Origin of the sequence: Kitasatospora sp. NPDC049285 (assembly GCF_040678815.1) — a bacterium.
Classification (GTDB): domain Bacteria; phylum Actinomycetota; class Actinomycetes; order Streptomycetales; family Streptomycetaceae; genus Kitasatospora.
In genome coordinates this window covers 169,980-226,811 of sequence record NZ_JBFAQR010000001.1, presented here as the reverse complement: position 1 = coordinate 226,811, position 56,832 = coordinate 169,980, and the positions used below count along the sequence as shown (strand labels likewise).

Here is a 56,832-nt window from a genome sequence, read left to right as displayed (position 1 = left end):
CCATGTCCTTGGCGAAGATGGTGACCGCCTCCTCGCGGCGGTCCTCCTCGATGTACACCTTGAGCTGGGCGATCTGCTCGGGGGTGGCCTTCGGCGAGTTGTACGGCGGCTCGTACAGGCCGAGCTTGGCCATCGGCACGCCCTGGGCGGCGGCCTCGATGGCGATCATGCCGCCGGTGCAGTTGGCGAAGACCGAGGTCGGCTCGCCGGTCTCGGCGATGACCGCGGCGAGGTCCTCGATCTCCTTCTGCATGCTGAACTGCTCGGGGTCGCCGTACTCGCTGTCGCCCCGGCCGCGGCGGTCGTAGTTGTAGACCGTGAAGTGGTCCGACAGCAGCGTCGCGAACGGGGTGAACATGGCGCGGTCGTTGAGGCCGCCGCCGATCACCACGACGGCGGGGCCGCTGCCGGACTTCTCGTAGGCGATGGTGGTGCCGTCGGCCGACCGCACGGTCCTGACCTCGAGGTCGCGCGGGCCCATGTAGTCGTCGTCGAGGGGCAGGCCCTCGGGTGCCACGCCGTGGTCTTCCGCCGTCTCGTCAACTGCCATTGCCGGTCTCCTTCGTGGGTGCCTGACCTTCGTGGACCTATGCGGGCCCGGGCGCCCCGCGGGTGCGGGGCGCCCGGGCCCGCCGGGGGTGTTACGCGGCGCTCGGAACCTTGGCCCGCAGGCGGACCGGGATGTTCGCGTGGCCGTTGACGACGAAGCTGCCCTGGCCGACCAGCTCGTCGCGGGAGACCGCGAGCTGCATCTCCGGGAAGCGGCGGAACAGCTCCGGGATGCCGATCATCCACGCGTGCTTGGCGAGCCGGGCGCCGAGGCAGTAGTGGACGCCGTGGCCGAAGGACAGGTTGGTCTTGTCCTCGCGCATCGGGTCGAACTCGTCCGCGGTGTCGCCGTGGATCGACGGGTCGCGGCCGATGCCCGCGAAGTCGACCAGGATCGGGTCGCCCTTGGCGATCTTCATGCCGCCGAGCTCGAAGTCCTCGGTGGCGTAGCGGAAGGGCAGGTGGGCGACCGGGGACTCGACCCGCAGGGTCTCCTCCCAGACGTTCTCCCACGGGATCTCGCCGGAGACGACCTTCTCGCGCAGGTCGGCGTCGGCCAGCAGGGCCACGGAGGCGTGGGCGAGCGCGTTGACCAGGGTCTCGGAGCCGGCGCCGAGCAGCAGGTGCAGGGTGCCCAGCAGCTCGGAGTGGCTGAGGCGGGAGTCGTTGTCGCGGGCGGCGATCAGGCCCGACGTCAGGTCGTCGGCGGGGTTGGCCCGCTTGAAGTCGACCAGGTTGGAGATGGCCTCCTGCCACTGGTACAGGTTGGCCTCGGCCTCCTCGGGGCTGATCCGGGTGTCGATGTTCTTGTGGCCGCCGACCAGCACCTCGGCGCGGGTCTCCTCGGGCACGCCGAAGAGGTCGCACATCAGGCGGGTGGGCAGCTCCGCGTGGAACCAGCCCTTGAGGTCGAGGATCTCGTCCTGGTTGGCCTCCATCGCGTCGAGAAGGTCCTTGACGGTCTTCTCGATGTGCGGCTTCATGGCCTCCACGCGGCGCTCGGTGAACGCCTTGAGGAGCAGCCGGCGCAGCCGGCCGTGGTCCTCGCCGTCCTGGGTGGCCATGGTGTCCATGGCGATCCAGGTGATCAGCGGCCAGCCGTTGGAGATCTCGCCGTTGATGTACTTCGGCCAGTTCTTGCGCGGGTTCTTGGAGAACCGCTCGTCGCCCATGATCTGCTTGCCGAGCGCGTAGTCGTGGACGGACCACGCCTTCACGCCGTCGGCGAGCTCGACCAGCGCGATCGGGCCCTGCTCTCGCAGCGCCTTGGTCTCCCCGTGGGTGTCGGCGCCATCGGGGTCGAGGCGATAGGGGCACACATCGTTGGACATGGAACGCGACCTCCACCAGCAGTCTTCGGAATGATGGGCTGTCAGTGGACCGGCTGGGCACGGGAGTTGCACCGCGCGGTGCCGAACAGCCTGGTCCAGCACTCGAGTTGTTCGATCCGCTGCTCACGCTAGCCGTCCCCCGGGGGCGGAACATCTTCGCGATTGCGCACCGGACGGGCGCCGGGGCGGCCGGAGCGGGCAGGTCGGATCGGCAAGAAGGGAGAAGCCGCACCTGATCACCGCGTGCCACCGTATGGGCAGCTTCGATCACGAAGGAGAACGGATGTCTACCGTCAAACCGGCCCCGGTGCCCACCACGTCCCCCGCGCCCGGCGAACCGGCCGACCTCGGCACGGGCGCCGCTCACCGCTGGGCACTGGGCGGGATTCTTCTGCTGGCGCTGCTGTTGTACGTGTGGGCGATCGATGCCGGCGGGTTCGGCAACGCATACTACTCGGCGGCAGTGAAGTCGATGACCCGTTCTCCGGGCAATTTCCTCTTCGGGGCCTTCGATCCGGTCGGGGTGGTCTCCACCGACAAGCCGCCGATGTCGCTGTGGCCGCAGGCGCTGACGGTGCTGGTGTTCGGCTTCCACTCCTGGACGGTGCTGCTGCCGCAGGCGGTCGAGGGGGTGGCCGCCGTGTTCCTGCTGCACCGCACGGTGCGCCTGTGGGCGGGTGAGCGGGTGGCGCTGCTGGCCGCGCTGATCCTGACCCTGACACCGGTGACGGTGGCGATCGACCGGGACAACAACACCGACGCCCTGCTGGTGCTGCTGCTGCTGGCCGCGGCCTACGCGTTCACCCGGTCGGTGCTGGCCGCAGCGATCCGCTCACGGCGCAACTGGCTACTGGCGTGCGGGTTCTGGATCGGCTGCGGGTTCTCCACCAAGTGGTTGGAGGCGTGGATCCTGCTGCCCGGGCTGACGCTCGCCTTCCTGGTGTGCACGGCCGGCCCGGTACGACGCAGGGTGCTCGACCTGCTGGCGGCGGGCGGGGTCCTGCTGGTGTCCTCGTTCTGGTGGCCGGTGCTGCACGACCTGTGGCCGGGCCACACGCCGTTCGTGGACGCCTCGACCGACGGCAGCGCGCTCCAGGTGATCTTCGGGTACAACGGCTTCGGCAAGATCTTCGACTTCGGCCAGGTCTACAACGGCGGCGGCATCAACGTCGCGCTCGGCATGGTCGGCATGGGCGGCGGCGAGCCGGTGGTCACCCGGATGTTCTCCCCGGAGGTCGGCGGGCAGATCTCCTGGCTGCTGCCGCTGAGCCTGCTGGCGCTGGGGGCGGTCGGCGCGTCCGGGTACCGGCGGCTGTGGTTCCGGCAGCCGGGTGACGCGGCGGAGCGGGCGGGCTGGCTGTTGTGGGGCAGCTGGCTGGTCGTCACCGCCGCGGTGTTCAGCTTCGTCCAGGGCATCTGGCACCCGTACTACACCGCGATGCTGGCCCCGGCGGTGGCCGCCGTCTCGGCCGCCGGCCTGGCCCGGCTGTGGCGGGACTACCGGGAGGCCTCGGGCCGCGGCTGGACGCTGCTCCCGCTGGGCGTCGCGCTGACCACGGCCTGGGCGTTCGTGCTGGTCTCCCGGGACACCTCCTGGTACGGTTGGACCCGCTGGGCGGTCGCGGCGCTCGCGGCGCTCGCCCTCGCCGGCCTGCTCCTCGGTCGCCTCGCGCCGGGCCGAGCCCGCTCCCTCGGGCGTCCCGCCATGGTGCTCGCCGTGGTGTCGGTGCTGTTCACCACCGCGGTCTGGTCGGCGGGTACCGCCCTCGAACACGGCACCAACGGCGGCTTCCCGTCCGCCGGTCCGCCGAACCGGAAGCTGGACGCGATGCTGCACGGACGGCTCGCGTTCGTGGTCGAGCTGCCCTCCGTGATGTTCGAGTCCGGCGGGACGGGCGCGGCGGCCGCGGCCGGCATCCAGCCCACCGGCGGCGGCAACCTGCCCGCCGGCGCTCCCCCGAAGCTGGACTTCCGCCTCGCCCCCGAGCAGTACCGCCGCCAGCCCGCCCGCGGTGCGGGCCTCGGCGGCGCGGAACTCTCCGGCGAGAACCGCAGGGCCCTGGACTACGCGGTCGCGCACGCCGACGGCGCGCAGATCGCGCTCGCCGTGGAGGGCGGCGGGATCGCCGCCGCGCAGTTCATCGTCGACTCCGACGCCACGGTGGTCGGCATGGGGGGCTACCTCGGCGCCGACAACGTCCCCTCGGTCGACCAGCTGACCGGCTGGATCGCTGACGGCAGGCTGCGGTTCGTCCTGTCCGCGGCCCCCGGCGCGCCCCGGCGGGGAGGGATCGCCGGCATGGGCGGCGAGGCCCAGCGCCGGCGGGTCGCCTTCGTCCAGCAGCACTGCCAGGCCGTCGACCCGGCCGCGTACGGCGGCACGGCTCCCGACACCGACGGCAAGCTGCCCTTCCCCAGCTTCGCCGACTCCGTGCTGTACCGCTGCGGCTGAACGGCCCCGATCGCCCACCCCGGACCCCCGCTGAGGAGGCGCCAGCCATGGATTTCCCGCCCACGCTGTCCGTCGTCGTCCCGATGTACGACGAGGAGGACGCCATCCCGGCCCTCGTCGCCCGCCTGCGCCCGGTCCTCGACGGCTGCGGCGTCGACTACGAGGTGGTGGCGGTGGACGACGGCAGCAAGGACCGCACTGCCTCTGCCCTGCTGAAGGAGCGCCACCGCTGGCCGCAGCTGCGTCTGGTCCGGCTGCGCCGCAACAGCGGCCACCAGGCGGCACTGACCGCGGGCCTGCACCTGGCCCGCGGCGCCTGGGTGGTCAGCATCGACGCCGATCTGCAGGACCCGCCCGAGGCGATCCCCGAGATGCTGGCGCTGGCCCGCGGCCGGGGCGTCGACGTCGTCTACGGGGTGCGCTCCGACCGCAGCACCGACACCGCGTTCAAGCGGCACACCGCAGGCGTCTACTACCGCCTGATGGGCCGTCTGCTGGACATCGAGGTGCCCGCGCACGCCGGCGACTTCCGACTGCTCAGCCGCGCCGTGGTCGAGGTGCTGCGCGAACTGCCCGAACGCACGCCGGTGTACCGGCTGCTGGTGCCCTCCCTCGGGTTCCCCAGCGCAGAACTGCGGTACGCCCGGGAGGAGCGGGTCGCCGGGCGCACCAAGTACCCGCTGCGCCGGATGATCGCCCTCGCCTGGGACAGCACGGCGGGCTTCTCCTCGGCGCCGCTGCGGATCGCCACCTGGCTGGGCGGGTTCAGCTTCACCGCCTGCCTGCTGCTGGCCGCCTTCGCCCTGGCCGGGTTCGCCGCGGGCGCGGCCATCCCCGGCTGGACCTCGCTGTTCCTCGCGGTGCTGCTGCTGTCAGCCTTGCAGCTGATCTGCCTCGGCCTGCTCGGCGCGTACGTCGCCCGGATCTTCGCCGCCGTACAGAATCGCCCCGTGTACCACGTCGGTTTCGACTCCGCCGAGAAGTCGCCGCGCCCCGCCGGGCTGCCGGCCCGGCGGGCCTCGTCGTGAACGGGTGACCCGGGTGTGCACGCCAACCGATCCGATGGAACGTCATGTCCCCCCACCTGAGAGGACGCACTGATGCGAGCCGCTGAGATCCGCCGGATGACCGAGGTCGAGGAGCGGCACTGGTGGTTCCGGGAGAAGAGACGGCTGCTGGCCCGCGAGCTGCGCGGGCTCGGTCCGGCCGGACGGGCGCTGGACATCGGCGCCGCGGGCGGTGGCAACAGCCGGGTGCTGCTGGAGCACGGCTGGCGGACCGTGGTCGCCGACCTGTCCGAGACGGCGGTGCAGATCGCCCGCGAGCGGGGCCTGGACGCGCACCGCGCGGACGCCCGCGAACTCCCTTGGGAGGACGGCTCGTTCGACCTGGTGACGGCGTTCGAGATCCTGGAGCACATCGAGGAGGACCACCTCGCCGCCGCCGAGATCCTGCGGGTCCTGCGCCCCGGCGGCACCGCGCTGCTGACCGTCCCGGCGGACATGCGGCTGTGGTCGGCGCACGACGAGGCGGTCGACCACGTCCGCCGCTACGACCGCGCGGGGCTCTCCGCGGTGCTGACCGGCGCGGGCCTGGTGATCGACGAGCTGTACAGCTGGAACGTGCTGCTGCGGCCGCTGGTCGCACTGCACCGCCGGCGCTCCACCTCCAGCGACATCGACGCGCCGCCGCCCGCGCCGATCAACGCGCTGTTCGGCGGCCTGGTGGCGGCCGAGCGGTACCTGCCGGTGCGCTCGCTCAGCGGCGTCTCGCTGATCGTCCGCGCGCACCGCCCGACCGCGCCGCACCCGCGGGTCGCCACCGCCTGAACAACCGTCAGGACCCGCCTCCCCGAAGGGAGGCGGGTCCTGACGCGTGGTCGGAGCTCAGAGCGCCTCGGTGGCCTCGGCGTCCAGCAGGCGGGCGATCTGCGAGCGCAGCGCCTTCTTGTCGACCTTGCCGATCGGGGTGGCGGGCATGGTGTCGGCGAGCACCAGCCGCTCCGGAAGCTTGAAGCGGGCCACCCCGGCGTCCAGCAGCACCGACCGGACCTCGTCCAGGGTGACCCTCCGTCCGGCCTTCGGCACCACGAACAGGCAGACCGTCTCGCCGAGTTCGGCGTCCGGCATGGCGACCGCGGCGGCCTGGTCGACGGCGTCCAGTTGGTGCGCGAAGTTCTCGATCTCCTCGGCGTTGATCTTCTCGCCGCCGCGGTTGATCACGTCCTTCTCCCGGCCGGCCACGATCAGGTTGCCCTCGGGGGTGCGGCGCACCACGTCGCCGGTGACGTACCAGCCGTCCTCGGTGAAGGCGCGGGCGTTGAGGTCCGGCGAGGCGTAGTAGCCGCGCAGCGTGTAGGGGCCGCGGGTGAGCAGCAGGCCGGGCTCGCCGGGCGGCACCTCGACGCCCGTCTCGTCGACGATCAGCACCTCGTCGTCGGGGCTGACCGGGCGGCCCTGGGTGTGGTGCAGCACCTGCTCGGGGTCGTCGAGGCGGGTCAGGCAGAGCAGGCCCTCGCCCATGCCGAACACCTGCATCAGGGTGCAGCCCAGCTTGGGGCCGATCTGCCGGGCCACCGCGGGGGCCAGCCGCGCGGCGCCGACCTGGAGCAGCGTCAGCGCGGACAGGTCGAGGTCGGGGTGCTCGTCGCGGAACTGCAGCCAGCGCTGCACGATGGCCGGGACGGCGGCGGTGGTGGTGACCCGTTCGCGGGCGGCGATGGCGAGCGCGGTCTCGGGGGCGGGCGAGGCGGTGATCACCACCCGGCCGCCGTTGATCAGGGCGCCGAGCACGCCGGGGCCGGTGTTGGGGAAGCCGTGGCCGAGCGGCAGGGTGGCCAGGTAGACGGTGTCCGGGCCGTAGGCGCAGATCTCGGCGGCCTGCCCGATCATGTAGCACAGGTCGTTGTTGGTCCGGGGTATCACCTTCGGCAGGCCGGTGGTGCCGCCGGACAGCAGGAACATCGCGACGGCGTCCCCGGCGGGCGTCGCGGCGTCGAGTGCGGCGGCCGCCGCCTCCGGGTCCTCGGCGGGCGCCAGCAGTGCGTGCAGGTCGAGGCTCCCGTCCCGCAGTTCACCGCCCGCGACCAGCACGTGGCGCACGCTCGGCACCGCCGCGGCGACCTCGTGCGCCATCGCCTGGTGGTCGAAGTCCTTGACCGCGCCGGGCACCACCAGCACCCGGGCCTCGGTGTGCGCGGCGACGCCGGCCATCTCGTGCCGGCGGTGCTGCGGCAGCGTCCACACCGGCAGCGCGCCGAGCCGCAGGCAGGCCACCGAGAGCACCACGTGCTCCCAGCAGTTGGCCAGTTGGACCACGACCCGGTCGTCGGGGCGCACCCCGAGTCCGGCCAGCCGCTGCGCCGCGCCGTCGGCCCGGGCCAGCAGTTCGCCGAAGGTGATCCGCAGCTCGCCGTCGACCAGGCAGACGGCGTCCGGGGTCCGGCGCGCCGCGGCGGCCAGCAGCGCGCTCAGCGAACCCCCGGCCCACAGGCCCTTCGCGGTGTACCGGGCGGCGAACTCGGCGGGCCAGGGCACCGACCCGGCGCGGCTCGACCGTACAGCTGTCTCGGACATGACTGCTCCTCAACTCGTCGGAAACTCGCCGGACGGCTTCGACACCGGTGCGGCTCCGCGCTCGCAGCGACCCGGCCGACGGTGCCCTCGGGGCAGCCTAGGGAGCCCGGCCGGTGTCGGGCGTCTCGGCGCTTGCTGATCCCGGAGCGGCCGGCCCGCGCGGGCGGCCGGCCATGCCGCACGACGGGAGTTGTCCGCCCCGCGCACCGGACCGGAGGCTGGGCAGCACGCACCCGAACGCGCCGCCGAAGACCGTCCGCTGACGGTCCGTCACGACGCGGCCCCCAGTCAGAAAGGAAGCCTCCGTGGCCGACTCCCAGGACGTCTTCTCCGACCTGATCGCCGAGGGCAAGGACCTCGACCGGCTGGTGGCCGGCCTGGACGAGGCGGGCTGGGCGACGCCCACCCCGGCGGAGGGCTGGACGGTCGCCCACCAGATCGCCCACCTGACCACGATCTTCAAGATGGCCGCGCTGTCCGCGACCGACGCCCAGGCCTTCGTCGACTACGTCACGCCGCTGGCCGGCGACTTCAACGGCTCCGTGAACAAGATCCTGGTGCCCTACCTGGAGCTGGGCAACGAGAAGCTGCTGACCGCCTGGCGCGAGGAGCGGGAGGCCGCCGAGCAGGCGCTGGTCAAGGTGCCGGCCGGCCAGGTGGTGCCGTGGCTGGTCCGCCCGCTGCCCGCGCCGGTGCTGGCCGCGGCCGGCCTGATGGAGCTGTTCGGGCACGGCCAGGACGTCGCCGACGCGCTCGGCGTCAAGCGCGAGTACACCGACCGGGTCGGGCACCTCGCCTGGTTCGCCGTCCGCACCTGGGACTTCGGCTACCAGGCCCGCGGCGAGGCCACCCCCGAGGTGGAGTTCCGGTTCGAGCTGACCGGCCCGTCCGGCGTCGAGTGGAACTTCGGCCCGGAGGACGCGGCCCAGCGGATCACCGGCTCCGCCGCCGACTTCTGCCTGCTGGTCACCCGCCGCCGCCACCGCGCCGACCTCGACGTCACCGCCGTCGGCCCGGACGCCGACCACTGGCTGGACATCGCCCAGGCCTACCGCGGGCCGGCCGGCCCGGGCCGCCGGCCGGGGCAGTTCGCCCACCTGCACTGACACCCCGTCATCCGGCGGGAGCCCAACGGCGGCTCGGAGGTCTCCTCCTGACCCGCCGTCGGGCTGCCCGGCGAGCGGGGGCGGTCTGGACACCGGAGGTGCACAACCTATGCTGGTGGCCGCCGAACCCTGATCGCGTCGCCCACCGCCCGACCGCGTCCGCCCAGGGGGAGGTTCTTCACGGGGGAAGGGCCACTCTTGACCAGCAACGACCAGCTCAGCGACGACCGCTACGCCGCGCCCGCGGACGGCCGGCCGCCGCGGTACGCCGACACCACCGACCGCCCGGTCGACTACCTGCCCGCGGTCAACGACGGCGGGGACCTGACCGGCTACCTCTGGTACTCCGAGGCCGACCACGCGGCGGGTTTCCAGCCCCGCACGGCCAGCACCGCCGACCACGCCCCGCTGCACTGGGCGGCCCGGCTCGCCGACGCCCGCGAACGGGGACTGACCCCGGCGCAGGCCGTCGAGCGCTTCCTGACCGAGCCGGGCGACCCGCTGGACGGCACCCTGCGCGCCGACGCCAGGGCGACCGCCGACTCGCTGCGCCGGCTGCTGCTGCTCGCCGCCGAGGGCTCGGACGAGTCGCCGCCGCCGGTCGAACCGCGCGGCTACCGGCCGTTCCCGGAGATGACCCAGCAGCAGTGGGAGCAGGCCAGGACCGCGCCCGGCTGGCTGTTCCACGCCGACCCGGGCCACCACCTCGACGGCCCCGTCCCGCCGCACGCCGTCCAGGGCGCCTGGCAGCTCGACCGGGACGGCACACCGCTGCGCTTCTGGCCGAACCCGCGCCACGGCGTCCCCGCCACGCCCGAACCGGACGGCGAGGCCGCGCCCGTGCCGCCGCTGCGGGCCGGCCGCCGACCGGCCGGGCTGGCCCTGTTCGGCTGGCTGGAGGACGCGCGCTCGCCGCGCCTGTGCCGGGTGGCCGGTTCCTCCGGCAGCGGCCGGACCCACCTGCTGAACTGGCTGGCCGCCGCCTGCCCTCCGGACAACCCGCGCCCCGCCCGCCGGGTCCACGCGGCGCTCTCCGCCCGGGAGTTGACGGTCGACAGCGCCGTCTGGCTGCTCGCGGACCGGCTCGGCGTGACCGCCGGCACCCCCGAGGCGCTGGTCCGGGCGCTGATCGACGGCGTGCCCCGGGTGCTGGTGGTCACCGACCTCGACCGGGCGGGCCACGGCCTGCTGCCCGGCATGCCGGAGCAGATCGCCGCCCGGCTGCTGCTCCCGCTGCTGCGGATCCCGTGGCTGCGCCTGGTGGTGGAGTGCGCCAACGGCACCCCGGCCGCCGAGCTGCTGGACTCCGCGCTGCCGGCCGCCGCCGTCCTCGACCTGGACGAGCCCCGCTGGACCGACCCGCACTCCTTCGCGCTGTGGTGCTCGGCCCTGACCGGCCATCAGGTCGACCAGGCGGCCGTCCACCCGAGCCCCGCCCTGGCCCTGCTCGCCGCCCGCACCCCGTCCGCGCCCGTCCTCGACCCGGCCACCCCGCTCGCGGACCGGGCCGCCGTCCTCGCCGACGCGTGGTGGGACGCCCTCCCGATGGACGTCCGCCCCGCCCTGGCCGCACTCGCCTCGGTCGGCGGACACGTCGACGACAGCCTGTGGGCCGAGCTCCCGGGCGTCGGCATGCTCGACGCCGTCGACCGCGCCGCCACGCACCTGCTGCCGCCCGACCGCGACGGCGCCTGGCGCCTGTGGCCGGACCTCCTCACCGAGCGGCACGGCGGCTACGGCGTCGACGCGCTGACCCTGCGCCAGGTCCTGGTTCCCCCCGACCCCGCCACCGCCGACCCCCGCTTCCTGGGCCTCGCCCTGCGGCAGTCGGCCCTGGCCGACGACGCCGCCGAACTCCTCGCCGACCCGAACGTGCTCACCCACGCCGACCCGCTCGCCGTCACCGCCGCGTTCGAACACGCGAGCGTCGCAGCGGCGGAGCGCGACCGGGACGGTGCGGCGGGGCAGGGCGAGGTGAGCGGTCCGCACTCGGCAGTCGACGGCGCGGCTGTGGCTGCACCTGTGACGCCGGATCAGGATGCGGCGGTGGGTGCGGAAGCAGGGCCGTCCACCGAGTCGGCGTACGCCGCTCTCGCCGAGGCCTGGTGGCTGGCCGGGCCGCTCGCCGTGCCGAGCGCCGATCCGGCGATCCGCGCCGAGGCGCTGTGCACGTGGCTGGCCGGGCGGGACGACCGGGCGACCGCGCGGCTGCCGCAACCGACGGGCCGGAACTGGCGCCTGCGCTGGTCGTTCGACCACGACCGCGAACCGGTGCACCGGATCGCCGAGGCGCACGGTCCGCTGCCCGGCCGGCTCGCGGTGGCCGTGGGCTCCTCGATCCTGACGGTGGACCAGGAGTCCGGCGCCCTCGCCGACGGCACCGCACCGGCCCCGCTGGAGGACCGCGCCCTGGTCGCCCTGGCCACCGGCGCCGACGGGACGATCCTCCGGCTGCGCCGCGACGGCTCGGTCCAGGCGTCCGCCGACCGCCTGCCCGGCGCCGTCACCGCCCTGCTCGACCACCTCCAGGACGGCGCCACCGCGCTGGCCTCGCTCGGCGGCGAGCAGGCCGTGCTCGCGGTCGGCGATGCCGGCGGCCGGGTGCACCACCTCGCCGACGCGGACGGCGGCGCGCCCCGCTCCGCCGACCAGCCGCTCCACGACGGGCCGGTCACCGCGCTCGCCCTCGCCCGCACCGACGGCGAGATCCTGACCCTCAGCGGCGGCCGCGACGGCGCCGTCTGGACCTGGATGCACGGCCGCAAGCCGATGCCCGACCCGCTCGCCGCCCGCGACGTCCCCGTCACCGCCACCGCCGTCGCCACCACCCCCCGCGGCATGATGATCGCCGCCGCCTGGTCCGACGGCCTCACCCGGGTCTGGCGCTGGGGCGACACCGCGACCACCGCCGACCTCGACTTCGGCGCACCCCCCACCGGCCTGGTGATCACCCCGACCGGCCGCCTCTGCCTGGCCCTGCCCGCAGGCGTCCTCGCCGTCGACCTCGACTGACCCCTGACGCCCCGTCGGATCCCGCCCCGGGCCGCGGGTCCGACCGCTCCCGCTACGGCCGGAGCGGTTCGCCGCAGCGCAGGTTCCACCGGCCGGCGCGGCCGGTCAGGTGGGTGGCGGTGAGCGGGCGGACGTCGAGCCGCCAGAAGCTCGCGGGCGGGAGGGCGAGCGCGTGGACGACGGTGGCGCGGATCGCGGCGGGTTCGGCGACCGCGAGGAGGGTGCCGCCCGCGTCCGGCAGCGCGTCGAGCCACGTGCCGACCCGGGCGCACAGGGCGCCGACGGACTCGCCGCCGGGTGCGGGCGCGTGCGGATCGGTGAGCCAGGAGGTGAGCGACTCCGGTTCCCGCTCGGCGACCTCGGCGAGGGCGCGACCGCGCCAGCGGCCAGGGTCGAGGTCGCCGAGGGCGGGTTCGACGGCGGCGTCCAGTCCGAGCGCCTCGGCGGTCTGCCGGCAGCGCGGGGCGGGCGCGGCGACGACCCGGCCGCCCGCGGGGAGCGGGAGTCCGCGCGCGGGGGCGAGTTCGGCGTCGGTCAGCGGCCGGTCGTCGCCGAACGCGGCGCTCCGCTGCTCGGCCCCGAACGCCGGTGCGACCAAGATCACGCGAACCGTCACCGGCCGTCCCCTCCCGGCGCACCACCGCAACCGTTCGCCCACCAACGCTACCGCCGGTACTGCTGCGCCCCTTGGCGGGGCTCCCGCGAAACGGTACCGTCTCGGCGGACAAGTTCATACGACGGTCGTGGAAGTCCGGTGAAAGCCCGGCACGGTCGCGCCACTGTGTACCCGCCATCGCCCTCCAGGCTGACGGGAAGTCAGACCCGCCCCGTCGTCCGTGCTCCATTCGACCGGGACGCGAGTTCCCGCAAGGAGGTCAAAGGCCATGGCTCTTCCCATCGCCCCCGCCGCCACGCCGGCCATCACCCCCATCTCCGTCAAGGCGATCGCCCCGTGGGCGCTCTTCTTCGGCATCCTGCTGCTCACCCTGCTCTACTTCGTCGGCGCCGAGCAGGGAGCCACCTCCCTGATCTCCGGTGAGAGCGTGCACGAGTGGGTGCACGACGGCCGGCACCTGCTCGGTTTCCCCTGCCACTGAGCGCGGGAAGCGAACACCTGCAGATGAACTCCGCAATCGTCAGAAACCTGCTGGTCCGCGGCATGCTCGCGGGCCTCGCCGCGGGCGTCGTCGCCCTGGTCGTGGCGTACTTCCTCGGTGAGCCGAGGGTGGACGCCGCGATCGCGTTCGAGGAGTCCCACAGCCACGAGCACGGCGAGGAACTGGTCAGCCGCACCCTGCAGTCCACCGCGGGCCTGGCCACCGGCATCCTGATCTACGGCATCGCGCTCGGCGGGATCGCCGCCCTCGCCTACTGCTTCGCCCTCGGCCGCATCGGTCGCTTCGGCCCCCGGGCCACCGCGCTGCTGCTCTCCGGGGCGGCGCTGGTCGCGGTGTACGTGGTGCCGTTCCTCAAGTACCCGGCCAACCCGCCGTCGGTGGGCGACCCGGACACCATCGGGCGACGCACCCTGCTCTACTTCCTGCTCATGGTGCTGAGCGTGCTGCTCGCGGTCGCCGCGGTGACCTTCGGCAAGCAGCTCGCCCCGCGCCTCGGGACGTGGAACGCGACCGTGGCGGCCGTCGTCGGCTACCTCGTCGTGGTCGGCCTCGCCTACGTCCTGCTCCCCGCCGTCAACGAGGTCCCGGAGGACTTCTCGGCCACGCTGCTCTGGCAGTTCCGCGTCGCGGCGCTCGCCATCCAGCTGACCATGTGGGCCTCCTTCGGGCTGATCTTCGGCCACCTCGCCGAACGCCGGCTCCTCCCCAAGCCCGCCAAGGCCCCGGCCGCGGCGGCACCCGTCTCGCACTGAGACCACGCTCCGCGCGAACCCCGGCCGCAGGCCGACGCCCCGCCGCTCCGGCGGACGCGTCGACCTGCGGCCGGCGCGCTTCCGCCTGACGACCGGTCAGCCCGGCACTCCGTGCCGCTGACGACTTGTCAGGCAACCTGACGGTCAGGTCGAGGGTGGCACCGGCCAGGCGTCGGGCGTCCCGGCGGCCCCGCCGGTAGCATCGTCGGCATGCCGCACCGCAGCCCGGACGAGGACGCCCCCTCCGGGGACGCCGGTGCGCGGCGCACCGTGCTGCTGGCGTTCCGCTCGGCGGGTGCGCTGCACCGGCTGCTGGACGTCCTGCCGGTGTTCGAGGGCGACCCGCGGATCTCCCGGCGGTTCACCCTCGTCCCCGGCTCCCGCTTCGACGTGGAGGCGCTGGCGGCGCTCGACCGCTCCGGTGCCCGCCTGGTCGACTGGGAGCAGGCCCGCACCGGCGCCTACCACCTGGTGCTGACCGCCAGCCCGAAGGGCGAGCTGCGCAGCCTGTCGGCCGGCCGCCGGGCCCTCCTGCCGCACGGCGTCGGCTTCAACAAGGCGCTCGGCGACGAGGGTTCGCCCGAACTGCCGTCCGGACTCGACCCGGCCTTCCTGCTGGACGAGGGCGAACCGTGGGCCGACCTGCACGGCCTGGCGCACGACGACGAGCTGGCCCGGCTCGCCGAGGCGTGCCCGCCCGCCGCGCCCCGCGCCGTGGTGGTCGGCGACCCGACCCTGGACCGGCTGCTGCGCACCGCCGACGCGCGCGAGTCCCGCCGCGCCGCGCTGGGCGTCGGCGACCACCGGCTGGTGGTGCTGCTCTCCACCTGGGGCCCGGAGAGCCTGCTGGCCCGCCGCCCGGAGCTGCCGCAGCAGCTGGTGCTGGGCCTGCCGGTGGACCGCTACCGGGTCGGACTCGCCGTCCACCCCAACGAGTTCAGCGAACGCAGCCCGCTCGACCTGGCCGAGCAGTTCCGCCCCGCCACCCGGGCCGGCCTGCTGCTCGCCTCCCCCTACCAGGAGTGGGCGGCCCTGCTGGCCGCCGCCGACGCGGTGATCACCGATCACGGCTCCTCCGCCCTGTACGCCGCCGCGGCCGGCTGCGCGGTGATCAGCGCCTACGACGGCGGCAGCGAACTCCTCCCCGGCAGCCCGATGGCCGAACTGCTCGCCGCCGCACCGCAGTTCACCGGTCTCGAGGAGCTGCCCGGCGCACTCCGCACCGCGGCCGGCCAGGACGCCCGGAAGATCGCCGCCACGGCGTTCGCCCGGCCCGGCGAGGCACTCCCCCGGCTGCGCCAAGAGCTGTACCGGCTGCTGGAGTTGACGCCGCCGGCCGGTCCGCTGGAGGCCGAGCCCTTCCCGCCCCCCGCCCACCGGGTCGCGCCGCCCGACACCCTCGCCGTGGGCGCCGAGGTCTCCGGCACGCGCGTCCGGCTGGACCGCTACCCCGTCCAGACCACCCGCCCGGTCCACCACCTCGCCGCCGACCACCCCCGCGCGGGCCTGCGTGCCCGGCAGAGCTCGGCGGTGCTCTGGCGGCACGCCGACTCCCCTGTCTCCTCGGCTCCCTGGACGGCCGACGGCTGGCTGTCCCACGTCCTGGCCGAACACCCCGGCTGCCGCACCGCCGCCGTCGTCCTCGCCCCCGACCGCTGCCTGCTCCGCCACCGCCGCCTCGGCGCCCTCACCCTCCGGGCGGCCGCCGTCCACGACCTCGGCCGCATCCGGCGCGCCGACCCCGCCGCGCTGGTCTCCGCCGCCCACGCCTGGTTGGACGGCCGCACCGAGCTGCGGCTGCCGGTGACGCTGCACTGCGAGATCGGCGCCCTCACCGTGGACGTCGACCTGGTACCGGCCGAATCGGCGGACGGCGAACGCGAGGTGTGAGCGGCCCGCCACAGTCCCCCCGGGGTCGGTTCACTCGTCCGGCAGGCCGCCGTTCTTCCTCGTCAACTCGGCTGCCAGGTTCCGGTGTTCAGCCGCCTCGGCAGCACGTCCCTGTCCCTCGGCGAGCGCCGCGAGCTCCTTGCGCACCCGGACCTGCTCGCGCTCCGACCCCCGCCCCTCGGCGTCCCGCAGCGCCACCTCCAGCAGCGGCCGCGCCTCGTCGAACCGCCCGAGGCGGCGCAGCGCCTGCGCCCGGCCGAAGCCCGCGCGCGCGGCCATCCGCGGCCGGTCGACGCCGACCTGCCGGTGGGCGTCGGCGAACAGCTCGGCGGCGCGCGCGAGTTCGCCCGCACCGAGGGCGGCCTTCGCGAGCTGGTAGGTCTGCAGCATCGCGCCGTACCCGTTGCCGATCGCCAGGTGCACCGCCCGGGCGGCCTCGAAGTCCTCCGCTGCGACGGCGAACTCGCCTCGGGCGAGCGCGAGTTGTCCCCGGAAGTCGATGGCGGAGGCGGCCAGCCTGCGGTCCTCGTCCTGGTCGCCCAGCAGTGGCGTCGCGCCGACCGCCTGCCGCAGCACCTCGGCGGCCTCCTCGTAGCGCTGCTGCTCCCAGAGCGGGCGGGCGAGCTGCGAACGCATCCGGATCCGGGACTTGAGGTCGTCCAGCCGGTCGGCGGCGGCCACCCCGGTCCCGAACGCGTCGGTGACGTCGGCGAGGTGCGGGTGGTCGAGGTAGTGCGTCCAGAGGGCTTCGCAGAGCGCGACGGCGTCCGCGTCGGCCCGGTCGGCGTAGGCGGTGGCGACGGCGGCGTGCAGGGCCAGGCGGTGGCGCTCCAGCCAGGCGTAGCCGCGGGCCGCGTCGGCCTTCCGCTGCTCCTCGGACGCGTGCGGCGTGCGGTCGAGCGCGGGTTCGGGGAGACCGGGCACCGCCTCCGGGAGCGGCTGGACGGTCAGCCGGCTGCCCGCCGCCAGCAGGTCGGCGCGGCCGGCCTGGCGGCGCAGCCAGTGGACGGCGCGGCGGCGGGCGGCGGCGCGTTCGGTGCCGTCCGGGTCGGCTTGGCGGGCGCGGCGCTGGGCGTGGCTGCGCAACAGGCCGTGCAGGCGGTACTGGTCCGCCTGGTGGAACGTCAGCAGTCCGGCCAGTTCCAGTTCCTCGACAGCGTCCTCGACGGTGTGCTCGGTGGGGTCGTCGCCCGGGTGGCTGCCGGGGCCGAGCAGGACGGCGGCGGTCTGCACGGTGACGACGGGGCCCGGGAGTTCGGGCAGCAGCCGGTAGAGCCGGGCGGCGTCGGGGCCGAGTTCGCCGTAGGCGGCGTCCCAGATCGCCTCGACGGGTGCGAGGCCCTGCTCGTGCAGGTCGGCGGTGAGCCGGTCGACCAGGCGGGCCAGGGTGCGGCGCGGGTGGCGGGCGGCGAGGCGGCCGACCGCGTGGGCCGCTCCGGGCAGTCCGTCGCAGCAGCGGGCGAGGGCGCGCAGCGCGTCCGGCTCCTCGGCGAGCCGCCGGTCGGCGGGGAGCAAGCGTTCCAGCAGCTCGACGACCTCGTCCAACTCCATTGGCCGGAGCGGGAGTTCCAACGGCGCGGCATCGACGAGGCCGGGCAGCTGGCCGTGGCTGGTGACGATCACCAGGCTGTCGGCCGAGGCGGGCAGCAGCGGGTCGACCTCGGCGCTGCTGCGGGCGTTGTCGAGGACGATCAGCAGCCGTTTGCCGTTGGTCCGGGTCCAGTACTGCTTCACCCGGCGCGGGTAGCCCGACTCCAGCCAGGCCGGGCGGACGCCGAGGCCGCCGAGCAGGTCGGCGAGCGCGTCGGCGACCTCGACGGTGCCGTCGCGCCGCAGGTCGTCCAGGTCGACGTAGAGCACCCCGTCCGGGTAGTCGCCGCGCAGCGTGCGACCCAGGCGGAAGCTGAGCGCGCTCTTGCCGATGCCGCCCATCCCGCTGACCGCCACCACCAGCGGCCCGGGCCGGCCGGACGGCCGCCCGGCGGCGGCCAGCACCTGCTGCTGTTCGTCCTCGCGGTTGACGAAATTCGCCCGTTCGGGCGGGAGTTGACACGACGTCGGGCCGGCGGGCGCGGCCGCCTCGTGGACGTGCACCGCGTTGATCACCCCGGCCTGCACCGAGATCCCGACCCGGGCGTTCCCGCTCACGACGTTCCGCGTCTCATCGGCCACCCGGCAACTCTACGTCCTCGGTGCGGATCTGACGGCGGACTACGGGCCCCACGGCGCCGGGCACGGGACTCCGTCCGGTGGTGTCGACCGGCCTGCGGGACAGGTGGGGGCGGCGGCCCGAAGATGGAGGCGGCCACCCCTGGAACGGAGAGACCTCATGCTTGCGTCCTGGTACGACGAACAAGGGCCCGCCGCTGACGTGCTGCGCGTCGGCGAGCTGCCCGACCCCGCTCCCGGCCCCGGCGAGGTCCGGGTCCGGGTCACGGTCTCCGGCGTCAACCCCGGCGACGCCAAGAAGCGGCGCGGCTGGACCGGCTCCGCGATGCCCTACCCGCGCGTGATCCCGCACAGCGACGCCGCGGGTGTCGTCGACGCCGTGGGCGACGGCGTCGACGCGCGCCGCACCGGGCAGCGGGTGTGGGTGTACGGCGCCCAGTCCTACCGGCCGTTCGGCACGGCCGCCCAGTACACGGTGGTCCCCGACGGCCTCGCCGTCCCCCTGCCCGACCACCTCACGGACAGCCTCGGGGCGAGCCTCGGCATCCCGGGGATCACCGCACACCGTGCCGTGTTCGCCGACGGCCCGGTCGACGGGAAGCTCCTCCTGGTCCACGGTGTGCTCGGCGGCGTCGGCTCACTGGCCGCCCAGCTCGCGCGCTGGGCCGGGGCCACCGTCATCGGCACCGTCCGCCACGGCTCCGACCTGGACCGCGTCGACCCGGCGGTCGTCTCCCACGCCGTCGCCCTCGACGGGGGTGACCCGGCCGCCCTGATCCGCGCGCACGCGCCCGACGGCGTGGACCGGATCATCGAGGTGTCGCTGTCCGACAACGCCGACCTGGACAACGCCGTCGCCACGAACGGCGCGGTCATCGCCGCGTACGCCACCCGGGCCGACCGTACCGAACTCCCGTTCTGGCCGCTGCTGTTCAACAACGTCACGCTCCGCCTGCTGGGCAGCGACGACTTCCCCGCCGAGGCCAAACGGCAGGCCGCCCGCGACCTGACCGCCGCCGCCGCGGTCGGCGCCCTCACCCTGGAGGTCGGCGCGCGCTACCCGCTCGCCGACATCGCCAAGGCTCACGACCACGTCGACGCCGGCAGCCGAGGCCGGGTCCTGCTCGACCTCCCCGACTGACCTCCCACAGCCCATGCCGGCCCCCGCGGCCCCGGGTCGGCCCTCACGTCGCACTCGGGGCCAGGGCCGCCTGGCGGCGACGACGGGCCGATGGCCATCCCGTCCGCCTCCGGGCAGACTGACGCCATGGAGGACGAGGGCGGCGAGGCCGCCTGCTGGTTGAGCCTGGTCTGCCCGGAGTGCGGCAAGGTCCGCGAACGGGACGGCAGTTGCGCCTGCCCACCCGCAGCGGAGGACCCCACCACCAGCAAGCCGTCCGCCTGACCAGGAGCCTGCCGCGGGCGGCTAGGGCTTGTCTGACAAGCCCTAGCGCACCAGCCCGTGCAGCAGCAGCTCGGCGAGGTGGCCGTAGGCCTCGGCGTCGGCGAGGCCGGTGGCCTCGGCGACCTGGCGCTGCTGGATGCGCACCATGACGGAGCTGATCACGTCCGCCGCGAAGGCCACGTGGGTCTCGCGGAAAGCGCCTTCCGCCACGCCTTCCTGGATCAGCCGCTGGATCCGCCGCGCGGCGGCGCGGGTGTTGCGGCCGTAGACCTCGGCGGCAGGTTCGAAGGCCGCGACGTCGTCGAAGAACCGCGCGGAGCCGGGGGCGAGTTCGGCGGAGACGGCGCGCAGGTAGGCGCCGAGGCGGGCGGCCGGGTCGGTCTCGGCGGCGAGTGCGGCCTCGACCCGCGCGGTGGCGCTGCGGAAGAAGTGGACGACGACCGTGCGGACCAGCTGTTCCTTGGAGCCGGCCAGCCCGTAGAGGGTGCGCTTCGAGCAGTGCAGCCGGGCGGCGAGGTCGTCCAGGGTGAACTGGGCGAAACCCTCGGCGACGACCAGGGCGACCAGTTCTTCGAAGAGGGCGGACCGGCGCGCGGCGCCCCGTCCGGTGGGCTGGGGGGCGGCGGCACTGTCGATCACCCGGTCAGTATGACAGTCGGTCTCCGACCTCTCACCGATGTCCGGTCTCCCAGGTCGGAGGCGGTTGCGCTACGCTAACCGGTACTGACGTACCGCTTTGCGTACCGCTTGGAGCCGGAACATGGCTGTGGATCGCTTGCTTCCCACCGAAGAAGCCGCGGACCTGATCGCGTTGACCCGCGATCTCGCCGACAAGGAGCTCGCCCCGAAGGTCGACTCGTACGAGAAGCAGGAGCGCTACCCCGAGGGGCTGTTCGCGCTGCTGGGCCAGGCCGGGCTGCTCGGCCTGCCGTACTCGGAGGAGTTCGGCGGCGGCGGCCAGCCCTACGAGGTGTACCTGCAGGTGCTGGAGGAGCTGGCCTCCCGCTGGGCGGCCGTCGCGGTGGCCACCAGCGTGCACACGCTGGCGTGCCACCCGGTGAACGCGTTCGGCACGCCGGAGCAGAAGGAACGCTGGCTGCCGAAGATGCTGGCGGGCGAGCTGATCGGCGGCTACAGCCTCTCCGAGCCGAACGCCGGCTCGGACGCGGCGGCGCTGACCTGCAAGGCCGAGCCGGCGGACGGCGGCTACCGGATCACCGGCACCAAGGCGTGGATCACCCACGGCGGCAAGGCCGACTTCTACGCGCTGTTCGCCCGTACCGCGCCCGGCCCGCACGGTGTGTCGTGCTTCCTGGCGCCGGGTCAGGTCGACGGTCTGACCTTCGGCGCGCCGGAGGAGAAGATGGGCCTGAGCGCGGTGCCGACCACCGCCGCGTACTGGGACGGGGCGCTGCTGGAGTCCGAGCGGCTGGTCGGCTCCGAGGGGCAGGGCCTGCCGATCGCCTTCTCGGCGCTGGACTCCGGCCGGCTCGGCATCGCGGCCTGCGCGACCGGCCTGGCGCAGGCGGCGCTGGACACCGCCGTGGAGTACGCCAACCAGCGCACCACCTTCGGCCGGAAGATCCTCGACCACCAGGGCCTGGGCTTCCTGCTCGCCGACATGGCGGCCGCGGTGGACTCGTCGCGGGCCACCTACCTGGACGCGGCGCGCCGCCGCGACCTGGGCCGACCGTTCAGCCGGCAGGCCAGCGTGGCGAAGCTGATCGCCACCGACGCGGCGATGAAGGTGACCACCGACGCGGTGCAGGTGCTCGGCGGCTACGGCTACACCCGGGACTTCCCGGTCGAGCGGTTCATGCGCGAGGCGAAGATCATGCAGATCTTCGAGGGCACCAACCAGATCCAGCGGCTGGTGATCAGCCGCCAGTTCGCGCGCTGAGTCCGGCAGTTCGGCCGCTCCGGCCGCCACCTGGTACTTCGACGGTTCGTCAGATTGGGAGTTCGACCATGCAGCTCACCGGTATCGCCGCCCTGGTCACTGGCGCGGCCTCCGGTCTCGGGGCCGCCACCGCCGCACACCTCGCCGGGCGGGGCGCGCACGTGTACGGCCTGGACCTGCCGAAGGCGGTGGAGTCCGCGCCGACCCCGCCGGAGGGCGTGACCCTGCTGCCCGCCGACGTCACCGAGGAACAGCCGGTGCGCGACGCGCTGGCCCGCATCGCGGCGGACGGCCGGGAGCTGCGGATGGCGGTGAACTGCGCGGGCATCGCCCCGTCGGCGCGGATCATGGGCCGCCGCGGGCCGCACGACCTGGACCTGTTCCGCACGGTGCTGAACGTCAACCTGCTCGGCACCTTCAACGTGCTGCGGCTGGCCGCGGAGGCCATGTCGGCGCTGGAGCCGGACGCCGAGGGCCAGCGCGGCCTGGTGGTCAACACCGCCTCCATCGCGGCGTTCGAGGGCCAGGTCGGGCAGATCGCGTACGCGGCGTCCAAGGCGGGCGTGGCGGGCATGACCATCACGGCGGCGCGCGACCTGTCGCAGTACGGGATCCGGGTGGTCACCATCGCCCCGGGCATCGTCGACACGCCGATGATGGCGGGCTTCTCCGACGAGGTCCGGGCGGGCCTGGCCGCGACCGTCACCTTCCCGAAGCGCCTCGCCCAGCCGGAGGAGTACGCCCGCCTGGTGGGCATGGTCGCCGACCACGACTACCTGAACGGCGAGACCATCCGGATGGACGGCGCACTGCGGATGTCCGCCCGCTGAGCAGAAGATCGGCGAAGGTTCGACAACGAGCTGAGGGCGACGGCTGCGAGGCAGTACCGTCTGGTGCGGCGCGGCGTCGGGTGAGGTGACGTCAGGCGCACACGGAGGCGTACGGGCCAGGCTCGCAGGGGGCGGTTTTCGCATGGGCAACCAGATCGTCAAGGCGCTCGAGCACGCCGCCGAGAAGCTCGGCACCACGCTGGCCAAGGACGCCGGCAAGGCGGTCCGGGACTTCTACCACTCCGCCGGCCAGAACATGAAGAAGGTCGCGAAGAACGTCCGCGACCTGGAGGAGAAGCACGCCAAGGACCTGGCGAAGATCTTCGAGGGCGGCGAGAAGGGCCTCCCGCACCCCCGCTGACACGGCGGCGGGGGCGGGGGGCGCGGCCGCACGTTCGGCGGCCGGGGCCGCGACCAGGTCCGCTCGCCGCGGCACGCGGGCCGTCGTGAGGACTCGATCTGCCCGGGCGGTGAGCCGGTCGACATGGCGACCGGCCGGATGTTCATCAAGCAGGTCGACGTCAACCTGCCGGGATCGCTGCCGCTGCTGTTCGTCCGGAACTTCGAGTCGGGCTACCAGGCCGGGCGGTGGATGGGCCCGCGCTGGACCTGCACCTTCGACGAGCGCCTGGAGATCGACGCCGAGGGCGTGGTCTACCTCTCCCCGGACCTGTTCGCCCAGGCCTACCCGCACCCCGAGCCGGGCGATCCGGTGCACGCGAGTGCCGGCGTGCGCTGGGAACTGGCCCTGACCGACCGGGGCGACTACACCCTCACCGACCCCGCCACCGACATCGTCCGCGAGTTCAAGCTCCAACCCGGCGGCGAAGACGCCCTGTTGACGAAGGTCCGGGACCGCCACGGCCGCCACTACACCCTCGCCTACGACGAGGACGGCACCCCGCTGTCGATCACCCACTCCGGCGGCTACACCCTCCTCGTCACCACCGACAACGACCGGATCACCGCCCTGCGCCTCGCCGGCGCCGGCGAGGACGGCCGCGACGCGCTCCTGCTGCGCTACGGCTACACCGACGGCCACCTGTCGTCCGTCTACAACTCCTCCGGCAAGCCCATGCGGTTCGCCAACGACGCCGGCGGCCGCGTCCTGTCCTGGACCGACCGCAACAACTCCCAGTACCTGTACGCCTACGACGCCCACGACCGGGTCGTCGACGAGGGCGGCGCCGACGGGGCGCTGCGCTTCCACTTCGACTACGCCGACCCGGACCCCGTCACCGGCATCCGCGTCCACTCCGAGACCAACGCCCTCGGCCACACCACCCGGTACCACGTCAACGAGCACGCCCAGATCGTCGCCCAGGTCGACCCGCTCGGGAACACCGTCCGCCACGAACGCGACGACCACGACCGACTGCTCGCCGAGACCGACCCGCTCGGCCACACCACCCGCTACGCGTACGACGGCGCCGACGACCTGATATCCGTCACCCGGCCGGACGGCGAGCAGGCCGTCGTAGAGTACGGCCCCACCGTCGGTCTGCCCACCCGGGTGGTCGAACCGGGCGGTGCGACCTGGCTGTTCACCTACGACGAGCGCGGGCACCGCACCTCGCTGACCGACCCGAGCGGCGCGGTCACCTCCTACGGGTACGACGAGCTGGGCCATCTCTCCACCGTCGCCGACGCGTTGGGGCACACCACCCGGATCCGCTGCGACGCCGCCGGGCTGCCGGTGGAGATCACCGACGCGGGCGGTGCCGTCACCCGGTGCGAGCGGGACGCCTTCGGCCGCGTCAGCACGGTCGTCGACGCGCTCGGCGGCGTCAGCCGGTTCAGCTGGACCGTCGAGGGCCGGCCGGCGTCCCGCACCGCGCCCGACGGCAGCACCGAGAGCTGGACGTACGACGGCGAGGGCAACCTGCTCACCTCGACCGACCAGCTCGGCCGGACCACCTCCTTCGAGTACACCCACTTCGAAGCGCTGGCCGCCCGCACCGACCCCGACGGCGCCCGGACCACCTTCACCCACGACGCCCACATGCAGCTCGTGGCCGTCGCCGACGCCCTCGGCCGGCGCTGGGAGTACCGCTACGACGCCGCGGGCCGGCTGGTCGGCGAGAGCGACTTCCAGGGCCGACTGACGGCCTATCAGCTCGACGCGGCCGGTCGGCCGGTCGTGACGACGAACCCGCTCGGCGAGCAGATCCGCTACACCTACGACGAGTTGGGCCGCACCGTCGCCAAGGACGCGGCCGGGCGCGTCACCAGGTACGCCTTCGACCCCGCGGGCCGCCTGGTCCGCGCCGTCGGCCCGGACGCCGAGGTCACCCGGACCCTCGACGCGCTCGGCAACCTGCTGACCGAAACCGTCAACGGCCGCACCACCAGCCACTCCCGGGACGCCCTGGGCCGCCGCACCGGCCGCACCACCCCCAGCGGTCACACCAGCACCTGGACCTACGACGCGGCGGGCCGCCCCAGCGCGCTGACCGTCCCGGGCGGCGGCCTGGCCTTCCACCACGACGTCCTCGGCCGCGAGCTGGAGCGCACCCTGGGCGAGAACCTCACCCTCGCCCGCACCTGGGACCCCCGGCACCGCCTCACCTCCCAGACCCTGCGGACGACCGCCCCCGCCGGCCCCGCCGTCCTGCAGCAGCACGCCTACGCCTACCGGCCCGACGGTCACCTCACCGGCGTCGACGACCTGCTCACCGGCCCGCGCACCTTCGACCTCGACCCGGCCGGACGCATCACCGCGGTGCACGCCGCCGGCGCCCCCGAGCGGTACTCCTACGACCCGGCCGGCAACCTCACGTCCGCCGAATGGCCGGCCACGTCCGCCACCGGTGCGGCCCTCGGCGACCGGACCTACATCGGCACGCAGCTCACCGCGGCGGGCGGGATCCGCTACGAGTACGACGCCGCCGGCCGCACCGTGCTCCGGCAGCGGGCCCGGGAGTCCCGGAAGCCCGACACCTGGCACTACACCTGGGACGCCGAGGGGCGCCTCACCGAGGTCACCACCCCCGACCGCACCAGGTGGCGCTACCGGTACGACCCGTTCGGCCGCCGCATCGCCAAGCAGCGCCTGGCCGCGGACGGTGCGAGCGTCGCGGAGCAGATCGACTTCACCTGGGACGGCACGCTCCTCGCGGAGCAGACCACCACCGCCCCCTACCTGCCCGGTCCGCACACCCTCAGCTGGGACTACCACGGCCTGCACCCGATCGCCCAGAGCGAGACCATCACCACCGCCGGCCCGGACGCCTCGCAGGAGCAGATCGACCGTCGCTTCTTCGCGGTCGTCACCGACCTGATCGGCACGCCCACCGAGCTCGTCGACCCCGTCACCGACACCATCGCCTGGCGCGCGGTCCCCACCGCCTGGGGCAACACCACCTGGCCCGCCGACAGCACCACCTACACGCCGCTGCGCTTCCCGGGCCAGTACTTCGACCCCGAGACGCGCCTGCACTACAACCTCAACCGCTACTACGACCCCGAGACCGCCCGCTACACCAGTCCCGACCCGCTCGGTCTGGTCCCCTCCCCCAACCCCGACGGCTACGTCCGCAACCCGCACACCTGGTCCGACCCGCTCGGTCTCTCGCCGCACGCCCACTCCCGCCCCGCGCTGCCCCCGGCGCTCCGTGAGCCGCCCAACCTGCCGGGCTCGCCGATCACTTCGCGGCTCGGCCGGCCGGGAGAGACGTTCAACATGGTGATCTCGCGCGGCCAGCCGGTGTCGCGGCCCGGTGGCTTCGGCACCTTCGACGACGTGCCGAACCAGGACTTCGTCCGCCACCAGCTGGCGATCCGCACCGACTGGAAGTCGGACGTGTCGCTGGTCCAGCGGTACGCCTTCCCCATGGACGGCGAGCCGATCCGGATCCAGGAGAGCGTCATCGGCCCCCAGCACGACCCGCTGCTCGGCCACCTCCCGGGCGGCGGCGCCACCCAGTTGGAGATCTTGAAGTTCGAGGACCGTGCCAGACTGATCCCCGTTGGCGATCCCTTCGAGATCTCCTGACCGCGGGAGATCGAGGAGAGCGGACACACCGAGAGAGGCACGCCGTGGACATCGACTGGCAGAACGGATCGCGCACCGTGCGCTGGGGCACGGACGGCGCCGCGGAGCGGACGTTCGACCGCCCGCCGGTCTCCGTGGTCGGGTTCGACGACCCGCCGAGCATCCTCGTCATCGAGGACCCCGAGGACCCCGCGGGCGGCACGGCGCAGCCCAGCAACGCGCTGGTCCTGAACCCGGACGGCACCGAACGGCTCCGGCTGGCCGTGCCCGACGTCCCGGAGCCGTCCTGGCGGATCGGCTACTACACCGCCTACCCGGACGTCGACGGCGGGATCGTCGCCGTCTACGCGACCCGGGTCGGGGACCTGCAGGGCCGACCGGACCTGACCACGGGAGCGTTGCACGACGTGCGCGAGTGGCGCTGACCGCACGTCAGCTGACGGGCCGTCGACCGCCGCCGCGAGCGCTCAGCGGCGCGCGGGCCAGCGGTCGACGGGCAGCGGGCCGCGGCTGAGCACGGTGCGGATGGCGAAGGTGGAGCGGGCGTCGCGGACCGGGCCGATGGACAGGATGTCGTCCAGCAGCACCTGTTCGTAGGTGGCGAGGTCGGGCACCGCGACCTCGACCAGGAAGTCGGCCTCGCCGGACACCACGTGGCAGGCGACCACGGCGGGGATCGCGGTGAGGGCCCGTTCGATCTGCCGGGAGGTCTCCCGGGAGTGCTGGTCGACGGTCAGCGCGATGAACACCGTCAGGCCCAACCCGACCTTGTCGCGGTCGAGTTCGGCGCGGTAGCCGGCGATGACGCCGTCCGCCTCCAGGGCCTTGGTGCGGCGCAGGCAGGAGGACGGGGAGAGCCGGACCGCCTCGGCGAGGTCGACGTTGGCGGTGCGCCCGTGGCGCTGCAGGTGTTCCAGGATGGCACGATCGATGCGGTCGTACTGCTGGTTCGGCATGCTGTGCACCCTAGCGGGCCGATCGCGGTGGAATGTGCCGTTCCGGAGCCGGATCGGGGCTGGATTCGCCATCGCGTGCCGCGCGATCGGGACCATGATCGAGCCATGACCGAGACCTCCCGTCCGAAGACCGACACCTCCGGCTCGTACCTCTCCACGACCGGCGCGTCCGCGCTGTACATCGGCGCGCTGCTCGGCCCGAGTCTGCTGCTGCTGCCGGGCCTGGCCGCCCGGCTGGCCGGACCGGCCTCCCTGCTGCTGTGGCTGGCGCTGCTGGTGCTCTCCGGCCTGATCGCGGCGGTCTTCTGCGGCCTCGGCACCCGCTTGGGCTCGACCGGCGGGGTCGCCCGGTACACCGCGGCGGGGCTCGGCGAGCGGGCCGGGGCGGCGGCCGCCTGGTGCTTCCTGGCCGGCGTGGTGCTCGGCGCGCCGGTGGTCTGCCTGATCGGAGGCCGGTACGCGGCGGCGATGCTCGGTGCCGGGGACGGGGTGGCGATCTGGGCGGCGCTCGGCCTGCTGGCGGTGGTCCTGGCGGTCCGGCTGGCCGGGGTGCGGACCGGGGTGAAGCTGCAGCTCGTCCTCGTCGCGGTGCTGGCCGCACTGGTGGTGCTGGCGGTGCTCGGGGCGGCGCCGCACGCGCGGGCGGCGAACTGGCACCCGTGCGCGCCGCACGGCTGGTCGGGGATCGCACAGGCCGCGCCGCCGCTGATGTTCGCCTTCGTCGGCTGGGAGGCCGCGGCGCCGCTGACCACCCGGCTGCGCGACCCGCGCCGGCAACTGCGCCGGGTGGTGCTGGCCGCGTTCGCGGTGACCTCGCTGGTGTACCTGGGGCTGGCGGCGGCCACCGTCGGCGTGCTGGGCGCGGGAGCGGGCGGGCCGGTACCGCTGGCGGACCTGCTGCGGGTGGCGATCGGCGCCGCGGGCCCGACGCTCGCGGTGGTGCTGGCGCTCGCCCTGACCCTGGCGGCGACCAACGCCTACCTCACCGGCGCGGCCGCGATGGCCGAGGCCCTGCTGCCGCGGAAGGCCCGCGGTGCGGTTCCCGGCGGCGGCGACGCGGCCGGTGGCGGGCGACGTGGCACGGTGGGGATCGTCGCGGTGACCGCGCTGACCGGTGGCCCGATGATCCTGCTGGTGGGCAACGGTGTGCTCGGCACCGACCAGCTGGTGTCGGTGCCGACGGCGCTCTTCCTGGCGGTCTACCTGGGCTGCACGGCGGCCGCGGCGCGGGTGCTGCCGGGCGCGCTGCGGCTCGCCGCGGCGATCTCCGCCGTCACGGTCCTGGTCCTGCTGGCCGGTACGGGCTGGCCGGCCCTGGCCGCGGCCGCCGTGGCCCTGCTCGCGGCCGCCCGCACTCCCGCGGCCCGGCCGGTGCCTGCGGACGCGACGACGGACGTGGCGACCGACGCGGCGGCGACGGCGCGGTCGGACCGTCAGCCGGCCTGAGTCGGCGGGTCACCAGTCGGCGACCTGATAGTCCTTCAGGAAGACGCCGGAGAGCGGCTCGCCGGCCTCGCCCCGGACGATCGGGTCGTACACCCGGGCCGCGCCGTCGACGATGTCGAGCGGGGTGCGGAAGCCGGCGGCGGCGATCCGGTTCTTCTTCGGCGCCGGGTTCTCGTCGGTGATCCAGCCGGTGTCGACCGCGCACATGTGCACGCCGCGGGCGGCGAGTTCGGCGGCACTGGTGCGGGTGAGCATGTTCAGCGCGGCCTTGGCCATGTTGGTGTGCGGGTGTCCGGCGGTCTTGTTGCGGACGGCGAACCGGCCCTCCACGGCGGTCACGTTGACGATGTACCTGGCCGGGTGCGGGGACGCCTCCAGCAGCGGCAGCAGGCGGTCGCAGAGCAGCGCCGGGGCGAGGGCGTTGACCAGCTGGGTCTCCAGCACCTCCGCCGGGTCGAGGCAACCGAGCGTCGCCGACCAGGAGTTGGCCGCGGCGGTGTCGGGCAGCAGCCCGGCCTCGTCGGCCACCGGCCGCAGCCGGACCGGGAGTTCGCCGGGTAGCAGGTCCGCCGGGGCCAGTTCGGCGGCGGGCCAGGCCGCGGTGAGCGCCGGCAGCGGACGGAACCCGGGTGCGTGGCCGACCTGTGCGGGCACCGGTCCCCGCTCCCCGGCGGCCAGCAGGGCGTACGCCTCGGGCAGCCGGCGGACGGTCTGCGCGGCGTTGTTCACCAGGATGTCCAACGGCCGGCCGTCGGACCGCAGTTGCCCGCAGAGGCCGAGAACCTGGCGCGGGTCGCGGAGGTCGATGCCGACCACGTGCAGCCGGTGCAGCCACTCCGCGCTGCCGTCGGCGGCCCGGAAGCGGCGCACCGTGTCGTGCGGGAAGCGGCTGGTGACGGTCAGTTCGGCGCCGTCGCGAAGCATCATCAGGGCCAGCTGGAAGCCGATCTTGACCCGGCCGCCGGTCAGCAGCGCACGGCGGCCGCGCAGGTCGGTGCTGAGCCCGCGACGGGCGGTGTTGTCGGCGGCACAGCCCGGGCAGAGCCGGTGGTAGAACGAGTCGACCCGCCGGTAGCGCTCCTTGCAGACGTAGCAACGCTGGCTGCGGCCGAGTTCGCCGAGCGCGAGGGTCGCGGGAGCGAGGGTCGCGGGAGCGAGGGTCGCAGGCGCGAGGGTCGCAGGCGCGAGGGCGGAGGCGGTCGCGGAGGCGGCGTGCTTGGTAGGGCTGGGTGACCCGGGGTCCGGTGCGGCGGCGGTGGTCGGTGCGGGGCCGGGTAGCGGGGCGTCCTCGCGGCGGTCGGTGGCGCCGGTGGCGGTGGCGGCGAGCAGCTCGGCGTCGGCGCGGGCGGTGGCGGTGCGGCGTTCCCGACGGCGGCCGGTGCGACCGTCGCGGACGAAGGACTCGGCGACGCGTTCGGCGCGCAGCCGTACCGGGTGGTCGGCGGGGAGCGCGCGCAGCCGTCCGAGGGTCCGGTCGAGGGCGGCGAGTTCCGTCTCGTCGGGCACGGGCGTGCTCATCTGGTCCCCTGGTGCGGCGGGTTGTGGTCCCGCCGCTGTCCGCGGGTGACTGTGCCGAAGCAGGGTGGGCCCGGCCGGATTCGAACCGGCGTGTTCCGGTTTTACAGACCGGCGCGTCTGCCTCTGCGCACACGAGGCCCACCCCTACTGCCTCCCGGGGGCCGGATTCGAACCGGCGTGCTCCGCCTTGCGAAGGCGGCGGCGGCTGCCTCTGCGCCCACGCCCGGAAGTGAAACGGATGCTACCGCCCGCCGGGGGGCACTCAGCAAACGCTTTCCGAGCGCCCCCTCCGGCACGTCACCGGCCCCGCCCTGGCTTGCCGTTCGGCCTCGCCGACAGACGCTGGCGCTGGGCCCTGCCGTTCGGCCTTGCCGACAGGCGCTGCCGCCAGGCCTTGCCGATAGGCGTGCCGTTCGGTCTTGCCGACAGGCGCTGCCGCTCGGCCTTGCGGATTGGCGCTGGCATTAGGCCGTGCCGCAAGGCCCTGCCGGCCGACCTTGCCAGGGCGCTGCCGCAAGGCCTTGCCGTTCGGCCTCGCCAATTGGCGCTGCCGCCAGGCCGGCCCTGCCGTTAAGTCTTGGCCCGCCCGGCCGGCCGCTAGGCCTGTCGCAGGTCGGGGAAGTCGCTGTCCCAGTACTCGTTCGGGTGGCGTTCCTCGGTGCGCTGTGCCTCGTGGGTGCGCAGTTCGACGCGGCGGATCTTGCCGGAGATGGTCTTCGGCAGGTCGCCGAACTCGAGGCGGCGGATCCGCTTGTACGCGCTGAGCTTCTCGCGGGTGAACGCGAGGATGTCGCGGGCGAGTTCGGGGCTCGGGGTCTTCCCGTCGACCAGCAGGACGTACGCCTTGGGAACGGCCAGGCGCACCGGGTCGGGTGACGGGACGACCGCGGCCTCGGCGACGGCCGGGTGCTCGATCAGGACGCTCTCCAGCTCGAACGGGGAGATCCGGTAGTCGCTGGCCTTGAAGACATCGTCGGCGCGGCCGACGTAGGTGATGTAGCCGTCGGCGTCCTGGGCGGCGACGTCGCCGGTGCGGTAGTGGCCGTCGCGCATCGCCTCGGCGGTGCGCTCCTCGTCGCCGCGGTAGCCGGTCATCAGGCCGAGTGGGCGGCGGGCCAGGTCGAGGCTCAACTCGCCTTCCTCGGCGGGCTTCCCGTCGGCGTCGAGCAGTGCGACGTGGTAGCCGGGCAGCGGCCGTCCCATCGAGCCGAGCCGGACGGGCTGGCCGGGGGTGTTGCCGACCTGGGCGGTGGTCTCGGTCTGGCCGAAGCCGTCCCGGATGGTCAGGCCCCAGGCGGCGCGGACCTGTTCGATCACCTCGGGGTTCAACGGCTCGCCGGCGCCGACGAGTTCGCGCAGCTCGGTGCGGTGCGAGGCCAGGTCGGCCTGGATCAGCATCCGCCACACGGTGGGCGGGGCGCAGAGCGCGGTGACCCGGCAGCGGGTGATCACGTCGAGGAGCTGGGCGGCGTCGAACCGGGCGTAGTTGAAGACCAGGACGGTCGCGCCGGCGTTCCACGGTGCGAAGAAGTTGCTCCAGGCGTGCTTGGCCCAGCCGGGCGAGGAGATGTTGAGGTGCACGTCGCCGGGGCGCAGGCCGATCCAGTACAGGGTGGAGAGGTGGCCGACCGGATAGGAGGCGTGGGTGTGCTCGACTAGCTTCGGCTTGGAGGTGGTGCCGGAGGTGAAGTACAGCAGCAGCGGGTCCGTGGCCAGGGTCGGGCCGTCCGGGGTGAAGTCCGCGGAGGCGCCGTCGACCGCCGTGTAGGGGTGCCAGCCTTCGGGCGTGTCGGTGCCGACGGCGATCCGCAGCGGCGCGCCCGGGAGGCCGGTGAAGCGGTCGGCGACCTCGGCGGCGGCGATCACCGACCGGACCTCGCCGCGCTCCAGCCGGTCGGCCAGGTCCTCGGCGGAGAGCAGCAGGGTGGCCGGGATCAGCACCACGCCGAGCTTGATCGCACCGAGCATCACCTCCCAGAGTTCGCTGACGTTGCCGAGCATCACGAGGACCCGGTCGCCGCGTCGCAGCCCGAGGTCGCGCAGGTGGTTGGCGACCTGGTCGGAGCGCTTGGCCAGGGCGTCGAAGCTGTGGATCCGCTCGCCGCCGTCGCCGTCGACCACCCACAGCGCCGTCGCGTCGTTGCCGCGCGCCATCGGGTCGAAGTAGTCGAGCGCCCAGTTGAACTCGCCCAGCTCCGGCCAGCGGAACTCCTCCCGCGCCGCCTGGTAGTCGGTGCGGTGCCGGAACAGCACCTCCCGCGCCGCGAGGAAGTTGGCCGCGGACTCCGCCCGCCCCGGTCCGGACGCGGCACCGCCCGTCCCCCGTCCCGACTGCCCTGACCGCCCCGACTGCCCCGACTGCGCCACGGTGCCTGCGTTCTGCGCTGAACCCATGCCTGTCCCCTCTGTCTCTCGGTACCTCCGCCCCCGCACTCCCCGCTCCGCGGGGGAGTTCGCCCGGATGGCGGACAGCTCCACTGCACGTACCGTACGGGTCCGGCTCGCGGCGGGCCATGAGGCCTCACCCGCACCGCCGAACGGCCGTGCCTCCGGACGGGGCCGGTGGCCGTTCGGCCCGGCGTGGCGCGTTGGACCGGTGGTGTCCGCGGGTCATGCTGGGCCCTGGCCGGGAGTTGCCGTTCCGAAGGGGGTCGTCCGGACATGGCGACGCGAGTTCCCGGCCGGGCGGCGACGGCCACCGTGGACGGCCGGGGCAGGGTGACCGGCTGGTCGGCGGCGGCCGAGGAGTTGCTCGGCCTCTCCGCCCGACGGGCCCTGGGGCGTACCGCGACCGATCTGTTGGCGGGCGACCCCCCGCCGGAGCTGCTGCACGCGCTGTCCCGGCAGTCGACCTTCACGGGCATGGTCCGGCTCGGCCGGAGCGGCGAGGAGCCGGTCGCGGTGGAGCTGGGCGTCGTTCCGCTGCGGACCCCCGAGTCCGGCCTCGGCTGGGTGCTGACGGCGCGTCCGCTCTCCGCCGACGCCCGGTCGGCTCCGGTCGCCGCAGCGCCCGGTGGGACCGCGGCCGGTGCCGAGGACCGGGCCAGGAGGCGGCTCGCGCTGCTCTCCGAGGCCGGGCTGCGGATCGGCTCGACCCTCGAAGTCGACCGGACCGCACAGGAGTTGGCCGACGTCGCCACCGAGGGCTTCGCGGACTTCGTCGGCATCGACCTGCTCGACTCGGTGTTCCGCGGCGGCGCCCCGTCGCACGCCGGGCTGGTCTTCTACCGGGTGGCGCAGCAGTCGGTCCTGCCGCACTGCCCGGAGTCCGCGGTGCGGATCGGGACCACCGACGCGATCGGCCCGGACTCCCCGATGTCGCAGGTGCTCACCTCGGGCCGGCCGCTGCGCACCGACTACCGCGACCCGGCGATCCGCTCGTGGCTCGTCCAGGAGCCTCAACGGGCGGATCTGGCCGACGAGTTCGGCATCCACTCGGCCCTGCTCGCGCCGCTCACCGCGCGCGGCACCACGCTGGGCGTGGCGATCTTCCTGCGGCATCGGACGCCGGACGCGTTCGACGACGACGACCTGCTGCTCGCCACCGAGTTGACGGCGCGGGCCGCGCTGTCCATCGACAACGCCCGCCAGTACACCCACCAGCGCGAGACCGCCCTGGCCTTGCAGCGTTCGCTGCTGCCGCGCAGCACGCCGCGGCAGGCCGCGGTGGAGGTGGCGTTCCGCTACCTCCCGGCGAACGGCCGGGAGGGCGTGGGCGGCGACTGGTTCGACGTGATCCCGCTGTCGGGCGCACGGGTGGCGCTGGTGGTCGGCGATGTGGTCGGGCACGGGGTGGCGGCCTCCGCGGCGATGGGCCGGCTGCGCACCGCCGTCCGCACGCTGGCGGACATCGACATGCCGCCGGACGAGTTGCTGACCCACCTGGACGACCTGGTGCTGCGGGTGGACCGCGACGAGCTGCCGGAGGGCGGCGCCAACGACTGGGCGGGCGGCAGCGTCGGCGCGAGCTGCCTGTACGCGGTGTACGACCCGGTTTCGCGGTCCTGCGCGTTGGCCCGGGCCGGGCATCCCGGCCCGGCGCTGGTCACCCCGGACGGCACCGTGATCTTCCCCGAGCTGCCGCCGGGCCCGACCCTGGGACTCGGCGGACTCCCCTTCGAGGCCTCCGAGTTGGCCGTCCCCGAGGGCACGGTGCTGGCGCTGTACACGGACGGGCTGCTGCGCGCCTCCGAGCTGCGCGGCGATCCCGGGCTCGGCCTGGACCGGCTCGCCCGGGCGCTCGCCACCCCGGCCGCGTCGCTGGAGGATCTCTGCGACCGGGCGCTGTCGGCCACCCTGGCGGGCAGGCCGCCGAGTGACGACGTGGCGCTGCTGCTGGCCCGCACCCGGGCGCTGCACGAGGACGACGTGGCGGACTGGCCGCTGGAGCGCGACCCGTCCGAGGTCGCGCGGGCGCGGAAGCTGGTGACCGCGAAGCTCGCCGACTGGGGTCTCGAAGAGACCGGTTTCGTCACCGAGTTGGTGGTCAGCGAACTGGTCACCAACGCGGTGCGCTACGGTCTGGCGCCGATCGGGCTGCGGCTGATCCGGGACGGCGGAATGCTGCTCTGCGAGGTCTCCGACGGCAGCAGCACCGCCCCGCACCTGCGCCGGGCCCGCACCTACGACGAGGGCGGGCGCGGCCTGCTGCTGGTGGCCCAGCTGTGCCGCAACTGGGGCACCCGGCACACCCCGCGCGGCAAGACCATCTGGGCGGAGCAGGAACTGTGAGCCGCCGGACCGGAACTGACGGATCGTCAGCTCCGGTGCCGGGGGCCGGGGTTCAGCTGCTCTGGTAGTAGCCGAGCAGGTCGACCATGAAGTCGGTGTCCTGCCAGCCCTGGTTCCAGATGTCGACGATGCCGCCCTTGCCGCCCGGGGTCTGCGCGACGTTCGGGACGGTCGCGCCGGCCGTCCAGTTCAGCGTCGAGGAGACCGGCCGCGGCGGCGTGAGCGCGGTGCCGTTCTGGTAGTCGGACCAGAAGTTGGGGTCGGGGGTGACCGACAGGAAGCCCGGTCCGCCGGTGTTGGTGACGGTGGTGTTCAGCGCCCACCCGTCCACCTCGGGGGTGGTGGTGTCGCTCTCCAGCCGCATCGCGAAGTAGCTGCGGGCGGGCAGCGGCCCGGCCGGCCGGCCCCAGCTGGTCTTGCGGCTGTCGACGATCCGGAACGGCACCCAGGTCGGGACGAACGCCGCGCGGCTGTCGGGCGTGTAGTAGCCGACCACGTCGACCACCACGTCCGCCGGGCGCCAACTTCCGTTGCGCACCGAGATCTTGCCGTCCTTGCCGATCGGCACGATCACCGCGTTGGCGACCGTCTGGCCGGCCGTGAAGTTCACGTTGGAGGCGTTCGGCACGCCCTGTCCGGCCGGGTAGGCGGTCAGGTGACCGGCTTCCTGCGGGTTGGTGACCGTCAGGTTGAGCGCCACGGCGGTGGCGCCCGCCGGAACGCCGGTCGCGCCGGCGATCTGCACGTCGAAGGAGTTCCCGCCGGCGACCTGCCCGCGCGCCGTCCCGAGGCCCTCGCGGGTGTCGACGGCGCGGGTCTGCGGCACCGCCCGGTACCCGGCGGCGCGGGCGGGCGCGAAGTAGCCGGTGATGTCGGCGATCAGGTCGACCGGCTCCCAGCCCGCGTTGAACAGGTACACGAACCCGTTGTCGTCGAGCCTGCTGAGCACCAGGTTGGGCACGGTCTGCCCGGCCACGAAGTTCAGGTTCGAGGTCTCGGCGCTCTCGGCGAGGGCCTTCTCGGACTCCACCGAGATGTGGCCGGGCCCGGTGGTGCCGGTGACCGTGACGTTCATCGCGACGGCGGTGGCGCCCGCCGGGACCTGTCCCGCACTGGTGATCTTCAGCGCCACCGTGGTGCGCGCGGGCACCTTGGCCCGGCTGTAGCCGGTGCCATCGCGGGTGTCGAGCACCCGGGTCGGCCGGTGCGGGGTGAACTCGGCGCCCCCGGTGGTGACCGCGACCTGGTTGCTCGCCTCGACCCCGTTGGTGGTGTCCTTCGCGGTCACCGTGACGCCGAAGATCCCCACCCCGGGGTAGCGGTGCCGGGTGGTCCGGCTGTCGCCGCCGTAGGCGCGGGCGTCCACCGCGAAGGTCTCCGACGTCCCGTCACCCCAGTTGACGGTGATCTCCAGCGCGCCGTCCTTGGTGTCGAGGACGGAGGTCCGCAGGTCGATGTCGTGCGCACCCCAGGTGGTGGCGGACAGGCCGACCGTGACGGACGCGTCGCCGGGCGCGCTCTGCGGCTGCGCCTCGCCCTGGCCGCGGGCGGCCGCGCCGGCCTTCGGCGCCACCACGGTGCGATCGGCGGGGCTGCTGTACGTCTTGCCCTGCAGTGCCCGGCCGAGGTCGGCTCCGGCGCTCCCCTGCCCGGCACTCCCCTGCCCGGCGGACGCCGCAACCGCTGCAACCGGCGCTACCGGCGCAGCGGGTGCCGCGCCGGGACCCGCCGCCACGGCGACGCCGGGAGTCAGACCAACACCGGCCGCCACCAGGGCAGCCGGAACCACGAGTCGGCGATTGCGCACCGAAATCCCCCAACGTACATCGGTCAACACTCGAACTGCTGTCCACAGTTCGCGTACCCGCCCACAGTACCCGTCACAGCGCGGCCCGCAGCGCCTCCCGGAGCCGGCCGTGGTGCTCGGCGAGCAGCCGGGCGGCGGTCGGGGCGTCGCAGCCGGCGAGGATCAGCAGGATGGCGTCCTTCACCCGGCCGCCGGTGGCGTCCAACGCGGCGTCAACGGTCGGCGTGTCGGCGTCGGTTGCGAGCGCGACGATCCGGCGGGAGCGGACCCGGAGCTTCTCGTTGGTCGCGCGGACGTCGACCATCAGGTTCCCGTACGTCTTGCCGAGCCGGATCATGGCGATCGTCGAGAGCATGTTGAGCACCAGCTTCTGCGCGGTGCCGGCCTTCAACCGGGTGGACCCGGTGAGCAGTTCCGGTCCGGCGACCACCTCGATGCCGTGCTCGGCGGCGGCCGCCAGCGCGGAGCCGGCGTTGCACGAGAGCCCGACGGTGAGCGCGCCGAGCGCCCTGGCGTGCTCGACCGCGGCCAGCGCGTACGGGGTGCGGCCGGAGGCGGAGATGCCGACCACGGTGTCGTCGGCGGTGAGCCGCAGCGCGTCGAGGTCGGCGACGGCCGCGTCCCGGTCGTCCTCGGCGTTCTCCACGGCGGCGGTCATCGCCCGCTCGCCGCCCGCGATCAGTCCGACCACTTGGCCCGGCGCGGTGTTGAACGTCGGCGGGCACTCGCTGGCGTCCAGCACCCCGAGCCGCCCGGCCGTCCCGGCGCCCGCGTAGACCAGCCGCCCGCCCCGGCCCATCCGTTCGGCGATCGCGTCGATCGCCGCGGCGATGGCGGGCAGCGCCTCGGCCACCGCCGCCGGCACCTGCCGGTCCTCGCCGTTCATCAGCGCCGCGATCTCCACCGTCGGCAGCCGGTCGATCCCGGCCAGCTCCGGCCGGTACGCCTCGGTGGCCAGCCGGTCCAGCTGGGCGAACAGGTCTTCGTCGTGCTGCGGGCTACTCGTCACAGCCTCCGAGCCTAGGGCCTGTCGTCAAACTGCCGTCGCAGCCCCGCGTCGTCTGGTGCGTGCTCTCGGCGTGGGGCAGACGGGAGCTTGAAGACAGGCCCTGGTACCGCGGCAGCCTTCGCCCCGTCAGGCAAAGATCGCCTACCACGGCACCAATGCTGCGACTCGCCGCCGCCCACCCGATCGGAAAGCGTTTGCCGACCGCGTCGGCCGACCCGCGCATCGAACGGGCACCCTGTGGCGTCCGGCCGTCCCCGGCGGGCTAGTATCCCGGCTGCTCGACCCGCCGATCATTGCGGGCCCGTCACCTCTGGGGGATTCCATGGCGCCTCGCGTCATCCGCTGCACGTCGCTGTCCGCCGCCGCCCTGCTGCTGGCCGCGCTGCCCGCGGCCACGCCGGCCGAAGCGGCGGGCAACGGCACCGCCACCACCACCCTCGGCGGCGTCCCGTCCCGGGTGGCGACCGGCGACGGCTTCACCCTCTCCTTCACCGTCAAGTCCACCTCGCCGTACCGGATCCAGGTCGACACGCTCTACCTCAGCTTCTGGAACCGCACCGAGCGCGACGCCGGCCACCGCGGGGTCGACGCGCAGTGGCAGGACCCGGCGACCGGCGCCTGGCGCGCCTCCGACTTCAGCGACGGCATGGGCTGGAGCCTGTACGAGCGCGGGGCCGCGACCATCCAGCCGTACGGCTCGCTCACCGTCCACGTCCGCATCGCCATGGGCCCGTCGGCCCCCGCGGGCACCTACCAGGTCGGCACCAACGGCGTGTCCGCGTACAGCCTGGTCGACCAGGACGGGCACGGCGCCGGCAGCCTCGACTCGTACAACTACCCGCAGACCACGTTCGTCTACGGCGGCGGCGCCGCTCCCGCCACCCCGACCCGGACGACCGCCGCACCGTCCCGGACGGCCATCGCCGGTCACTCCTCGTCCCCCGTCGCGGACGACACCGCCGCGCGGGCGAGCGCCACGGCCGACGCCCCGTCACCCGTCGACTCGCCGACCCCGGCGCCGTCGCCCTCCGAGACGCCGAGCAGCTCTCCCACCGCGAGCGGCTCGCCGTCCCCGTCGGTGTCGGCGAGCACCACCGCGCTCTCCACCACCGGCGGCTCCGGCTCCGCCGCGACCCCGCTGGCCCTGGGGGCAGGCGCCGTCCTCGCAGGCGGGGCCGCCCTGGTCGTCGCCGTCCGCCGCCGCCGCACCGGCCCGTCGCAGGACGCCGGCTGACGCTCCGCCGGCCCGCTCGGTCACCGCTCGGCAAAGGCACCGCCACGGGGCCTGCGCCGGGCCGGGGTGTCTGCCACACTCCTCGCATGGACGTTCGGGGGGATGGCCACCGGCAGGTCGGCCGTGCGGTTCCAGCGGTGGACGGCCCGGGTGCGCTCGACCCGACCGCGCCGCGGGCGCGGTTCGCCGCCCGCGAGGTGCTGTCGCTCGCTGCGGCGGTCGGCGCGGTGCAGGTGGCGCTGGCGGGGCGGTACGGGTTCCACCGGGACGAGTTGTACTTCCTGGTCGCGGGACGGCACTTGGCGTGGGGGTACACCGACCAGCCGCCGCTCACCCCGCTGTTGGCGCGGGTGTCCACGGAGCTGTTCGGCGACGGGCCCACGGGGCTGCGCGCGGTCGCGGCCCTGCTGTGCGCCGCGACCATCGTGCTGATGGCCGTGGTGGCACGGGAGTTGGGGGCGGGCCGACCCGGCCAGGTGCTGGCGGCGGCGGCCGGGGCGGTCTCCTCGATGGTGCTCGCGGTGGGCCACATGGTGACCACCGTGACCTTCGACCTGGTCGCCTGGCTGGCCGTCAGCCTCCTGCTGCTGCGGCTGCTGCGCACCGGCGACGGCCGCTGGTGGCTCGGCGTCGGCGCGGCCACCGGTGTGGCGCTGCTGAACAAGGACCTGGTGCTGCTGCTCCTCGCGGCGCTGCTCCCGGCGGTCGCGGCTGCCGGTCCGCGCCGGGTGCTGCGCGGTGCGTGGCCCGTGGCGGGGGCGCTGCTCGCGGGCGTGCTGGTGCTGCCGAACCTGTACTGGCAGGCCCGGCACGGCTGGCCGCAGCTGACGGTGGCGGCGGGCATCAGCGACAAGGACGGCCTGGCCAACCGGCTGACCTTCGTGCCGATGCAGGTGCTGTACCTGTCGCCGGTGCTGGTCCCGGTCTGGGTCGCCGGCTTCCGGCGGCTGCTGCGCGAACCGGAGCTGCGGTGGGCCAGGGCGGTCGCGTTCGGGTATCCGGTGCTCTGCGTGCTGGTGGTGGCGCTGGGCGGCAAGCCGTACTACGCGCTGCCGCTGCTGCTGGTGGTGACGGCCGCCGGGTGCGAGCCGGTCGCGCAGCGGGTGTGGGGGCCGGGCGGGGGTGCCCGGGCCCGGGTGCGGCTGCTCGGCTGGCTGCTGGTGGGCGCGCTGGTGAACGCCGTGATCACGCTGCCCGTGCTGACGGAGCGTCAACTCCCGGCGGTGACCTGGATCTACCCGGAGCAGGGCGAGCAGGTCGGTTGGCCGGAGCTGGCCGCGGCGGTCGGCGCGGGCTGGTCCGAGGTGCCGCCCGAACTGCGGTCCCGCACGGTGGTCTTCGCCAGCAACTACGGAGAGGCGGGCGCGCTCGACCGGTTCGGCGCACGGTACGGCCTGCCGCAGGCGCACTCGGGGCACATGTCCTTCGCGGACTGGGGCCCGCCGCCGGACTCGGCCACCGGCCCGGTGCTGCTGCTCCACCCGGCGCCGTACCCGCAGGTGGAGCGGTACTTCACGGACTGCCGGGTGGTCGCCCGGGTGGACAACGGGCACGGCCTGGGCAACCAGGAGCAGCACGCCCCGGTCCTGCTGTGCGCGGGCGCCGTCGCCCCGTGGTCGCAACTCTGGCCGCAGCTACGGCACTTCTACTGACGGACCGACAGGAAGGGGCACCGGCACCAGCGGCGGCTCAGTCCTGCGGCAGGGTGCGCAGTTCGGCGTCGGTGATGCCACCGGGGCACTCGCGGCTGCGCTCCCAGCCGGCCAGATCGGCGCCGGCCCGGTAGGCGGAGTCGAGGAACTCGCGGGCGGTGCGCCACGGGTCGGCGGCGGCGCGGACGTCGTCGTACGGCAGGAGGGCGAGGTGGCTGCCGTGGGAGGCCGACCACCGGGCGGCGGCGGGGCGCAGCGGGCTGGTGTCGAGTCCGGCGGGTTCGGGCGCGGTGTAGGAGTAGAAGGCGGGGGCTGGCACCTTGTCGTCGCCGAACCAGAAGCCGGCCGAGACGACCTCGCGGGAGTAGGCCTCGCGGGTGACTGCGTCGGCGGCCGGCTGGGAGGTCTCGCGGTCGGAGAAGCGGGTGACGGCGAGGTCGAAGCTGTGCCAGAACAGGTGGACGGGGCTGGTCTTGCCGGAGTAGCCGCTGGCGTACTCCTCGAGCAGCAGGCCGACCTGGCTGAGGATCCGCCAGCAGGTGGTGACGGCGGCCGGGTCGTAGCTGCGGTGTTCGTGGTCGTCGGCGAACGGCCGGTGCGCGTCGGGAAGGTCGTACGGGTAGGGGTGGCCGGGGACGATGTCGATGTCCAGGGAGATCAGCGCCCGCAGGGTGTCGCGGTAGAACGCGCCGACGGAGCGGCCGGCCAGCGGGAAGGACACCTCCCGGCCGCCGAGGGTGCGGACGTACAGGCGGTGGTCGGTGAGGTCGAAGTCGACGGTGAAGGCGTCACCGCCGCGGGTCGGGCCGGTGGGGCGGGTGGTCAGGCCGCGGCCGGTGAGGTGGAAGGCGACGTTCCACCAGTGGTTGCGGCGGGCGCTGCCGGCCAGCCGGATCTTGCCGATGATCTGCGCGAAGCGGTGCAGGGTCTCCTTGGTGTCCCGCCAGGTTTCCAGCGGCAGGGGCGGGAACAGTTCCACGGTGGCCTCCGGGTGCGCGGGCGGCGGGGGTGTCAGGGGACATCCTCGCCGCCGCGCGAGCCGCCGGGCGGCTGCGACCCGCCGGGCGGCGACTCGCCCGGCGGTTCGGGTCGGTTCTCGACGGGCCCGTCGCGTCGGTTCCCGGCGGGTCCGTCGTGGCGGTTCCCGGGCGGGGTCAGTCGCGTCCGCTGCCGGTGCCGGCCGGCAGGACGTAGCGCTGCGGGGCGGTCACGGTGTCGCGCCAGGAGAGCGCGGCGACCACCGCGGCGTGCGCCTCGGTCGGCGTCAGCTCGCAGCCGGACTCCACGGTTGCCGTCAACTCGCCGTTCTCCCAGGTGACTTCGACGTCCTTGACGGCCAGGACGGTGCGCAGCAGGTCGGCGACGGCGTCCAGGTCGACCCAGTTGCTGCCGACCTGCTGCCAGCGGCCCTTCTCGCGGCGGCCGACCGGCAGGCCGCTGAGGGCGGCGAGTTCTCCGTCGGGTCCGAGGGTGACGTTGCGCTGTCCGGCGAGGTCGATCAGGCGGAGCAGGGCGCGGGCGAAGTTCTCGGTCTCCTCGCGGTCGAGGATGTCGGGGTGGGCGTGCAGGCTGATCTCCAGGCAGCCGCTCGTGCGCCAGATGTTGATCATCAGTCGGGTGGGGAGCGGTTCGGTGGGGTACCAGACCAGGTCGGGGTCGACGGCCGGGTCGGGGCGCAGGGCGGCGATCTCCTCGGGGACGGTGCCGCTGACGTCGTTCAGGACGACGTCGCGGACGAACCGGGCGCCGCGCTGGAGGGCGGAGTCCTCGATCAGCTGCCAGATCCGTTCGGTCGCGAAGGTGGCGTGCCAGTAGCCGGAGAGGGCCTGGCCCTGGGTGCGGCCGATCAGGGTGTCGAGGTCGGGGCAGTCGGTGTCGAGGACGAGCAGGGCGTCCTGGGCGAGGGTGCCGATGTGTTCGGCGAGGCCGGGGCGGTGCCGGTTGGCGGAGAGCGCGGCCATCACCACGGTCGACCGGGCCGCCCGGTGGGCCGCCAGGGCGGCGTAACAGGCGAGCAGGACGGCCGACTTGGAGCTTCCGGTGCGCTGGACGGCGCGCTCCAGGGCGGCGGCGCCGGCCGGGGTGCGGAGGGCGAGGGTGTGGAGCATGGTGTCGACGGAGCGGACCCGGTCGTCGGCGAAGACGGCGGTGGGCTCCTCGCCGAGGATGCGTTCCCAGTGGCGGACGGCGGCGCGGGCGCGGCGCTGTCCGCCGGTGGAGCGCTCCTGCTCGGCGACCTCGATCGGGGTGGGCCCGGTGGCCGGTGGCAGTTCGCCCCCGGAGGTGAGGGTCAGCCACTCCTGGAACAGCAACCCGGTGGCGACGCCGTCGAGTTGGGCGTGGCAGACGACCACGGCGAGCAGCACGGGGCGGCCGTCGCGGGTGAGCAGGCCCAGGCGCAGCGGGAAGTCGACGGCGAGGTCGTACGGGTCGCAGCGGTTGTCCCAGCAGAACGCGTCGGCCCGGGCGGCGGCGTCCTCGTCCGCGTCGAGGGCGATCACCTCGACCGTGAACTCGCCTTCCTGGAGCTGCTGCTGGGTCTCCGGGAGCCGGTCCTCGGGCCCGGGGAAGACGGTGCGCAGGGCGGCGTGCCGCTCGGCGAGGGTGCGCAGGGCGGCGAGGCAGCGCGCCACGTCGGCGCTCTCGGGGATGATCCAGGCCGCCTGCTTGTTCAGCGAGGAGGGTTCGTTCCTCTCGCGCGAAGGCTGTTCGTTGCGCAGGCAGCGGAGCATGTTGTCCTGCCCGAAGGTGAGCGGCCCTTCGGCTCCGGGCGCCTCGGCCCGGTACCGCACCACCGTGGTGTGCATGTCCGACACTCCGTCAGTCTCCGTTCAGGGCAGTGCTGATGTACTCGGGCCAGTCGACCGGCCGGGGGCCGTGGGTGTGCAGCAGGGCGAGCGCGATCCGGTCCAGGCCGAACGCGGTGCAGGCGGTGTTGCCGCGTTCGCCGCCGGCGGTGAAGTCGAAGGCCTCGCCGAAGTGGTCCTTGTGGATGTTGGCGGAGGCGATCGCCTGCGGCAGGCCGTCGGCCACGGGCACCCGCAGTTCGAACTTCAACTCCTGGGCCCGCTGGGCGGCCTGGTAGAGCTTGCGGCCGCCGCCGAAGAACGGGTCGTCGGCGAGTTCGACGGAGGGCTTGAGGCCGAGGCCGTCCAGCCAGGCGGCGACCCGCTGCAGCCAGTGCTCGCGCCAGGCGGCGCAGTGCTCGGCGGTGCCGGCGGTGACCAGCTCGGCCATCCGGAAGGTGCGCAGGCGGCCGGGTTCGGCGGTGGCCTCCTGGCGGAAGCACTGCGCCTCGACCGAGTAGCGGACCGGCTCGGCGAGGTCGCGGCCGGTGAGCCCGGCGTAGACCGGGTAGCAGGCGGCAGGCAGCAGGACCAGGTCGGAGATCTCCTGGTCGGCGTGCCAGGCGCCGGACTCGGCGACCAGCGGGGCGAGCCGGCGCCAGTCGGCGGCGCTGCCGGTGTAGCTGTGCACGGTGCCGAGCAGCTGCGGGAAGGAGGCGGCGTAGCCGGCCCGTTCGATGGTGCGGCGGGAGATCACCGGGGGGATGGCGAGCCGGACGAAGGGTTCGTCCGCGGCCAGCCGGGCGATCGAGTCGCGCAGCGCGAGCAGCAGCTTCTCGTAGGCGGCGGGCTGGAGTTGGACGCCGGGGACATCGGTGGGGAGCGGGGTGGCGTCGTCGGGGTGGCGGTTCATGGTCTGCCTCAGGGTCGGGGCCGGCGGGCGGCGTTGGCGGGTTGCGCCGCCGGGGCGGAGGGCGCGGTGGCGTGGTCCGGCTCGGTGCGCGAGGTGGCCCGGGGGTCGGTGTGCGGCCGGGTCGGCGGGTAGGTGCGCAGCTGCGGGTCGAGGTGGTGGGCGCCGCGGCGGGCGAGGGCGGCCCGGTGGCCGGGCGGCGCGGGCAGGTCGGTGACGGTGCACGGTCCGAGCGGTCCGGTGAGCAGGTGCGGCCCGGGGGTGAGCGGCCCGGCGGGGGTGCGCAGCCCGTCGGCGAGGCGGCCTCCGAAGGCCTTGGTGTACGCCTCCTTGCGGGTCCAGCGGACGGTGAACTCCGCTGCCCCCTCGCCGGTTTCGCCCTGCGGGAAGTAGCGGTGGGCGAGTCGGGCGGCGGCGCCGTCGGCGGGGACGGGTTCCAGGTCGACGCCGACCGGGTCGAGCCGTCCGCCGTCCGCCGGGGCGAGGGCGAACAGCGCCCACCCGCCGCTGGTGCTCAGGTTGACGCTCCACTCCCTTTCCAGGCCGACCGCTTCGGGTCGGCCGTGGGGTCCGCGCCGCCAGCGCACCCGTTCGGGCGGCAGGTCGGCGGCGGCGGCGGTGAGCTGCCGGGCGACGGCGTGCGCGGCGATGAAGCGGTGGCGTTGCGGTCCGGCGGGGGTGCGGGCGGCCCGATCACGCTCGTCGGGGTCGAGAAACTCGTAGAGCGCGCGGGCCTGTTCGGCCTCGACGTCGGCCGGGATCAGCCATACCTCGATCACCGGCGCTCCCCTGCCGGCCCCCAGCAGGCGAGGTCGAGTTCGCCGGTCTCCGGTTCCCAGTCGGCCAGCGCCAGCGGGCGGTCGGCGAGCAGCGGATCGGCGAGCGCCGCGCCGAGGGCCGCCCAGCCGCCGGTGTACGGGTTGCCCGCGCGAGCCCGCCGGATCTCCGTCCCGTCCACGCCGGCGAGCCCGGCCAGCCCGGGGCCGAACAGCAGTGCGACGTCCGGGGGCAGCTCGCGGCACCAGGCGTGCACTCGCGCCTCGACCTGATCAGCCGTCACATCGCGTGCGCAGTCCAGGAGTTGCAGCGGACGGCCAGCCTGCTCTTCCTCCCACAGCAACGCGGCGGCCGAATGCCGGTCGGGCAGCCGGGCCGGGCGGTGCGGGCGGTGGTGCAGGTCGGCCTGCTCGACCGCGATCAGCAGGACGCGCCGCGCCCCCGCGGTGCGGGCGTAGGCGTCGGCGATCCGCAGCGCGGTGAAGCCGCCGCCGGCGCCCTCGTCGCACAGCGCGAAGGACAGCGGCTCGCCCGGGCAGACGCCGCTGAGGTGGACGGCGACGGCCTGGCCGGGCCGGACGTCCGGAGTGGCGTACACCAGGACCAGCAGGTCCACCGGGCGGGTGGCGTCCACCAGGTGGTGCACGGCCTGCTCGGCGAGGGCCGCGTATGACTGGCCGCGGGCGCCGCCGAGGTTGTCCTCGTCCAGGGCCAGCCCGTACGGTCCGGCCAGGTCGGCGGTGAAGGTGCGCAGGTCGGGGTCGGCGGCGAGCGGGGAGTCTCCGGTCAGGTCGAGGGCGTGCGCGGTGGTCAGGCGCAGCGGGGAGCCGCTGCGGGGCAGGGTGCGGTCGGGAAGCGGTCCGCGGACGCGCACGCTCAGTCCTCGGCGATGACGTGTCCGGCGACGAAGCCCGCCAGGGTGCCGACCGAGCGCAGGTCGTCCTGGTCGATCCCCTCGACGTCGATCTGCACGTCGAGGTGGTCCTCGAGTTCCAGGATGAGTTCCAGGGTGGCGGCGGAGGTCAGCCCGACCTCGTCGAAGAGGCAGGCGTTCTCGCCGACCTCGGGCAGTTCCTTCTTGAGCACCCGGGGCAGCAGCAGCAGGATCCCGTCGAGCGCGCGGGCGCGCAGCTCGGGGTCGGCGGCGGAGTCGACGTCGGCAGCGGCTTCGGTACCGGCAGCGGTTTCGGCAACGGTGGAGTCGGTCATGGCGATTCCCAATCCGGCCGGGCCCAACTGGTGGGCACGGCCTGATGATTCACAAGGCGGCGAGGCGGCGTGACGGCGGCGCGGTCGGCGCGCCGGGCACCGCGGCACGTGCGGAGGCGGTGGGCCTCAGTGCTGCAGCACCATGGCGGCGAAGGTCGCACCGAGTCCGGACGCGGCCACCAGGTAGCGGTCGCCGCGGCGGAGCAGGCCACGCGTGGTGGCGGTGTGGTGGTTGAGCAGGACGTCGGCGGCGAAGCTGTGCCCCACCGCGGGGACGTTGTCCAGCACCACCCGCTCGGGCGGGAACCCGGTCAGGCGGCAGATCCGTTTCCAGGAGACCTGGTTGACGTTGTGCGGAAGCAGCAGCCGGATCGACTCCCAGGTCTCGCCGGCTTCCTTGAGTGCGGCTTCCATCACGCCGACCACCAGCTCCGGGTAGCTGCGCTGATAGCGCTCCAGCAGCTCCGGATCGTCGGCGAATCGCCCGTCGAATTCGCCGTGCTGGTCGACCGCGTAGGACAGCACGCGGTCGCGTTCGCCTTCGGCTCGCACCAGGCAGGCGGCCGCCCCCTCGCCGAACAGGGCGGTGTCCGGGACGAGTCGGGCGTCCCGGGTGAAGGTCTTCTCGCCCGCCAGGATCAGCGCCATCGCCTCGGGGTCGGGATCTGCCGCCAGCAGCCGACCGGCCACGTCCAGGGCCAGCAGGGAGCCGGCGCAGGCGTGGTGGGTGATGGTGAAGGCACGCGCATGGTCCAGCCCCAGACGGCCGAGCAGTTCGTGCAGCGGGTTGTGCGGGTAGGGCGCCGCGATCGGCAGGCTGCGCGCGTGCAGCACGTACTTCACCCGGTGTTCGCGGCCGCGCAGTTCGGTCAGGGCCGACGCCGCTGCCGTGAGCAGATCGGTCAGGTCGCCGTCCGGGTCCAGGCGGACCTGGTCGAGTCCGTGGAACCGGCGGAACAGCTTGACCTGACGATCGGTCAGCCCGAGGCGCGCTCCGACCAGTTCGATCGGTTCGGCGACGGGCGGCAGGTGGACGGCGACTGCCTCCAGAGCGGTCACGCGGGCTAGTATTCCGTCGCCTCCCCGGCCCGCACAAGAGATCACCGGGGCTTCCTTCGCACCGCCTGCGCCGGACCTTCACCGCTCCCCCGTCGTTTGCACACGACGAACGCAGGCGCCGCACCGCCGCCGCCCAACACCTCTCGCCCGTCCGCCCGTTGACCCGCGCCGCGAAATCCGGCGCCGTCCGGAGGGAGCCGTCGTGGCCTCCGTGGAAACCGCCGTCGACCGTCCGCTGCGCTGCCTGGTGGTGGTCCCGCCGCTGGCCGGGCACCTGCTGCCGGCCCGGGCGCTGGCCCTGGAGTGGGAGCTGCAGGGCCATGAACTCTGCTGGGTGGGGCCGGAGTCGGCGCTGCGGCCGGTGCTGGGGCCGGACGCCGTGGTGCACCCGACCGGCGCCCGGGTGTTCCGGGAGCAGGCGGCGGGCGGCGCGGCGGCGGTGCGCTCACTGTGGGAGGGCTTCGTCGCGCCGTACACCCGGTTCACGCTGCGCGCGGTGGAGCGGGCGATCGCCGAGTGGCGGCCCGACGTGGTGCTGGCCGACCAGCACAGTCCGGCGGGCGCGCTGGCCGCGCAGAAGGCCGGGGTGCCCTGGGCCTCGTTCGCCCCGTCCTCGCTGGAGATCGGCCGACCGCTGGACGACGACCGGGAGTTGACGGCGTGGCTGGACGGGGTGCTGCACGGTCTGTGGGAGCGGGCCGGGCTGCCCGCCGACCGGTTCACCGACCCGCGGTTCTCGCCCGACCTGGTGATCGCGCCGACCTGCGCGGAGCTGGTCGGCCTGCCGGCCGTGCCGACGCAATACGCGCTGGTCGGACCGCTGCTCGCCGGTCGCCCGGAACTCCCGTTCCCCTGGGAGCTGCTGGACCCGGACCGACGCCGGGTGCTGGTCACCATGGGCACCCTGTCGGCCGAGGTGGCGGGCGACTTCCACCGCCGGGTGGCCGCCGCGCTGGCCGAACTCCCGGACGTCCAGGCGGTGGTGGCGGCCCCCGGGGACGCCGCACTGCCGCCCGGGTCGATCGCCCTGGACCGGGTTCCGGTGCTGGAACTGCTTGAGCGCGGGGCGGTGGACGCCGTACTGTGCCACGGCGGGATGAACACCGTGGGCGAATCCCTGGTCCACGGGCGGCCGTTGGTGGTCGCCCCGATCCGGCACGACCAGCCCGTGACCGCCGCACGGCTCGCCGCCCTCGGCGCCGCCGTCCAGGTGGACTTCGCCACCGCCACCCCCCACCAGCTGCACGCAGCGCTGTCGGCCGCTCTGACGCGGCCCGAGATCGGCGCCGCCGCACGCCTGTTGGGCCGTCAACTGCTCGACGGCGGCGGCGCGGTGGCCGCGGTCGAACGCCTGGAGCGGTTCGCGCGCGCACCGCGCTGAACCCGTCCCGCCATCTGGTCCAGACCATTGTCGGCAGACCGGCTCGGGCCCTAGGGTCTGCTCCGGCATCCGATCCCAACCGACCACAGGAGTCCGGGTTGATCGTGACCAAGGGGCTGCGCAAGTCCTTCCAGCCCCGCCGCGGTACCGCTGTCGACGCGGTTCGCGGCATCGACCTGCACGTCGAGGAGGGCGAGATCTACGGCCTCCTCGGCCCGAACGGCGCGGGCAAGACCACCACCCTGCGCATGCTCGCCACCCTGCTCACCCCCGACGGCGGCGACGCCTCGGTGGCCGGCGCGGACCTGCTCCGCGAGCCCGGCGAGGTCCGCCGCCGGATCGGCTACGTCGCGCAGGGCGGCGGCACCACCGACAACGCCTCCGCCCGCGAGGAACTCGTCCTGCAGGCCCGGATGTACGGCATCGGCAAGGCCGAGGCCGTCCAGCGCGCCGAGCACGGCCTGGCCGCCTTCGACCTGGGCGAGTTCGGCGACCGCCTCTGCAAGACCTACTCGGGCGGCCAGCGCCGCCGCCTCGACCTCGCCCTCGGCGTGGTGCACCGCCCCAAGGTGCTCTTCCTCGACGAGCCCACCGTCGGACTCGACCCGCGCAGCCGCGCCCAGGTGTGGGCCGAGGTCCGCCGCCTGCGCGAGGACGGCATGACCGTGCTGCTGACCACCCACTACCTGGACGAGGCCGACGCGCTCTGCGACCGGATCGGCATCGTCGACCACGGCGGCATCGTCAACGAGGGCACCCCCGAGCAGCTCAAGCAGGAGATCTCCGGCGACGCCGTCACCATCGGCCTGCCCGGCGACGGCGACACCGCCCGAGCCGAGCGCGCCCTCGCCGAACTCCCCTGCGTGCAGCGGCTGGAGAGCCTGCCGGGCGAGGACGGCCTGCGCCTGCACGTGGACTCCGCGGCCACCGCCATCCCGCAGCTGCTGCGCGCGCTGGCCGCGGCCGGCCTGGAGCCGGAGCACGTCCAGCTGCAGCGCCCGAGCCTGGACGACGTCTTCCTGGCACTCACCGGCCGCCCGCTGGTGCACAGCTGACCTCCTGCGGCCGATGCCGCCCGGCTGACCCTGCGTCAGCGCCGTCAGCCCTCGATCCTTCCCGACGCCCCGTGAGGTCCCCGTGAAGCTCGCCCGCGACACCTGGCTGGTCTACCAGCGCCAACTGCTCCTGATGGCCCGCTCCCCCACCTGGCTCGCCGTCGGGCTGCTCCAGCCCTTCACCTACCTGCTGCTGTTCGCACCGCTGCTGACCTCGGCGCTGGCCGCCTCCGGAGCGCACAGCACCGCCGACGCCTACCGCATCTACGTGCCGGGCCTGCTCTCCGCGCTCGCCGTGATGGGCGGCCTGTTCACCGGCTTCACGCTGCTCGGCGAGCTGCACGCCGGCATCATCGAGCGCTCCCGGGTCACCCCGGTCAGCCGGGTCGCCCTGCTGCTCGGCCGGGCCCTGCGGGAGACCACCGCGCTGCTCGTCCAGTCGGTGATCATCGCGGTGCTGGCCATCCCGTTCGGCTTGACCGTCTCCTTCACGGACCTGCTGCTGGCCCTCGCGCTGCTCGCCCTGATGGCGATGATGGCCTCCTCGGTCTCCTACGGGCTGGCCCTGCTGGTGCCCACGGACGCCGCCCTCGGCCCCGTCGTCAACACCATCGCCCAGCCGCTCGCCCTGCTCTCCGGCACCCTGCTGCCGATCGCGCTCGCCCCCGCCTGGCTGCGGACCGCCGCCTCCTGGAACCCCTGCTACTGGGCCGTCGAAGGCATGCGCGAACTCTTCGCCGGACACCTCGACGCCCCCGCGGTCTGGCGCGGCCTGCTGCTGACCGCCCTGATGACCGTCCTCGCCGTGGCCTGGTCCGCCCGCCTCTTCGCCCAACGCGTCCGCTGACCCGCCGCCCGTGACGGCGCATGCCGAGCAGGGGCCGGGCACCCAGCCCGACCCCTGCTCGCTGCGCCGTCCTACCGGCCGTCCGCCCCGCCGGCCGGCAGCCTGGTGTGCACGTACGCGGCCAGTCGCCGTACGCCGTCGGTGATCTGCTCCGGCGTCAGGTAGGAGCAGGACAGCCGCAGGCGGTGCTCGCCGCCGCCGTCCGGGTAGAAGCCGGACATCGGGGTCCACAGCACGCCGTACTCCCGCGCGCAGGCGTCCAGGGCCTGCTCGTCGGCCTGGAACGGGACGGTCAGCACCGCGAAGAAGCCGCCCTCCGGGGCGTTCCAGGTGAGGCCGGGGGTGTGCCGGAAAGCCTTTTCCAACTCCGTCAGCAGCAGCTCCATGTTGGCCGCGTAGAACCGGCGGGCGGGCTCGTTGGCGGCCCGCAGGCCGCCGCGCAGCAGCATCCCGCCGATCACCGCCTGGCTGAGCGCCGAGGTGTTCACGGTGGTCATGCTCTTCAGCTTGGCCAGCTCGTCGGCGAGCAGCCCGAGCCGCCCGTCCGGGCCGATCACCTGCTGGTCGGCGACGACGTAGCCGACCCGGGCGCCGGGGAAGCAGGTCTTCGCGAACGAGCCGAGGTAGACCACCCGCCGCCCGTCGCCGTCCAGCGCCTTCAGCGTGGGCCGGGCCTGGGCGGTGCGGCCGAAGAAGCCGTACGGGTTGTCCTCGATCAGCAGCAGCCCGGCCTCCTCGGCGACCTCCAGCAGCCGCTTGCGGGCGTCGAGGCCCATGCTGGCGCCGCTCGGGTTGGCGAAGTCCGGGACCACGTAGCAGGCCCGCGGCCGCTTCCCGGCGGCCCGCAGCTCGCGGACGGCCGCGGCCAGCGCCTCCGGGTCGAGGCCGCCGTCCGGGCCGGCCTCGGGGACCGGACGGACCGTCAGGTCGAGCAGCCGCGCCGCACCGGTCACCCCGACGTAGCAGGGCGAGGAGACGAGCAGCACGTCGTCCGGGTCCGCGCACAGCGCGCGCAGCACCAGCAGCATGCCCTCCTGCGCGCCGACGGTGACCACCAGCGCCTCCGGGTCCACCGCCAGCTCCTCGTCGGCGGCCAGCGCGGCCGCGATCAGCGGCGCGATCAGCCCCTTGGTGCGCCCGTACTGGAACACCTCCTGCCGGACCCGGCTCTCCGTCAGGCCGCGCTCCTCGCGCAGGTGCCGCAGGTAGGCGTCCAGGTGGCGGGGGATCTCCGCGGGGTCGAAGAACTCCTCGTACGGGCGACCGGGTGCGAAGGAGACCGCGTCGGGGTAGCGGCCGGTGACCTCGTTGAGGAAGGTCATCGCGTCCAGCAGCGGATCCGAGAGCGAGCCGTGCAGCTCCGCCAGCCGCAGCGGGCCGCTCACGGCCGCCCCGCCCCGGCGCGGTCCGCGGGCGCGCTCTCGAAGGCCGCCACCAGGCGCTGCGCGGCGTACCGTTGGGCGGCCCGGCCGTCGTCCAGGACGCCCGGCATGGCGAAGAAGCCGTGCGGCATCCCGGCGTAGCGGCGCAGTTCGACGGGGACGCCGGCGGCGCGCAGCTTCCCGGCGTACTCCTCGCCCTCGTCGCGCAGCGGGTCGTACTCGGCGGTGATCACGGTGGCGGGCGGCAGGCCGGCGTGGTCGGCGGCGCGCAGCGGGGAGGCGAGCGGGTCGTCGGCGTCGGCGGGGTCGGCGAGGTAGTGCGACCAGTACCAGGCGACCGAGTGCCGGTTGAACAGCAGCGGGTCCGCCGGGCCGGACGGCGCGTCAGAGCCCGGCCGGTGGTCGGTGTTCGGGTACACGAGCAGTTGGTGGACGAGCGCGGGTCCGCCGCACTCGCGGGCGAGCAGGGTGAGTGCGGCGGCCAGGTTCCCGCCCGCGCTGTCGCCGCCGACGGCGATCCGTGCGGGGTCGATGCCGAGTTCGGCGGCGTGTCCGGCGGTCCACTCCAGTGCGGCGTGGCAGTCCAGGACGGCGGCGGGGAAGCGGTGTTCGGGGGCGTGCCGGTAGCCGACGGCGAGGACGGAGCAGCCGGCGGCGTTGGCGAGGGCTCGGCAGATCGGGTCGCCGGTCTCCAGCGAGCCGAGCGCCCAGCCGCCGCCGTACAGGTACAGCAGGGCGGGGCGGGCGGTGGCGGGCGGGGCCTGCTTGGGCCGGTAGTGCCGCATGGTGAGCGGTCCGGCGGGGCCGTCGACGGTGAACTCCTCGACGCTGCCGACCTCTTCGCGGGCGCCGGTGGCGGCCCGCAGGTCGGCGAGGTCGGCGGCGCGGGCCTGCTCGAGGGTGAGGGTGTAGAGCGGCGGGGTGCCGGCGGCGGCGCGGCGGGCGCGCATCGCCTCGGCCTGCGGGTGCAGCGGCATCAGTGTCCGGCTCCCGGGGCGAGGGCCTCCAGGTAGATCGACTCGTCCTTGCGGAAGGCGGTGTCCAGGTCGGCGACGTCGGGGCGGGCGCCGGTCTGGAACTCCCGCCGCTCGATGGTGAATCCGGCGTACCCGGCGCGCTCGAGGACGTGCCGCAGTTCGGCTTCGTCGTAGATCCAGCGGTGGCCGAAGTGGTAGAAGATCTGGTTCAGCATGAAGGCGCGCCGCTCGGGCATCGGCGGGCCGACCCGCATGGTGCGCAGCCGGCGGCGGTGGCGGGCGAAGAAGCTCTCGCGTTCGTCGAGGTAGCCGTGGATGTAGCGGGCCAGGTCGGGGGTGGTGAGCCGGAGCAGGCCGCCGGGGCGCAGGACGCGGCGGACCTCGCCGAGCCAGTGCACCGCGACGGCGAGCGGGACGTGCTCGATGAGGTGCTCGGCGTACACCCAGTCGACGCTGTGGTCGGCGAACGGGAGCGGCTGCGAGATGTCGAGCTGGGTGAACAGGCTGCTGCCGTCGACCCGGTAGACCGGTCCGGGCTTGGTCGCGTCGGTGTCGCTGTGCAGGCCGACCAGGTCGGTGCCGAGCCCGGCCGGGTGGCGGGTGCGGAACGCGGCGAACTCCAGGCCGGTCACCCCCAGCTGCTGGAAGTCCTGGTGGCTGTGCGGGAGTTCCTCCCGGACCTGCTCCAGGCTCTCGCACCGGGCCAGGTTCTCGGTGAACGCGTCGGTGCGCGCGGTCAGCCCCTCCGGGTCCTCCCAGTCCCAGCCGGCGAACAGCGACTCGGCGGTGGCGGCAGGTGCGGCGGGGTCGGGGTGTGCGGTCGCCACGGGATCCTCTCGTTGTACGTGAAGGTCGAGCACGAAGGTGGTGCGCAAGCTCTGGGTGGATCGCCCACGGCGGGTGGGCAGAACCACCTACAGCCGATCTGACGCTACGTCAGCGATTGCGGCGGCCAGGGCGCGAGCGCGGTGCGGTCCAGGTCGGCCAGGGTCGGACGGCCGCCGAGCACCATGGTGTCGAGCAGTTCCTCGCGCAGCAGGTCGAGCACGGCGCGGGCGCCGTGCTCGCCGCCGTGGGCGAGTCCCCACAGCACGGGCCGCCCGATCAGGGCGGCGCGGGCGCCGAGGGCGAGGGCTTTGGCGAGGTCGGCGCCGTGGCGCAGGCCGCCGTCGACCAGCACGGGGTAGCCGGCCGGGACGGCGGCGACCACCTCGGGGAGGGCGGCGAGCGCGGGCGGGGTGCCGTCGAGCTGGCGGCCGCCGTGGTTGGAGACGATGAGCGCGTCCACGCCGTGCTCGACGGCGAGCCGGGCGTCCTCGGCGGTGAGCACGCCCTTGAGCACCAGCGGCAGCGGGGTCCGCTCGCGCAGCCAGGCCAGGTCGGCCCAGCTCAGCCCGGGGTCGAACTGCTGCCGGGAGTGTTCCTCGATGCCGGAGGTACCGGCGGCGGAGTGTCCGGCGCCGGTGGTGAGTTCGGCGGCCAGGTTGGCGGCGGTGAGGCCGGGCGGCAGTGCGAAGGCGTTGCGCAGGTCGCGCAGCCGGCGGCCGACCTTGGGGGCGTCGACGGTGAGCACCAGCGCCTGGTAGCCGGCCTGTTCGGCGCGTCGGACCAGCGCCGTCAGGGCGCCGCGTTCGCGCAGCCAGTACAGCTGGAGCCAGCGCGGTGCGTCGGGCGCGGCGGCGGCGATCTCTTCCAGGGTGCGGCCCGCGAAGATGCTGGTGACCAGCAGCGCGCCGGCCGCGGCGGCGGCCCGGGCGGTGGCCACTTCGCCGTCCGGGTGGGCGAGTTGGTGGTAGGCCATCGGCGCGACGCCGTACGGGGCGGCGAGCGTGGCGCCGAGCAGTTCGGTGCGGCAGTCCGGCGCGGAGACGTCCACCAGGACGCGCGGGCGCAGGACGTGTCGGCGGAACGCGGCGCGGTTGGCCCGGCTGGTCCACTCGCGGCCGGCTCCGCCTTCGAAGAAGTCCCAGATCGCGGCGGGTAGTCGGGCTTTCGCCAGCGCGCCGTGCTCCGCCAGCGTGAGCGGAACCATCGCCTCCAAGCCTCCTGATGGTCAGTCAACTGGTCCGGAAACGTTGGACAGCGTAGGGGCCATCCGGCCACTGGTATAGACCTTGACCCTTGATGGACTCCCGTGCAAAGGTCGGGGCCGACGGGGGTTCGACACTGAAGCATCACAACTTCTCGACCCATGCTTCCCTTTTCGAGCGCGCGGAGTTGCGTTGACGCTTACCCCAACTCCTGGGCGCGACCACACGGTTGTCGCGACCTGGGTGGACCAGCAGTTACTCGCCGGACCGGACGGCGAACCGTGTCTGCGCTTCGGCGCTCCGGTGGACCGCGGCGCCCTGCGCGCCCTGGTGGCCGAGCGGCAGCGGCAGTTGGCCGCGGCGGGTCTCGGCGAGCGGGGCGTGGCCGCGCTGCGGCTGGCGCCGTCGCTGGACTTCGCCGCCGTCCTGCTCGCGGTCTGGCGCTCCGGCGGCCAGGCGGTCCTGCTGGACCACCGGCTGACCGCCGCCGAGGTGGACCGGGCGCTGGAGCGGCTGAACCCGCGGGTGCTGGTCGAACTCATCGACGGCGAGCTGCAGTTCCGCACCCTCGCGGCCGACGCGCCGGAGGCCGGCGGGCATGCGCTGGTGCAGTTGAGCTCCGGCTCGACCGGCCCGTCCAAGGTGATCGCCCGCACCGCGGCCGATCTGCTGCGCGAACTCGACTGCTACGCCCGGCTGCCGGAGTTCCCGGCGCGCGGCGAGCGCACCGTGCTGCTGTCCTCCACGGTCCACGTGCTGGGCCTGGTCGGCGGGCTGCTGCACGCCCTGCACGCCGGGGTGGAGCTGGTGGTGCCGGAGCGGATGACGCCGAGCGGCATCCTGGCGGCCGTCGCCGCCGGGCCGGCACCGACCACCGTGATCGGCGTGCCGTTCCACGCCGAGCTGCTGGCCGCGGTCGCCGCTCCCCCGCCGCTGCCGCAGCTGCGCCGGATGATCGTGGCCGGCGAACTGGTCCGCCCGCACCTGCCGGAGGCGTTCCGCGCCCGGTACGGGGTGCCGCTGGGCACCATGTACGGGATGACCGAGGTCGGCGTGATCGCGACCGACCTGACGGGCCGTCACCATCCTGCGGTGGCACCGGTGCACGGCCTGGAGCTCAGTGTCGAGGGCGGCGAACTGCACATCGCCCGCGCGCACTCCCCCTACCTCGGCCTGACCGATCCGACCCGCTGGTCGGACGGCCTGCTGCACACCCGCGACGCGGCCCTGCTCGACCCGGCGACCGGCCTGGTCACGGTGCTCGGCCGACGCGACTCCCAGATCTCCATCGGCGGTCTCAAGGTCGACCTCAACGAGGTCGAGCAGACCCTCGCCGGGCTCCCCGGCGTGGTCGAGGCCGTGGTGGTCTTCGCCGACGGCGCGATCGAGGCGTATGCCGCGACCGCCGACGGCGTCTCCTGCCCGCCGTCCCGACCGGGCGGCGCCGCCGAGCAGTTGCGCGAACTGCTCGGCAAACAACTGGCGGGCTACAAGCTGCCCCGCCGCCTGCACGTGTTGCCGCAACTGCCCCGGACCGCCACCGGGAAGCTGCTGCGGGACGCCGCCGCCCTGCGCCGACAGGCCGACGACGCCCGCTGATCCCCCCTTCATCCGGGTCTCCGGTATCTCTCCGGCGGGTCCGGACGGTTCCAGACGCCGTCCGCCCCTCCGCCGGTCCGTGCTGCCCGGACACCGATCCGCCCTTCCCGACGCGTTGGAGAGTCAGCCCATGCAGGAACAAGTCCGCTCGTTCGTCCTCGCCACCCTGGCCGCGATGAACTACGACGTCTCGCAGGTCACCTCGGAGACCGACCTGGGCCCGGCCGGGCTCGATCTGGAGTCGCTGGCGCTGGCCGACCTGGCGGTGCAGGTCGAGGAGGAGTTCGGGGTCCGCTTCGAACTCGACGACATGGAGTCGACCGCGCTGATGACGATCGACGAGTTCGCCGCCGAGGTCGCCTCCCGGATCGCCAAGTCCGCGGT

General features: G+C 74.3%; 46 protein-coding genes and 2 tRNA genes (2 of these 48 running past the window's edge). 24 read left to right on the top strand and 24 right to left on the bottom strand.

The window, feature by feature from the left end:
* On the bottom strand, window positions 1-550 hold the 5' portion of the coding sequence (locus AB0K51_RS00990) for an alpha/beta hydrolase (RefSeq protein WP_363449030.1). 329 nt of this gene lie to the left of the window's left edge; only the first 550 of its 879 coding nucleotides appear in the window; its start codon is at window positions 548-550; its stop codon lies off the left edge, out of view.
* Window positions 551-641: 91 nt separating this feature from the next.
* On the bottom strand, window positions 642-1,880 hold the full coding sequence (locus AB0K51_RS00985; protein ID WP_363449028.1) for a cytochrome P450: 1,239 nt from the start codon (window positions 1,878-1,880) through the stop codon (window positions 642-644).
* Window positions 1,881-2,163: 283 nt separating this feature from the next.
* On the opposite strand from AB0K51_RS00985, the gene AB0K51_RS00980 reads away from it, so the two are divergent.
* From AB0K51_RS00980 to AB0K51_RS00970, 3 genes are all read left to right on the top strand, one after another.
* Window positions 2,164-4,332 carry a glycosyltransferase family 39 protein gene (locus AB0K51_RS00980; protein WP_363449026.1) on the top strand — a complete coding sequence of 723 codons (2,169 nt, stop codon included), beginning with the start codon at window positions 2,164-2,166 and terminating at the stop codon, window positions 4,330-4,332.
* Window positions 4,333-4,379: 47 nt separating this feature from the next.
* Window positions 4,380-5,360 (top strand): glycosyltransferase family 2 protein, encoded by a 981-nt coding sequence (locus tag AB0K51_RS00975; protein WP_363449024.1) that lies wholly within the window; start codon window positions 4,380-4,382, stop codon window positions 5,358-5,360.
* A gap of 72 nt (window positions 5,361-5,432) precedes the next feature.
* Window positions 5,433-6,161, top strand: a complete 729-nt coding sequence (locus tag AB0K51_RS00970) for a class I SAM-dependent methyltransferase (protein ID WP_363449022.1) — start codon at window positions 5,433-5,435, stop codon at window positions 6,159-6,161.
* Between the two features lie 57 nt (window positions 6,162-6,218).
* Here the strand turns inward: AB0K51_RS00970 and AB0K51_RS00965 are convergent, their stop codons facing one another.
* The gene (locus AB0K51_RS00965) at window positions 6,219-7,907 is read right to left on the bottom strand and encodes an AMP-binding protein (protein WP_363449020.1); all 1,689 of its coding nucleotides are present in this window, start codon (window positions 7,905-7,907) and stop codon (window positions 6,219-6,221) included.
* A 305-nt stretch (window positions 7,908-8,212) separates the two neighbouring features.
* Here AB0K51_RS00965 and AB0K51_RS00960 point away from each other — a divergent pair, with 305 nt between their 5' ends.
* The gene (locus tag AB0K51_RS00960) at window positions 8,213-9,013 is read left to right on the top strand and encodes a TIGR03084 family metal-binding protein (RefSeq protein ID WP_363449018.1); all 801 of its coding nucleotides are present in this window, start codon (window positions 8,213-8,215) and stop codon (window positions 9,011-9,013) included.
* 198 nt (window positions 9,014-9,211) lie between these two features.
* Window positions 9,212-12,025, top strand: coding sequence for a hypothetical protein (locus tag AB0K51_RS00955; RefSeq protein ID WP_363449016.1), 2,814 nt, complete (start codon window positions 9,212-9,214; stop codon window positions 12,023-12,025).
* A gap of 52 nt (window positions 12,026-12,077) precedes the next feature.
* Here AB0K51_RS00955 and AB0K51_RS00950 read toward each other — a convergent pair whose 3' ends face one another.
* Window positions 12,078-12,629 carry a histidine phosphatase family protein gene (locus tag AB0K51_RS00950; protein ID WP_363449014.1) on the bottom strand — a complete coding sequence of 184 codons (552 nt, stop codon included), beginning with the start codon at window positions 12,627-12,629 and terminating at the stop codon, window positions 12,078-12,080.
* Between the two features lie 280 nt (window positions 12,630-12,909).
* Between AB0K51_RS00950 and AB0K51_RS00945 the strand changes: the two genes are divergently transcribed.
* The 3 genes from AB0K51_RS00945 to AB0K51_RS00935 all read left to right on the top strand — a co-directional run bounded on the left by AB0K51_RS00945 (window position 12,910) and on the right by AB0K51_RS00935 (window position 15,785).
* The gene (locus tag AB0K51_RS00945) at window positions 12,910-13,122 is read left to right on the top strand and encodes a CbtB-domain containing protein (RefSeq protein WP_363449012.1); all 213 of its coding nucleotides are present in this window, start codon (window positions 12,910-12,912) and stop codon (window positions 13,120-13,122) included.
* A gap of 23 nt (window positions 13,123-13,145) precedes the next feature.
* Entirely contained in the window at window positions 13,146-13,895 is a 750-nt protein-coding gene (locus tag AB0K51_RS00940) for a CbtA family protein (protein WP_363449010.1), read from the top strand.
* A 210-nt stretch (window positions 13,896-14,105) separates the two neighbouring features.
* The gene (locus tag AB0K51_RS00935) at window positions 14,106-15,785 is read left to right on the top strand and encodes a translation initiation factor 2 (protein WP_363449008.1); all 1,680 of its coding nucleotides are present in this window, start codon (window positions 14,106-14,108) and stop codon (window positions 15,783-15,785) included.
* 30 nt (window positions 15,786-15,815) lie between these two features.
* Here the strand turns inward: AB0K51_RS00935 and AB0K51_RS00930 are convergent, their stop codons facing one another.
* On the bottom strand, window positions 15,816-17,957 hold the full coding sequence (locus tag AB0K51_RS00930; protein WP_363449006.1) for a hypothetical protein: 2,142 nt from the start codon (window positions 17,955-17,957) through the stop codon (window positions 15,816-15,818).
* 157 nt (window positions 17,958-18,114) lie between these two features.
* Between AB0K51_RS00930 and AB0K51_RS00925 the strand changes: the two genes are divergently transcribed.
* Entirely contained in the window at window positions 18,115-19,095 is a 981-nt protein-coding gene (locus AB0K51_RS00925; RefSeq protein ID WP_363449004.1) for an NADPH:quinone reductase, read from the top strand.
* Window positions 19,096-19,185: 90 nt separating this feature from the next.
* On the top strand, window positions 19,186-19,359 hold the full coding sequence (locus tag AB0K51_RS00920; protein ID WP_363449002.1) for a hypothetical protein: 174 nt from the start codon (window positions 19,186-19,188) through the stop codon (window positions 19,357-19,359).
* A 42-nt stretch (window positions 19,360-19,401) separates the two neighbouring features.
* Here the strand turns inward: AB0K51_RS00920 and AB0K51_RS00915 are convergent, their stop codons facing one another.
* On the bottom strand, window positions 19,402-19,998 hold the full coding sequence (locus AB0K51_RS00915; RefSeq protein ID WP_363449000.1) for a TetR/AcrR family transcriptional regulator: 597 nt from the start codon (window positions 19,996-19,998) through the stop codon (window positions 19,402-19,404).
* 121 nt (window positions 19,999-20,119) lie between these two features.
* Here AB0K51_RS00915 and AB0K51_RS00910 point away from each other — a divergent pair, with 121 nt between their 5' ends.
* The 5 genes from AB0K51_RS00910 to AB0K51_RS00890 all read left to right on the top strand — a co-directional run bounded on the left by AB0K51_RS00910 (window position 20,120) and on the right by AB0K51_RS00890 (window position 26,508).
* The gene (locus tag AB0K51_RS00910) at window positions 20,120-21,259 is read left to right on the top strand and encodes an acyl-CoA dehydrogenase family protein (protein ID WP_363448998.1); all 1,140 of its coding nucleotides are present in this window, start codon (window positions 20,120-20,122) and stop codon (window positions 21,257-21,259) included.
* Between the two features lie 68 nt (window positions 21,260-21,327).
* On the top strand, window positions 21,328-22,089 hold the full coding sequence (locus AB0K51_RS00905; RefSeq protein ID WP_363448996.1) for an SDR family NAD(P)-dependent oxidoreductase: 762 nt from the start codon (window positions 21,328-21,330) through the stop codon (window positions 22,087-22,089).
* A gap of 142 nt (window positions 22,090-22,231) precedes the next feature.
* Window positions 22,232-22,450, top strand: coding sequence for a hypothetical protein (locus AB0K51_RS00900; protein WP_363448994.1), 219 nt, complete (start codon window positions 22,232-22,234; stop codon window positions 22,448-22,450).
* 96 nt (window positions 22,451-22,546) lie between these two features.
* Entirely contained in the window at window positions 22,547-26,083 is a 3,537-nt protein-coding gene (locus AB0K51_RS00895; protein ID WP_363449336.1) for an RHS repeat-associated core domain-containing protein, read from the top strand.
* A gap of 44 nt (window positions 26,084-26,127) precedes the next feature.
* Window positions 26,128-26,508 (top strand): hypothetical protein, encoded by a 381-nt coding sequence (locus AB0K51_RS00890; RefSeq protein ID WP_363448992.1) that lies wholly within the window; start codon window positions 26,128-26,130, stop codon window positions 26,506-26,508.
* A gap of 42 nt (window positions 26,509-26,550) precedes the next feature.
* Here the strand turns inward: AB0K51_RS00890 and AB0K51_RS00885 are convergent, their stop codons facing one another.
* Window positions 26,551-27,039: an Lrp/AsnC family transcriptional regulator gene (locus tag AB0K51_RS00885; RefSeq protein ID WP_363448990.1), complete on the bottom strand. Its 489-nt coding sequence runs from the start codon at window positions 27,037-27,039 to the stop codon at window positions 26,551-26,553.
* A 105-nt stretch (window positions 27,040-27,144) separates the two neighbouring features.
* Between AB0K51_RS00885 and AB0K51_RS00880 the strand changes: the two genes are divergently transcribed.
* On the top strand, window positions 27,145-28,485 hold the full coding sequence (locus AB0K51_RS00880; protein ID WP_363448988.1) for an amino acid permease: 1,341 nt from the start codon (window positions 27,145-27,147) through the stop codon (window positions 28,483-28,485).
* A gap of 9 nt (window positions 28,486-28,494) precedes the next feature.
* Here the strand turns inward: AB0K51_RS00880 and AB0K51_RS00875 are convergent, their stop codons facing one another.
* The 4 genes from AB0K51_RS00875 to AB0K51_RS00860 form a co-directional block, all read right to left on the bottom strand.
* The gene (locus AB0K51_RS00875; protein WP_363448986.1) at window positions 28,495-30,003 is read right to left on the bottom strand and encodes an SDR family oxidoreductase; all 1,509 of its coding nucleotides are present in this window, start codon (window positions 30,001-30,003) and stop codon (window positions 28,495-28,497) included.
* A gap of 65 nt (window positions 30,004-30,068) precedes the next feature.
* A tRNA-Tyr gene (locus tag AB0K51_RS00870) sits at window positions 30,069-30,143 on the bottom strand.
* A 12-nt stretch (window positions 30,144-30,155) separates the two neighbouring features.
* Window positions 30,156-30,231: transfer RNA gene (locus tag AB0K51_RS00865), tRNA-Ala, on the bottom strand.
* A 369-nt stretch (window positions 30,232-30,600) separates the two neighbouring features.
* On the bottom strand, window positions 30,601-32,397 hold the full coding sequence (locus tag AB0K51_RS00860) for an AMP-binding protein (protein WP_363448984.1): 1,797 nt from the start codon (window positions 32,395-32,397) through the stop codon (window positions 30,601-30,603).
* Window positions 32,398-32,664: 267 nt separating this feature from the next.
* On the opposite strand from AB0K51_RS00860, the gene AB0K51_RS00855 reads away from it, so the two are divergent.
* Window positions 32,665-34,734 (top strand): SpoIIE family protein phosphatase, encoded by a 2,070-nt coding sequence (locus tag AB0K51_RS00855; protein WP_363448982.1) that lies wholly within the window; start codon window positions 32,665-32,667, stop codon window positions 34,732-34,734.
* Between the two features lie 52 nt (window positions 34,735-34,786).
* Here the strand turns inward: AB0K51_RS00855 and AB0K51_RS00850 are convergent, their stop codons facing one another.
* A complete protein-coding gene (locus AB0K51_RS00850; RefSeq protein ID WP_363448980.1) occupies window positions 34,787-36,310 on the bottom strand; it encodes a hypothetical protein in 1,524 nt (507 codons plus the stop codon).
* Between the two features lie 304 nt (window positions 36,311-36,614).
* Entirely contained in the window at window positions 36,615-37,550 is a 936-nt protein-coding gene (gene murQ, locus AB0K51_RS00845) for an N-acetylmuramic acid 6-phosphate etherase (protein ID WP_363448977.1), read from the bottom strand.
* 322 nt (window positions 37,551-37,872) lie between these two features.
* Here murQ and AB0K51_RS00840 point away from each other — a divergent pair, with 322 nt between their 5' ends.
* Both AB0K51_RS00840 and AB0K51_RS00835 read left to right on the top strand, forming a co-directional pair.
* Window positions 37,873-38,784 (top strand): hypothetical protein, encoded by a 912-nt coding sequence (locus AB0K51_RS00840; RefSeq protein ID WP_363448975.1) that lies wholly within the window; start codon window positions 37,873-37,875, stop codon window positions 38,782-38,784.
* 86 nt (window positions 38,785-38,870) lie between these two features.
* Complete coding sequence (locus tag AB0K51_RS00835; protein ID WP_363448973.1) at window positions 38,871-40,436, top strand: glycosyltransferase family 39 protein; 1,566 nt, start codon at window positions 38,871-38,873, stop codon at window positions 40,434-40,436.
* Window positions 40,437-40,473: 37 nt separating this feature from the next.
* Here AB0K51_RS00835 and AB0K51_RS00830 read toward each other — a convergent pair whose 3' ends face one another.
* The 7 genes from AB0K51_RS00830 to AB0K51_RS00800 form a co-directional block, all read right to left on the bottom strand.
* Window positions 40,474-41,415 carry a DUF5996 family protein gene (locus AB0K51_RS00830; protein WP_363448971.1) on the bottom strand — a complete coding sequence of 314 codons (942 nt, stop codon included), beginning with the start codon at window positions 41,413-41,415 and terminating at the stop codon, window positions 40,474-40,476.
* A 175-nt stretch (window positions 41,416-41,590) separates the two neighbouring features.
* Window positions 41,591-43,243 (bottom strand): condensation domain-containing protein, encoded by a 1,653-nt coding sequence (locus AB0K51_RS00825; RefSeq protein WP_363449334.1) that lies wholly within the window; start codon window positions 43,241-43,243, stop codon window positions 41,591-41,593.
* Between the two features lie 13 nt (window positions 43,244-43,256).
* A complete protein-coding gene (locus AB0K51_RS00820) occupies window positions 43,257-44,135 on the bottom strand; it encodes a hypothetical protein (RefSeq protein ID WP_363448969.1) in 879 nt (292 codons plus the stop codon).
* 8 nt (window positions 44,136-44,143) lie between these two features.
* Window positions 44,144-44,911 (bottom strand): 4'-phosphopantetheinyl transferase superfamily protein, encoded by a 768-nt coding sequence (locus tag AB0K51_RS00815; protein ID WP_363448967.1) that lies wholly within the window; start codon window positions 44,909-44,911, stop codon window positions 44,144-44,146.
* Entirely contained in the window at window positions 44,908-45,783 is an 876-nt protein-coding gene (locus AB0K51_RS00810; protein ID WP_363448965.1) for a hypothetical protein, read from the bottom strand. Before AB0K51_RS00810 ends, AB0K51_RS00815 begins: the two co-directional genes overlap by 4 nt.
* Before the next feature lie 2 nt (window positions 45,784-45,785).
* Window positions 45,786-46,118, bottom strand: coding sequence for an acyl carrier protein (locus AB0K51_RS00805; protein WP_363448963.1), 333 nt, complete (start codon window positions 46,116-46,118; stop codon window positions 45,786-45,788).
* 126 nt (window positions 46,119-46,244) lie between these two features.
* Complete coding sequence (locus AB0K51_RS00800; protein WP_363448961.1) at window positions 46,245-47,177, bottom strand: 3-oxoacyl-[acyl-carrier-protein] synthase III C-terminal domain-containing protein; 933 nt, start codon at window positions 47,175-47,177, stop codon at window positions 46,245-46,247.
* Window positions 47,178-47,379: 202 nt separating this feature from the next.
* Here AB0K51_RS00800 and AB0K51_RS00795 point away from each other — a divergent pair, with 202 nt between their 5' ends.
* The 3 genes from AB0K51_RS00795 (at window position 47,380) to AB0K51_RS00785 (ending at window position 50,460) form a co-directional block, all read left to right on the top strand.
* Complete coding sequence (locus AB0K51_RS00795; protein WP_363448959.1) at window positions 47,380-48,558, top strand: glycosyltransferase; 1,179 nt, start codon at window positions 47,380-47,382, stop codon at window positions 48,556-48,558.
* Window positions 48,559-48,662: 104 nt separating this feature from the next.
* Window positions 48,663-49,613 carry an ATP-binding cassette domain-containing protein gene (locus AB0K51_RS00790; RefSeq protein ID WP_363449332.1) on the top strand — a complete coding sequence of 317 codons (951 nt, stop codon included), beginning with the start codon at window positions 48,663-48,665 and terminating at the stop codon, window positions 49,611-49,613.
* 82 nt (window positions 49,614-49,695) lie between these two features.
* Complete coding sequence (locus AB0K51_RS00785; protein ID WP_363448957.1) at window positions 49,696-50,460, top strand: ABC transporter permease; 765 nt, start codon at window positions 49,696-49,698, stop codon at window positions 50,458-50,460.
* 71 nt (window positions 50,461-50,531) lie between these two features.
* On the opposite strand, the gene AB0K51_RS00780 is transcribed toward AB0K51_RS00785, so the two are convergent.
* From AB0K51_RS00780 to AB0K51_RS00765, 4 genes are all read right to left on the bottom strand, one after another.
* Window positions 50,532-51,845: a PLP-dependent aminotransferase family protein gene (locus AB0K51_RS00780; RefSeq protein ID WP_363448955.1), complete on the bottom strand. Its 1,314-nt coding sequence runs from the start codon at window positions 51,843-51,845 to the stop codon at window positions 50,532-50,534.
* Window positions 51,842-52,819 (bottom strand): alpha/beta hydrolase, encoded by a 978-nt coding sequence (locus AB0K51_RS00775; protein WP_363448953.1) that lies wholly within the window; start codon window positions 52,817-52,819, stop codon window positions 51,842-51,844. The genes AB0K51_RS00780 and AB0K51_RS00775 overlap by 4 nt, the downstream gene beginning before the upstream one ends.
* A complete protein-coding gene (locus AB0K51_RS00770) occupies window positions 52,819-53,646 on the bottom strand; it encodes a methyltransferase domain-containing protein (RefSeq protein WP_363448951.1) in 828 nt (275 codons plus the stop codon). Before AB0K51_RS00770 ends, AB0K51_RS00775 begins: the two co-directional genes overlap by 1 nt.
* A 104-nt stretch (window positions 53,647-53,750) precedes the next feature.
* A complete protein-coding gene (locus tag AB0K51_RS00765; RefSeq protein WP_363448950.1) occupies window positions 53,751-54,851 on the bottom strand; it encodes an alpha-hydroxy acid oxidase in 1,101 nt (366 codons plus the stop codon).
* A 241-nt stretch (window positions 54,852-55,092) separates the two neighbouring features.
* Between AB0K51_RS00765 and AB0K51_RS00760 the strand changes: the two genes are divergently transcribed.
* Window positions 55,093-56,448, top strand: a complete 1,356-nt coding sequence (locus tag AB0K51_RS00760; protein WP_363448949.1) for a long-chain fatty acid--CoA ligase — start codon at window positions 55,093-55,095, stop codon at window positions 56,446-56,448.
* A 130-nt stretch (window positions 56,449-56,578) separates the two neighbouring features.
* Window positions 56,579-56,832, top strand: the 5' portion of a protein-coding gene (locus AB0K51_RS00755) for a phosphopantetheine-binding protein (protein WP_363448948.1). The gene runs 13 nt beyond the window's last position; only the first 254 of its 267 coding nucleotides appear in the window; its start codon is at window positions 56,579-56,581; its stop codon lies off the right edge, out of view.

What these genes read in the sequence shown, in the direction of transcription:
- AB0K51_RS00835 (WP_363448973.1), top strand. Translation starts at nt 38,871, where the DNA reads ATGGACGTTCGGGGGGATGGCCACCGGCAGGTCGGCCGTGCGGTTCCA.
- AB0K51_RS00900 (WP_363448994.1), top strand. Translation starts at nt 22,232, where the DNA reads ATGGGCAACCAGATCGTCAAGGCGCTCGAGCACGCCGCCGAGAAGCTC.
- AB0K51_RS00855 (WP_363448982.1), top strand. Translation starts at nt 32,665, where the DNA reads ATGGCGACGCGAGTTCCCGGCCGGGCGGCGACGGCCACCGTGGACGGC.
- AB0K51_RS00970 (WP_363449022.1), top strand. Translation starts at nt 5,433, where the DNA reads ATGCGAGCCGCTGAGATCCGCCGGATGACCGAGGTCGAGGAGCGGCAC.
- AB0K51_RS00880 (WP_363448988.1), top strand. Translation starts at nt 27,145, where the DNA reads ATGACCGAGACCTCCCGTCCGAAGACCGACACCTCCGGCTCGTACCTC.
- AB0K51_RS00965 (WP_363449020.1), bottom strand. Translation starts at nt 7,907, where the DNA reads ATGTCCGAGACAGCTGTACGGTCGAGCCGCGCCGGGTCGGTGCCCTGG.
- AB0K51_RS00945 (WP_363449012.1), top strand. Translation starts at nt 12,910, where the DNA reads ATGGCTCTTCCCATCGCCCCCGCCGCCACGCCGGCCATCACCCCCATC.
- AB0K51_RS00975 (WP_363449024.1), top strand. Translation starts at nt 4,380, where the DNA reads ATGGATTTCCCGCCCACGCTGTCCGTCGTCGTCCCGATGTACGACGAG.
- AB0K51_RS00935 (WP_363449008.1), top strand. Translation starts at nt 14,106, where the DNA reads ATGCCGCACCGCAGCCCGGACGAGGACGCCCCCTCCGGGGACGCCGGT.
- AB0K51_RS00875 (WP_363448986.1), bottom strand. Translation starts at nt 30,003, where the DNA reads ATGAGCACGCCCGTGCCCGACGAGACGGAACTCGCCGCCCTCGACCGG.
- AB0K51_RS00925 (WP_363449004.1), top strand. Translation starts at nt 18,115, where the DNA reads ATGCTTGCGTCCTGGTACGACGAACAAGGGCCCGCCGCTGACGTGCTG.
- AB0K51_RS00985 (WP_363449028.1), bottom strand. Translation starts at nt 1,880, where the DNA reads ATGTCCAACGATGTGTGCCCCTATCGCCTCGACCCCGATGGCGCCGAC.
- AB0K51_RS00840 (WP_363448975.1), top strand. Translation starts at nt 37,873, where the DNA reads ATGGCGCCTCGCGTCATCCGCTGCACGTCGCTGTCCGCCGCCGCCCTG.
- AB0K51_RS00905 (WP_363448996.1), top strand. Translation starts at nt 21,328, where the DNA reads ATGCAGCTCACCGGTATCGCCGCCCTGGTCACTGGCGCGGCCTCCGGT.
- AB0K51_RS00820 (WP_363448969.1), bottom strand. Translation starts at nt 44,135, where the DNA reads ATGAACCGCCACCCCGACGACGCCACCCCGCTCCCCACCGATGTCCCC.
- AB0K51_RS00860 (WP_363448984.1), bottom strand. Translation starts at nt 32,397, where the DNA reads ATGGGTTCAGCGCAGAACGCAGGCACCGTGGCGCAGTCGGGGCAGTCG.
- AB0K51_RS00910 (WP_363448998.1), top strand. Translation starts at nt 20,120, where the DNA reads ATGGCTGTGGATCGCTTGCTTCCCACCGAAGAAGCCGCGGACCTGATC.
- AB0K51_RS00885 (WP_363448990.1), bottom strand. Translation starts at nt 27,039, where the DNA reads ATGCCGAACCAGCAGTACGACCGCATCGATCGTGCCATCCTGGAACAC.
- AB0K51_RS00980 (WP_363449026.1), top strand. Translation starts at nt 2,164, where the DNA reads ATGTCTACCGTCAAACCGGCCCCGGTGCCCACCACGTCCCCCGCGCCC.
- AB0K51_RS00920 (WP_363449002.1), top strand. Translation starts at nt 19,186, where the DNA reads ATGGCCATCCCGTCCGCCTCCGGGCAGACTGACGCCATGGAGGACGAG.
- AB0K51_RS00940 (WP_363449010.1), top strand. Translation starts at nt 13,146, where the DNA reads ATGAACTCCGCAATCGTCAGAAACCTGCTGGTCCGCGGCATGCTCGCG.
- AB0K51_RS00775 (WP_363448953.1), bottom strand. Translation starts at nt 52,819, where the DNA reads ATGCCGCTGCACCCGCAGGCCGAGGCGATGCGCGCCCGCCGCGCCGCC.
- AB0K51_RS00805 (WP_363448963.1), bottom strand. Translation starts at nt 46,118, where the DNA reads ATGACCGACTCCACCGTTGCCGAAACCGCTGCCGGTACCGAAGCCGCT.
- AB0K51_RS00765 (WP_363448950.1), bottom strand. Translation starts at nt 54,851, where the DNA reads ATGGTTCCGCTCACGCTGGCGGAGCACGGCGCGCTGGCGAAAGCCCGA.
- AB0K51_RS00825 (WP_363449334.1), bottom strand. Translation starts at nt 43,243, where the DNA reads ATGCACACCACGGTGGTGCGGTACCGGGCCGAGGCGCCCGGAGCCGAA.